The organism is Luteimonas sp. A611 (assembly GCF_054072715.1).
The window spans coordinates 508,827-564,673 of sequence record NZ_JBSVRP010000001.1; the positions used below are offsets into that span (position 1 = coordinate 508,827).

At 70.4% G+C, this 55,847-nt stretch carries 51 protein-coding genes and 1 pseudogene (1 of these 52 only partly in view); 31 read left to right on the forward strand and 21 right to left on the reverse strand.

Features of this window, described 5'->3' with window-relative positions; genetic code table 11:
• The 16 genes from ACW5EG_RS02210 to ACW5EG_RS02285 form a co-directional block, all read left to right on the forward strand.
• A protein-coding gene (locus ACW5EG_RS02210) for an FHIPEP family type III secretion protein (protein ID WP_457020742.1) crosses the window boundary here: on the forward strand, positions 1–1,218 show its 3' portion. It extends 828 nt beyond the left edge of the window; only the last 1,218 of its 2,046 coding nucleotides appear in the window; its start codon lies off the left edge, out of view; it ends in the stop codon at positions 1,216–1,218.
• A 68-nt stretch (positions 1,219–1,286) separates the two neighbouring features.
• Positions 1,287–2,543 (forward strand): FHA domain-containing protein, encoded by a 1,257-nt coding sequence (locus ACW5EG_RS02215; protein ID WP_457020743.1) that lies wholly within the window; start codon positions 1,287–1,289, stop codon positions 2,541–2,543.
• A 144-nt stretch (positions 2,544–2,687) separates the two neighbouring features.
• Positions 2,688–3,026 carry a hypothetical protein gene (locus tag ACW5EG_RS02220; protein ID WP_457017082.1) on the forward strand — a complete coding sequence of 113 codons (339 nt, stop codon included), beginning with the start codon at positions 2,688–2,690 and terminating at the stop codon, positions 3,024–3,026.
• 106 nt (positions 3,027–3,132) lie between these two features.
• A complete protein-coding gene (locus ACW5EG_RS02225; RefSeq protein ID WP_457017084.1) occupies positions 3,133–3,549 on the forward strand; it encodes a hypothetical protein in 417 nt (138 codons plus the stop codon).
• A gap of 19 nt (positions 3,550–3,568) precedes the next feature.
• Positions 3,569–4,363 carry a type III secretion system inner membrane ring lipoprotein SctJ gene (gene sctJ / locus ACW5EG_RS02230; RefSeq protein WP_457017085.1) on the forward strand — a complete coding sequence of 265 codons (795 nt, stop codon included), beginning with the start codon at positions 3,569–3,571 and terminating at the stop codon, positions 4,361–4,363.
• Positions 4,364–4,371: 8 nt separating this feature from the next.
• Positions 4,372–5,007: a hypothetical protein gene (locus ACW5EG_RS02235; RefSeq protein ID WP_457020744.1), complete on the forward strand. Its 636-nt coding sequence runs from the start codon at positions 4,372–4,374 to the stop codon at positions 5,005–5,007.
• Position 5,008: 1 nt separating this feature from the next.
• Positions 5,009–5,710 carry a FliH/SctL family protein gene (locus ACW5EG_RS02240; RefSeq protein WP_457020745.1) on the forward strand — a complete coding sequence of 234 codons (702 nt, stop codon included), beginning with the start codon at positions 5,009–5,011 and terminating at the stop codon, positions 5,708–5,710.
• A 2-nt stretch (positions 5,711–5,712) separates the two neighbouring features.
• Complete coding sequence (locus ACW5EG_RS02245; protein ID WP_457021389.1) at positions 5,713–7,059, forward strand: FliI/YscN family ATPase; 1,347 nt, start codon at positions 5,713–5,715, stop codon at positions 7,057–7,059.
• Positions 7,056–7,559: a hypothetical protein gene (locus tag ACW5EG_RS02250; protein ID WP_457020746.1), complete on the forward strand. Its 504-nt coding sequence runs from the start codon at positions 7,056–7,058 to the stop codon at positions 7,557–7,559. Before ACW5EG_RS02245 ends, ACW5EG_RS02250 begins: the two co-directional genes overlap by 4 nt.
• A 10-nt stretch (positions 7,560–7,569) precedes the next feature.
• Positions 7,570–8,295 carry a type III secretion HpaP family protein gene (locus tag ACW5EG_RS02255; protein ID WP_457017093.1) on the forward strand — a complete coding sequence of 242 codons (726 nt, stop codon included), beginning with the start codon at positions 7,570–7,572 and terminating at the stop codon, positions 8,293–8,295.
• Positions 8,296–8,428: 133 nt separating this feature from the next.
• Positions 8,429–8,638: a hypothetical protein gene (locus tag ACW5EG_RS02260; protein ID WP_457020747.1), complete on the forward strand. Its 210-nt coding sequence runs from the start codon at positions 8,429–8,431 to the stop codon at positions 8,636–8,638.
• A gap of 131 nt (positions 8,639–8,769) precedes the next feature.
• The gene (locus ACW5EG_RS02265) at positions 8,770–9,153 is read left to right on the forward strand and encodes a hypothetical protein (RefSeq protein WP_457020748.1); all 384 of its coding nucleotides are present in this window, start codon (positions 8,770–8,772) and stop codon (positions 9,151–9,153) included.
• A 149-nt stretch (positions 9,154–9,302) separates the two neighbouring features.
• Positions 9,303–9,860, forward strand: coding sequence for a hypothetical protein (locus ACW5EG_RS02270; protein ID WP_457020749.1), 558 nt, complete (start codon positions 9,303–9,305; stop codon positions 9,858–9,860).
• A gap of 68 nt (positions 9,861–9,928) precedes the next feature.
• Positions 9,929–10,276 carry a hypothetical protein gene (locus tag ACW5EG_RS02275; protein WP_457020750.1) on the forward strand — a complete coding sequence of 116 codons (348 nt, stop codon included), beginning with the start codon at positions 9,929–9,931 and terminating at the stop codon, positions 10,274–10,276.
• A 177-nt stretch (positions 10,277–10,453) separates the two neighbouring features.
• The gene (locus ACW5EG_RS02280) at positions 10,454–10,897 is read left to right on the forward strand and encodes a hypothetical protein (protein WP_457020751.1); all 444 of its coding nucleotides are present in this window, start codon (positions 10,454–10,456) and stop codon (positions 10,895–10,897) included.
• A 34-nt stretch (positions 10,898–10,931) separates the two neighbouring features.
• A complete protein-coding gene (locus ACW5EG_RS02285; protein ID WP_457020752.1) occupies positions 10,932–11,756 on the forward strand; it encodes a hypothetical protein in 825 nt (274 codons plus the stop codon).
• A gap of 18 nt (positions 11,757–11,774) precedes the next feature.
• Here the strand turns inward: ACW5EG_RS02285 and ACW5EG_RS02290 are convergent, their stop codons facing one another.
• The 3 genes from ACW5EG_RS02290 to ACW5EG_RS02300 all read right to left on the reverse strand — a co-directional run bounded on the left by ACW5EG_RS02290 (position 11,775) and on the right by ACW5EG_RS02300 (position 16,727).
• Complete coding sequence (locus ACW5EG_RS02290; RefSeq protein ID WP_457020753.1) at positions 11,775–13,373, reverse strand: hypothetical protein; 1,599 nt, start codon at positions 13,371–13,373, stop codon at positions 11,775–11,777.
• Positions 13,374–13,752: 379 nt separating this feature from the next.
• Entirely contained in the window at positions 13,753–14,658 is a 906-nt protein-coding gene (locus ACW5EG_RS02295; protein ID WP_457020754.1) for a 5'-nucleotidase, lipoprotein e(P4) family, read from the reverse strand.
• Positions 14,659–14,750: 92 nt separating this feature from the next.
• A complete protein-coding gene (locus tag ACW5EG_RS02300) occupies positions 14,751–16,727 on the reverse strand; it encodes a UvrD-helicase domain-containing protein (RefSeq protein WP_457017107.1) in 1,977 nt (658 codons plus the stop codon).
• A gap of 225 nt (positions 16,728–16,952) precedes the next feature.
• Between ACW5EG_RS02300 and ACW5EG_RS02305 the strand changes: the two genes are divergently transcribed.
• Complete coding sequence (locus tag ACW5EG_RS02305; RefSeq protein ID WP_457020755.1) at positions 16,953–17,576, forward strand: thymidine kinase; 624 nt, start codon at positions 16,953–16,955, stop codon at positions 17,574–17,576.
• Here the strand turns inward: ACW5EG_RS02305 and ACW5EG_RS02310 are convergent, their stop codons facing one another.
• From ACW5EG_RS02310 to ACW5EG_RS02325, 4 genes are all read right to left on the reverse strand, one after another.
• Positions 17,577–20,396 carry a protein kinase domain-containing protein gene (locus tag ACW5EG_RS02310; RefSeq protein ID WP_457017110.1) on the reverse strand — a complete coding sequence of 940 codons (2,820 nt, stop codon included), beginning with the start codon at positions 20,394–20,396 and terminating at the stop codon, positions 17,577–17,579.
• 159 nt (positions 20,397–20,555) lie between these two features.
• On the reverse strand, positions 20,556–21,116 hold the full coding sequence (locus tag ACW5EG_RS02315; RefSeq protein ID WP_457017111.1) for an ECF-type sigma factor: 561 nt from the start codon (positions 21,114–21,116) through the stop codon (positions 20,556–20,558).
• 70 nt (positions 21,117–21,186) lie between these two features.
• Entirely contained in the window at positions 21,187–22,014 is an 828-nt protein-coding gene (gene mutM, locus ACW5EG_RS02320) for a bifunctional DNA-formamidopyrimidine glycosylase/DNA-(apurinic or apyrimidinic site) lyase (RefSeq protein ID WP_457020756.1), read from the reverse strand.
• Positions 22,007–22,834, reverse strand: coding sequence for an ABC transporter ATP-binding protein (locus tag ACW5EG_RS02325; protein ID WP_457020757.1), 828 nt, complete (start codon positions 22,832–22,834; stop codon positions 22,007–22,009). The genes mutM and ACW5EG_RS02325 overlap by 8 nt, the downstream gene beginning before the upstream one ends.
• Before the next feature lie 105 nt (positions 22,835–22,939).
• Between ACW5EG_RS02325 and ACW5EG_RS02330 the strand changes: the two genes are divergently transcribed.
• Positions 22,940–24,148 carry a DesA family fatty acid desaturase gene (locus ACW5EG_RS02330; protein WP_457017117.1) on the forward strand — a complete coding sequence of 403 codons (1,209 nt, stop codon included), beginning with the start codon at positions 22,940–22,942 and terminating at the stop codon, positions 24,146–24,148.
• Positions 24,148–24,540, forward strand: a complete 393-nt coding sequence (locus ACW5EG_RS02335; RefSeq protein ID WP_457020758.1) for a hypothetical protein — start codon at positions 24,148–24,150, stop codon at positions 24,538–24,540. Before ACW5EG_RS02330 ends, ACW5EG_RS02335 begins: the two co-directional genes overlap by 1 nt.
• Before the next feature lie 87 nt (positions 24,541–24,627).
• Here ACW5EG_RS02335 and ACW5EG_RS02340 read toward each other — a convergent pair whose 3' ends face one another.
• Entirely contained in the window at positions 24,628–25,617 is a 990-nt protein-coding gene (locus tag ACW5EG_RS02340; protein WP_457017119.1) for a mitochondrial fission ELM1 family protein, read from the reverse strand.
• A gap of 75 nt (positions 25,618–25,692) precedes the next feature.
• Between ACW5EG_RS02340 and ACW5EG_RS02345 the strand changes: the two genes are divergently transcribed.
• From ACW5EG_RS02345 to ACW5EG_RS02370, 6 genes are all read left to right on the forward strand, one after another.
• Positions 25,693–26,280, forward strand: a complete 588-nt coding sequence (locus ACW5EG_RS02345) for a malonic semialdehyde reductase (RefSeq protein ID WP_457020759.1) — start codon at positions 25,693–25,695, stop codon at positions 26,278–26,280.
• 117 nt (positions 26,281–26,397) lie between these two features.
• Entirely contained in the window at positions 26,398–27,093 is a 696-nt protein-coding gene (locus ACW5EG_RS02350) for a YceI family protein (RefSeq protein WP_457020760.1), read from the forward strand.
• 10 nt (positions 27,094–27,103) lie between these two features.
• Positions 27,104–27,814, forward strand: coding sequence for a pirin family protein (locus ACW5EG_RS02355; protein WP_457020761.1), 711 nt, complete (start codon positions 27,104–27,106; stop codon positions 27,812–27,814).
• 109 nt (positions 27,815–27,923) lie between these two features.
• The gene (locus tag ACW5EG_RS02360) at positions 27,924–28,124 is read left to right on the forward strand and encodes a zinc-finger domain-containing protein (protein ID WP_457017125.1); all 201 of its coding nucleotides are present in this window, start codon (positions 27,924–27,926) and stop codon (positions 28,122–28,124) included.
• Between the two features lie 19 nt (positions 28,125–28,143).
• A complete protein-coding gene (locus tag ACW5EG_RS02365; RefSeq protein ID WP_457020762.1) occupies positions 28,144–29,283 on the forward strand; it encodes a glycosyltransferase in 1,140 nt (379 codons plus the stop codon).
• Positions 29,240–30,595, forward strand: a complete 1,356-nt coding sequence (locus ACW5EG_RS02370) for an O-antigen ligase family protein (protein ID WP_457020763.1) — start codon at positions 29,240–29,242, stop codon at positions 30,593–30,595. The genes ACW5EG_RS02365 and ACW5EG_RS02370 overlap by 44 nt, the downstream gene beginning before the upstream one ends.
• A 65-nt stretch (positions 30,596–30,660) precedes the next feature.
• Here ACW5EG_RS02370 and lpxL read toward each other — a convergent pair whose 3' ends face one another.
• Entirely contained in the window at positions 30,661–31,590 is a 930-nt protein-coding gene (lpxL, locus tag ACW5EG_RS02375) for an LpxL/LpxP family Kdo(2)-lipid IV(A) lauroyl/palmitoleoyl acyltransferase (RefSeq protein WP_457020764.1), read from the reverse strand.
• A gap of 276 nt (positions 31,591–31,866) precedes the next feature.
• Between lpxL and waaA the strand changes: the two genes are divergently transcribed.
• Positions 31,867–33,171, forward strand: a complete 1,305-nt coding sequence (gene waaA, locus ACW5EG_RS02380) for a lipid IV(A) 3-deoxy-D-manno-octulosonic acid transferase (protein WP_457017133.1) — start codon at positions 31,867–31,869, stop codon at positions 33,169–33,171.
• Between the two features lie 295 nt (positions 33,172–33,466).
• Here the strand turns inward: waaA and ACW5EG_RS02385 are convergent, their stop codons facing one another.
• From ACW5EG_RS02385 to ACW5EG_RS02395, 3 genes are all read right to left on the reverse strand, one after another.
• Entirely contained in the window at positions 33,467–34,798 is a 1,332-nt protein-coding gene (locus tag ACW5EG_RS02385) for a TolC family outer membrane protein (RefSeq protein WP_457020765.1), read from the reverse strand.
• Between the two features lie 30 nt (positions 34,799–34,828).
• Entirely contained in the window at positions 34,829–35,482 is a 654-nt protein-coding gene (locus ACW5EG_RS02390; protein WP_457017135.1) for a protein-L-isoaspartate O-methyltransferase family protein, read from the reverse strand.
• Between the two features lie 133 nt (positions 35,483–35,615).
• The gene (locus tag ACW5EG_RS02395; RefSeq protein ID WP_457017137.1) at positions 35,616–36,281 is read right to left on the reverse strand and encodes a TetR/AcrR family transcriptional regulator C-terminal domain-containing protein; all 666 of its coding nucleotides are present in this window, start codon (positions 36,279–36,281) and stop codon (positions 35,616–35,618) included.
• A 76-nt stretch (positions 36,282–36,357) separates the two neighbouring features.
• Between ACW5EG_RS02395 and ACW5EG_RS02400 the strand changes: the two genes are divergently transcribed.
• Complete coding sequence (locus ACW5EG_RS02400; RefSeq protein ID WP_457017139.1) at positions 36,358–37,497, forward strand: efflux RND transporter periplasmic adaptor subunit; 1,140 nt, start codon at positions 36,358–36,360, stop codon at positions 37,495–37,497.
• Positions 37,498–37,607: 110 nt separating this feature from the next.
• Positions 37,608–40,892 (forward strand): efflux RND transporter permease subunit, encoded by a 3,285-nt coding sequence (locus ACW5EG_RS02405; protein ID WP_457020766.1) that lies wholly within the window; start codon positions 37,608–37,610, stop codon positions 40,890–40,892.
• A gap of 27 nt (positions 40,893–40,919) precedes the next feature.
• Here the strand turns inward: ACW5EG_RS02405 and ACW5EG_RS02410 are convergent, their stop codons facing one another.
• A complete protein-coding gene (locus ACW5EG_RS02410) occupies positions 40,920–41,798 on the reverse strand; it encodes a LysR family transcriptional regulator (RefSeq protein ID WP_457017143.1) in 879 nt (292 codons plus the stop codon).
• A 209-nt stretch (positions 41,799–42,007) separates the two neighbouring features.
• Between ACW5EG_RS02410 and leuC the strand changes: the two genes are divergently transcribed.
• Together leuC and leuD are read left to right on the forward strand one after the other, a co-directional pair.
• The gene (gene leuC / locus ACW5EG_RS02415; RefSeq protein ID WP_457020767.1) at positions 42,008–43,435 is read left to right on the forward strand and encodes a 3-isopropylmalate dehydratase large subunit; all 1,428 of its coding nucleotides are present in this window, start codon (positions 42,008–42,010) and stop codon (positions 43,433–43,435) included.
• A gap of 12 nt (positions 43,436–43,447) precedes the next feature.
• Complete coding sequence (leuD, locus tag ACW5EG_RS02420) at positions 43,448–44,095, forward strand: 3-isopropylmalate dehydratase small subunit (RefSeq protein ID WP_457020768.1); 648 nt, start codon at positions 43,448–43,450, stop codon at positions 44,093–44,095.
• A 294-nt stretch (positions 44,096–44,389) separates the two neighbouring features.
• Here the strand turns inward: leuD and gdhA are convergent, their stop codons facing one another.
• From gdhA to ilvC, 8 genes and pseudogenes are all read right to left on the reverse strand, one after another.
• A complete protein-coding gene (gene gdhA / locus ACW5EG_RS02425) occupies positions 44,390–45,730 on the reverse strand; it encodes an NADP-specific glutamate dehydrogenase (protein ID WP_457020769.1) in 1,341 nt (446 codons plus the stop codon).
• A gap of 65 nt (positions 45,731–45,795) precedes the next feature.
• The gene (leuB, locus tag ACW5EG_RS02430) at positions 45,796–46,854 is read right to left on the reverse strand and encodes a 3-isopropylmalate dehydrogenase (RefSeq protein WP_457020770.1); all 1,059 of its coding nucleotides are present in this window, start codon (positions 46,852–46,854) and stop codon (positions 45,796–45,798) included.
• Between the two features lie 106 nt (positions 46,855–46,960).
• Positions 46,961–48,511, reverse strand: coding sequence for a 2-isopropylmalate synthase (locus ACW5EG_RS02435; protein ID WP_457017152.1), 1,551 nt, complete (start codon positions 48,509–48,511; stop codon positions 46,961–46,963).
• A gap of 125 nt (positions 48,512–48,636) precedes the next feature.
• Positions 48,637–49,599, reverse strand: a pseudogene (locus ACW5EG_RS02440) (threonine dehydratase); the annotation flags it as partial.
• Between the two features lie 23 nt (positions 49,600–49,622).
• Positions 49,623–50,558 carry an aminotransferase class IV gene (locus ACW5EG_RS02445; protein WP_457017153.1) on the reverse strand — a complete coding sequence of 312 codons (936 nt, stop codon included), beginning with the start codon at positions 50,556–50,558 and terminating at the stop codon, positions 49,623–49,625.
• A 55-nt stretch (positions 50,559–50,613) separates the two neighbouring features.
• Entirely contained in the window at positions 50,614–50,850 is a 237-nt protein-coding gene (locus ACW5EG_RS02450; RefSeq protein WP_457017155.1) for an ACT domain-containing protein, read from the reverse strand.
• Positions 50,834–52,600 (reverse strand): acetolactate synthase 2 catalytic subunit, encoded by a 1,767-nt coding sequence (ilvG, locus tag ACW5EG_RS02455; protein WP_457017156.1) that lies wholly within the window; start codon positions 52,598–52,600, stop codon positions 50,834–50,836. The genes ACW5EG_RS02450 and ilvG overlap by 17 nt, the downstream gene beginning before the upstream one ends.
• The gene (gene ilvC, locus ACW5EG_RS02460; RefSeq protein WP_457017157.1) at positions 52,600–53,592 is read right to left on the reverse strand and encodes a ketol-acid reductoisomerase; all 993 of its coding nucleotides are present in this window, start codon (positions 53,590–53,592) and stop codon (positions 52,600–52,602) included. The genes ilvG and ilvC overlap by 1 nt, the downstream gene beginning before the upstream one ends.
• A gap of 367 nt (positions 53,593–53,959) precedes the next feature.
• On the opposite strand from ilvC, the gene ilvD reads away from it, so the two are divergent.
• Positions 53,960–55,798 (forward strand): dihydroxy-acid dehydratase, encoded by a 1,839-nt coding sequence (ilvD, locus tag ACW5EG_RS02465; RefSeq protein ID WP_457017159.1) that lies wholly within the window; start codon positions 53,960–53,962, stop codon positions 55,796–55,798.
• Positions 55,799–55,847: the final 49 nt, after the last annotated feature.

Consider the following 55,847-nt stretch of genomic DNA (forward strand, 5'->3'; position numbering starts at 1 on the left):
CGCCACCTTGGCGACGCGATCAGCCGCCAGGTCGCCGCGCAGCCGCGGGTGGCGCTGATCACCGGCCTGCTGGCGATGCTGATGACCCTGGTGCCCGGCTTCCCGTGGCCGGTGTTCCTGCTGCTCGGGCTGGCGCTGCTGGGCTACAGCGCCTGGCGCTATCGCTACGAATTCGAAAGCCTGCGGCGCATGTTCAGGATCAGCGACGAGGAGATCACCGCCGCGCTCAAGCCGATCGAGACCGACGAGTTCGCGCCGCCGCCGCCGCTGCTGCTGGAGCTCTCGCCGGGGCTGGCCGCGATGATCGGACAGGAGCCGCCGCGCGCACGCGCCGCCGAGGCTGCGCGCCGGGTGCGCGACGAGTTCGGCGTGCCGGTGCCGGTGCCGGTGGTGCGCGTGTCGGCCGCGCTCGCCGAGGCCGAGTACCGGCTCAGCGCGCATGGTGCACGCGTCGCCACCGGCCGCCTGCCGCGCGGCGTCGGCTACGTCGCGCAGGTACCGGGCGGCGAGCCGCTGTCGGGCTTCTTTCCCGCCATGCCCGGGCGCTGGGACGAGTGCGTCGCCGCTGAAGGCACGCTGGCGCCGCTCGACGTGCTGACCCTGCACCTGGACGTCGCGTTGCGCCGCCGCCTGGGCAGTTTCCTGGGCATCCAGGAAACGTCCAACCTGTTCGGCAAGATGCAGCGCGACTATCCCGACCTGGTCAAGGAGATGCTGCGCGTGGTCGCGCCGCAGCGCGTGGCCGACGTGCTGCGCCGGCTTGCCGAGGAAGGCGTGCCGATCCGCAACCTGCGCGATGCGTTCGAGGCGATCACCGACGTGGGCAGCCGCGAGAAGGACGTGGTGCTGCTGACCGAATACGTGCGCGTGGCGCTCAAGCGCGAGATCGCCGAGCGCTGGTCCGACGCCGACCGCAACCTGCACGTGCTGTTGATCCATCCCGAGCTCGAGGACAAGCTGCGCCAATCGGTACGCGTGGCCGGCGGCGCCAGCCAGCTGGCGATCTCGCCGGAGCTGGCCGCGCGTCTGGGCAACGAGGTGCGCGCGCACCTGGCGCGGCAGGCACCGGGCGTGCACCCGGTGCTGCTGTGCTCGCTGGATGTACGTCGCCACCTGCGCAAGCTGCTGGAGGTGGACTTCTTCGACCTGCCGGTGCTCTCCTACCAGGAACTCGCGCCGGAGCTGCGCATCGTGCAGGCGGGCCAGGTCAATGCCTGAGCCGCTGTCGCCGATCTCCCGACCCATGACCATCCCGCGGGATCCCCCGCCCGCAGGAGCCAGACCCGATGTCTTCCCCCACAACAGACAGACCTGAAGCCACCGACGACGATGCCGCGGTGCTGCGGATCGTCTCCGGCCTGCACACCGGCGCGACCCGGCCGCTTTCGCGACGCGAGATGGTGCTGATCGGCAGCGGCGACGACTGCGACGTGGTTCTCGCCGACCTCGGCGTGGCGCCGCATCACGCGCTGCTCAACGCCGTCGATGGACGCTTCCACCTGCGTGCGCTCGATGCGCCGGTCGAACTGCCCGGCGGCACCCTGCATCCGGGCGATCCGGTCGAGGTCGGCCAGGTGCAGCGCATCGCGCTGGGCCAGGCGGCGATCGCCTTCGGTCGCGCCGATGCGGTCGAGTGGCTGACCCTCGCGCCTGAACCGGGCGCCGACGCGCCGCTGGCCAGGCCGCGCCCCGCATTCGCCAACCGCATGCCGCTGATCGCGGGAATCGCGGTGCTCGCGCTGTCGGCGTTGGCGATCGTCGCCGCGCTGATGCCTGCGCCGGCGCCGGAAGTCGACGTGGAGCACCGACTGCGCGCACTGGCGCAGGAATTCGACGTCGGAGACGTCGTGATCAGCCGCGACGTCGAAGGTCGCATCGTACTGTCGGGCACCGTTGACGACAGCGACGCGCGCACGCGTTTCCAGTCACGCATCGCCAGCGAAGAAATGGACGCCAGCGTCGCGCTGCGCAGCGGACAGGACCTGGCGGTCGACGTGGCCGAGGTGATGCGCACCGGTGGCTACGCAGTGCGGGCGGAATACCTGGGCAACAACAACGTGCGCGTCAGCGGGCGCTTCGGCGAGGACGACAAGGTGGTGCGCGAATTCATCACCTCGCGCGCCATGATCGAGACCGGGGTCAACATGGTCGAGCCGGTCAACCTCGACCAGCCGGCACCCGACGCGGTCGCCGATGCGGATGCGGGCGCAGTGATGGACGGCGACAAGGCGCACATCGTTTCGATTGTCCGCGGCGAGACGCCGCACATCATCGATGCCGAGGGCAACGTCTACCACGATGGCGCGGCGATACCGGGCTGGGGCGAGCTGGTGTCGATCGGCCAGTTCGCGCACGTCATCCAGGCCGACGGCACGCTGGTCAAGCTGACGCCTTCGCCTGCGCCCAGGGCGCCCGTGGAAGAAGAAGCGCCGCCAGCGCAGGCGCCTGAGGCCGAACCCACCACCGGCATGGGCGCGACGGCGGCGGCACCGCTGGCGGGCACTGGCCGCAAGCGCGCGGCGGGCGCCGAAGACACGATGTGAACACCCCCTGCGGTAAACCCTAGGTCACGATTCGACGCAACATTTTTCCGCTACAGTCCAGCGCGTGACCGTCCCGGAAGTGCACGCGGTCCGCTCCCCCGAATCCGCGAGGTCCCTGCCTCGCATGCACAAGGAGTCATCACGATGACCATCCCGACCAACGCCAACCTCATCAACCAGTACGTCGGCGCGGCGACCTTTGCCAACGGCCCCGGCGGCCCGACCGGCACGCGCAGCAGCAGCGGTGGCAGCAGCGGCACCAGCTGGTACGAAGCGATGTCGCGCGCATGGGGGCAGACCCTCGACGCGCAGGCGAGCGAGATCACCTCGCTGTCCGACGCCATCGGCGCGGGCTCCGACGAGCCCTCGCAGATGGTCGCGCTGACCGCGGCCAGCCTGAAGATGCAGTTCATGTCCAACAATGCGGCCACCTCGCAGAACAGCGTGGCCGAATCGTTGAACGCGGTCGCCCGCAAGCAGTAACCGCGACGCGACCCGGCCGATGCGGGCGAGGCCCGCGGTGGTCGTTCGCAATGGCGATACATGCACGAAAGTGCGCCCACGGGCGCACGCCTCGGGAGCAATCCAGATGATCGATGCAATCCAGGTCGCGGCGATGGACGCGACAGCCAACCCCGCGGCATCGCCCGCGCTGCAGCCGCAGGCCGCGGCGGTGGACGTGCGCGAGTTCGCGCAGGCACTCGACCGCGCCGGCGGTGCCGCGCCTGCGCCCAGCGACGCCAACGCCATCACCAGCACGGCGCCGCCCGGCGAGTCGGCCACGGCCAAGATGATGGTCAACGCCTTCGACAGCCTCAACGGCACGGCCACCAAGATCGAGAACCTGTCGCGCGCGATGTCGGCCAGCGCGACCGAGATGACGCCGGGGCAGATGCTCGAGATGACCATGCAGTGCCACCAGTTCCTGTTCCAGTCGCAGCTCACGTCCAACGTGGCCAACCGCACCTCCGATGGTGTGCAGCAGCTGTTCCGGCAGCAGTCCTGACTTTTCCGGAGCACCGTCGATGGACCTCTCCCGATTCCGCGCCCGCACAGGCGTGACGCTGCGCCCGGCGATCGCGCTGCTCGCCTGCCTGCTGCTTGCGGCGTGCACGCAGGTCACGATGTACGGCGATCTCGAGGAGCGGCAGGCCAACGAAGTGTTCGCCGCGCTGCTGGCGGCCAACGTCGATGCCAACAAGCGCACGTCGCTGAGCAAGACCGGCTGGGAGATCCGGGTCGACCGTTCGGACTTCGCCCACGCCATGCAGGTGCTGCAGGCACGCGGGCTACCGAGCCAGCAGTACCTGTCGATGTGCGACGTGTTCAAGAAGGAGGGCATCGCCTCGTCATCCGTCGAGGAGAACGCGCGCTACCTGTGCAGCCGCCAGCAGGAGCTGGCGCGCACGCTGTCCGGTTATCCGGGCGTGGTCGATGCGCGCGTGCATATCGCCCTGGCCCGGCGCGATCCGCTGGGTGGCGCGGACGGTGATTCCTCGGCTTCCGTGGTGATCTTCCAGCAGCCCGGCGCCAACCTCGAAAATCTGCAGACCCGCATCAAGACCGTGGTCAAGGACGGCATCGAGGGCCTGGACGACATCAACAAGGTGTCCGTCGAGTTCGTGCTGATGCCCGGCGCCCCGGCCGTCCCGCAGCGCCAGGCGGCTCCCGCGGCGATGTCGGCCGCCAACGCCACCTCGATCGGCATCGGCCTGGGCGTGGCGGCACTGCTGGGCCTGGTCTGGGCCGGCTGGGGCAAGCTGCGGCAGCGGCGCATGCGGCAGTCCGCGGGCGACGGCGGCAGGCTCTGGAACGGCTGAGACGCGACATGGCGCTGCAGGCACTGCTCGGCGAACTGCATCCGGACTGGCACGCAGGCAGCGTGCAGCCCGCGCTTGACCCGCAGCTGGCCGCGCGCGCGCGCGCCAGCGCGCTGGGCCGGCGCCTGCTGCTGCGTGCACTGCCGCCGGCTTTCATGGACGGCCTGTTCGCGCCCGCGCCGGGTGGCGGCGATCATTCCGGCATCCTGCAGCGCTGGCCGCGCACGCGCATGCAGGCGCTGGTGCGCGACCTGGGCGTGCTGGCGCATGCGCCGATGATCCGCGCCGAGGTCCGCCGCGAGCCCGTGCGCTGGCTGCGGCGGACCCTGGGCAACAGCTACCTGCTGGCCCTGGATCCCGCGGTCTGGGACGGGCGCGTGGATCGCGAGGTCCACGCGCGCCTGTCCTCGCGCTGGGAGGCGCTGCTGGCCGACCCCGGGTTCCTGGTCGATGCCGCGTTGCTCGGCGACGTGCTCGATCGCCAGGGCCGCGGCGAGCTCCTGGCCTGGGCGCTGCGCCGCAACCGTCCGCTGGCGGACTGGACGCGCCTGCTGCACGCGGATGAACCTCCCGCGCCGGCGCATCTGCCCGAGAAGGCGCTGTTGCTGGTGGTCTCGCACCACGAGGGCCGGGATGGAGACTAGCGTGCGCACGCCGGACACCGCCGACCCGGTCGTGCCTGCGGTGCAGTCCGGGCCGGCGCAGGCGCAGGCGCAGGCGACAGGCACCGTCGCGGTGTTCGAACGCCGTGCGTTCGAGCGTTCGCTGTCGGTGCGCGTGCTCAAGCCCCAGCACCTGGCCAAGCTCGACGAGCTCGACGTGCTGCTCGAACGCGTCAATGCGCTGCATGGCGAGGTCGAAGCCGGTATTGCGCAGGCGCGCGAGGCCGGGCAGGCCGAAGGATTCGCCGAGGGACTGCGGCGCGCGCAGCAACAGATGACCGAACAGCTGACCGCGCTGAACGAGCGGCGCGCGCGCGCGCTTGCCGAGGCGACCGGTCGTATTTCCGAACTGGCCTGTGCGATCGTGGCCAGGATCGCGCCCGGCTTCGACGCCGCCAGCGTAGTGCCGCCGCTGGTGATGCAGGCGGTGGAGGCCGCGCAGGCCGAGCAGTTCCTGCTGATCCGGGTGCACCCGGACGTGCGCACGTCGGTGCAGGCAGGCCTCGGCGCAGTGCGCCAGGCGCACCCTGCGGTGGGCATGATCGAACTGGTCGACGACGAAAGCCTGGACCCGCTCAGCTGCGTGGTGGTGTCCGAAGCGGGCGAGGTGCGTGCCGGCGTGGCCCAGCAGATCGAGGCGATCCGCGTCGCACTGGCCGGCGTCGGCGGAGCGGGCGAGCGGTGAACCTGCCCGGGCCACTCGCGCAGGCGCCGGATGACACGCTCGATCCGCTGCTGAGCGCGCTGGCCGGGGTCAAGTCGATCCAGCGCGTCGGGCGCGTGGTCGAGGCCTACGGCACGTTGATCCGTGCCACTGGATTGAAGGCCTCGATTGGCGAGCTGTGCCATCTGCGCAATGCGCCTGGCGACGGCGACCCTTCGTTCAACCTGGCCGCCGAAGTGGTCGGCGTCTCCAAGCAGCACACCCTGCTCACGCCGCTGGGCGCGCTGGAAGGGATTTCCGCGACCACCCAGATCGTCGCCAGCGGCCGCCAGGCATCGATACGCGCGGGACCCGGACTGCTCGGCAGGATCCTCGATGCGCACGGCGAGCCGATCGACGAACGTGGGCCGGTCGGCCCCGCCGTCGACATGCCGATCTATGCCGCCTCGCCCAACCCGCTCACGCGCAAACTGATCGAGCGGCCGTTCTCCACCGGCGTGCGCGCCATCGACAGCGTGATGACCGCGGGTGAAGGCCAGCGCGTCGGCATCTTCGCGGTCGCCGGCGGCGGCAAGAGCACCCTGCTGGGCATGCTCGCGCGCGGTGGCGACGCCGAGATCAACGTGATCGTGCTGGTCGGCGAACGCGGCCGCGAGGTCAACGAGTTCATCCACGACAACCTGGGCGAGGCCGGCTTGGCGAAGTCGGTGATCGTGGTCGCCACCTCCGACCGGCCCGCGCTGGAACGCAGTCGTGCGGCCTGGGTCGGCACCGCCATCGCCGAATACTTCCGCGACCAGGGCAAGCGCGTGCTGCTGCTGCTCGATTCGGTGACGCGCTTCGCGCGCGCGCTGCGCGACGTGGGCCTGGCGATCGGCGAGCCGCCGGCGCGACGCGGCTTCCCGCCCTCGGTGTTCAGCGCGCTGCCGCGGCTGTTCGAGCGCGCGGGCAACAACGAGATCGGCAGCATCACCGCCTTCTACACCGTGCTGGCCGAGGACGAGGACGGCGGCGATCCGATCGTCGAGGAAGTGCGCTCGATCCTCGACGGCCACATCGTGCTCTCGCGCAAGCTCGCGGCCGCCTACCACTACCCGGCGATCGACGTGCTCACCAGCCTCAGTCGCACCATGCCGCGGGTGGTGGACCAGGCACACCTGCGCGCCGCCGGGCAGCTGCGCAAGGCGCTGGCCAAGCATCAGGACATCGAGCTGCTGCTGCAGCTGGGCGAGTACAAGCGCGGCAGCGATCCCGACGCCGATTTCGCGATCGAGCGCATCGGCCCGATCCGCAAGCTGCTGCAGCAGTCCTCGGCCGAGCTGGTGCCGTTTGCGGAATCGTCGGACACGCTGAAGAAGCTGTTCGCATGAGCACCGCCTCGCGCACGCGCTACCCGCTGCAGCAGTTGCTGCAGCTGCGCGCCCATCGCACCGGGAAAGCGCGCCTTGTGGTCGTCGAGAGGCAGCGCGCGGTGCGCGAATGCCGCCAGGCCTGCGAGCGCATCGAGCAGGAGATCGTCGAGTTGCGCCGCGAGCGCGCCGGCCAGCGCCTGCGGATGATGGAAGCGCCGCCGCCGGGCATTCCCTTCCCGCTCGCGCTCGAGCAGCGCGAGGCACACATCGACTGGCTCGGCGAGCAGGAGCAGGCCGCGCAGCTGCGGCTGCAGCAGGCGCAGCAGAAGCTGCAGCAGGCCGAACAGGCCCTGGCCGCGGCCATGCAGGAATTCTTTCGCGCCAAGGCGCGCGAGGACGCGCTGGAAAAGCGCAAGGGCGTCTGGCGCGGCGAGATGCTGGCGCTCGAGGCCCGCCGCGAAGAGGACGCCGCAGCCGACCTGGTGCAGGCCGCCCACATCAGCCGCAGCCGCCATTGAGGAGCGCAGCATGAGCATCGACCGACCGGATACCTCGTCGCTGTCCAACCGTCCCGCCGAGTCCACGCGTCCGGGCGAGCCGGATCGTCCCGCCGAACGCCCGCGCGAGGCGCCGCCGAAGGAGCAGGTCGACCGCTTTCGCCAGCTGATGCAGCACGGCCGCCAGGAAGGACGCGCCGGCCTGCCCGAACGCCTGCCGCAGGAGCAGCGGCCCGGCGCATCCGGGGCAGGGCAGCACGCCGCAGCCGCAGCCGCGCTGCGGGCCGACGAACAGGCGGCACTACGCGCGCTGGAAGGCCGCGGTCAGCACGATGGCGGGACCGACCACCACGGCATGAGTGCGAACGCCATCGACGGCGCCGACCTGCTGGCGATGATGCAGGCCCAGTCCGCCCTGCGCGAAGGCGCCGGCGCCACCCTGCCGGCCGCGGCTGCACCGCCGATGGCCAGCGGCAAGGCGCTCGCCGAGATGCTGGAGCGCCACGTGCGCCAGCTCGCGGTCGATGCGGCCCATGCCGGCGACGGCGACGGCCAGGTGCTGCTGCGCATGTCCGACGCGACCCTGCCGGGCACCGACCTGCTGCTCAGCCGCACCGCCGACGGCTGGCGCCTGCGCGCCGACGTGCGTTCGCGCGACAGCTATGACGCGATCCGCGAGGCGGCGCCCGCGCTGGCCAGGCGGTTCGCCGAGCAGAACCTCGGCACGCTCGAGGTCGACCCGCACTTCGACGCCTGAGCGACGCTCGGGTTTGCCCGAGGTGGGGCACGCCCCAGCTTGGAGGCACCGACACGATCGCCGCAGACTTCCTCCTGCGCACATCGCGCCTGATGTTCCGACCCCCGGCATCGACACAGACAGGAGTCCCCCCATGAGCTTCCTCAGCGGCCTCAGCGACGTTCTCTCCTCCGTGGTCAGTGCGGTCGTTACCGCATACACGGGCAACCCGATGCTTGGCCAGCTGGCCGGCGGCATCGCCAGCTCGATGCTCAGCGACTCGGGCGGTTCGGGCAACTCCGCTTTCGACAGCTTGTTCAATTCCGCGTTCACCAACGGCTTCCTTGACGCCGTCGGTGCCTGACTCGATCCGTCGGATCGCTGCAGCGGTCGCGCCGCGGCCGGCCGCTGCATCCGCCTCCTGAACTCCGGTGCAAGCACATGGCCCGACGCCCACCCCAGCGCGTACAGCCCAGGCACGACGACACCGACGCTGTGCTCGACGCTGCCGCGTTTCCGCGCGAGGCCGGACCGTCGGCTCCGCATGGTGAGCAGGACGCAGGGGCAGTCCCGGCACCAAGGCTGCCCGCCAGCCGCCGGGAACTGGTCGATTCACTGGAAGAGCTTCGCACGCAGGGAAGTCTGGACGTGGCCGACGAGGCGGCAATCCTGCGCGAGTACGACGCGTTGCTTGAAGAGCTGAAAGTGGAGAAGGCCCGGCTGGAAGCCGAGTTCCGCGAGCGGACAGGGCGCGGGCAGGACGCAAGCTGCGAATGGCTGGCCGAAGCCGCAGCAACCCTTGGCCGCCGGCAGGGCGAACGCATGCGCCGGCTTTTCCAGACCATCCCGGCGCTCACGCAGTCGGCTGCACCGGCCTGAGCGCCTAGGGTCGCCCCCAGTTGTCGCCCGCCAGGGCAGGGCGGAGACTCGAATCACGTCTTGCCGGTATCACTCACCAGAGGATTGTTCGGTCCATGGCCATCCGCCCGCCACGCAGAGTCAGCAACCGTCCCGCCAGCGGCGGAACGTTGGCGCTGGCGGCGACGTCAGGCACGCCAGCGTCTGCCGGGCACGAAGCCTCGGAGCGGACCGACGACGCTGCGGCCGCACACGGCGACCGGCACCAGATCATCGCGCAACTCGAGCAGGCGCTTCGGGCAACCGCCCCCGCAGGCGATGATCAGGACCTCGATTTCGTCATCGAGCAAATGCGCAAGGCTGTCGCTGCGGCCGATCTCCGGCCCGAGCCCAGCGCGATGGAACGCGCGCCATGGGTCGATACGCTCGAGGCGCTTGCGAGCGAAGGCCTGCTGGCCGTGGAAGAGCGCGAGAGCCTGATCCGGCAGTTCGGAGAGGCTTCGGACGTGCTGCAGACGCGCGAAGCGCAGGTGGCGCTGGAGCTGGCCGAGCGCATCGAGCGCGATGGCGAGCACGCGGCCATGGCATGGCTGGCCTCGTTGCGCCCGGGCAACCTGCAGGCCCCCAGGGTGGGCGGTACGGTCGACACGAATGCCGTCCTGCCCGGCAAGCAGTCCATCACCAGATCAAGGTCACGTCGCCTGCGGGGTCCGCCCGGATCGGTCTGAAGCGCGAGGTCCACCGCACTTGAGACAGCCGTTTCGAATCCATCGAACACGATCCAGACCCCAGAGAGATGACTACCATGACCGAGAACTACGTCCTGCAGATGTTCACGTCCCGCGTCGAGAGCGGCGAGGTCAATTCGGCCGACATGAAGCCCGGCAAGGGCGGCTCCTGGTTCGAAGCCCTCGCCGCGGCGATGGGCAAGATGCTCGCGTCGCGCGTCGGCAAGATGATCGATGCGCAGCAGACCATGGAGCGCACCTATGACAGCGACGCCAAGCAGCAGTCGGAGGAGTACATGGCGGCGATGACCGAGTTCCAGGTGCAGTCGCAGATCTTCTCGCAGACCGCGCAGGCGGTTTCGACCGCGATCAAGTCCGTGGGCGAGGGCTTGGCGCAGGTTGCGCGCAAGCAGTAGGCAGCCCGAAGCCGGTTGCGGACGCGTGGTCCGCAACCTTTCACGACGGCGGGCGCTTGCCCGCCGTCGTCGTATGCGGCCGACGGGTGCGCCATACGCGCCAGCCAGCGGTTTTTTGCGGGGTGTTAATGCCCGGGTTGCTAGGGTCGGCAGGGAGCCCGGGCAAGGAGCGAAGTCATGCGAGCACACACGAACACGGCAGGCATGCGTCGGACGGCATGGTCACTGGGGCTTCTGGCCCTCGCCTGCCTGGTCCCGCCGGCGAACGCCCAGCTGATCGACGCGGGCGGCCAGTCCAACCTGATGCAGCAGCACACGCTGATGCGCAACCAGAGCACGGGCGACGGCCCGGACTGGGTCGACCGCGAGGCGCTCCGGAAGAAGAATGGCGGCACCGTCATGCCGCGGTCGTCGCGACAGGCAGGGGCGGCGGTCGACGAGGCAGCCCTGGAAAGCGACATGCGTCGGATGATCGATCAACGACGCGCCCAGCTGTTGCCCGAGTACGAACGTCGCGTGCGCAGTGATGGCCAACCGAGCGCAGACCGTTGGTTGCGCGAGGTGGCCACCGAGATGGGGCGCCGCGACGGTGCGCAGGTCCGGGCGCGCTACGGCCAGTAGGCCGTCGCAGGCCTTGCGGATCAGGCGCGCGGCATTGGCCCTGTTGCCCATCACGTTGGTGCAGTGGCACAGGATCCTTCCTGGATTACCGTCGGCTGGCATGACGTCGCGATCGACAGCGCGGCCGTGGCTGGTGATGGCGATGGCGGTTGCCGTGGCGGGATGCGTTGACGGACCGTCCGGAGAACGCGATGCCGCACGCGATCCGGTTGCGTCGAGTGCACGTGCAAGCCCTCCGGTCGGGCCCGCGGCTTCGGCGCGCGTGGCGTTCGATGAGCGTTTCGAACGTCTCTATCGGGACGGCTGGGTGGACGCATCCGCCGGCACGCCAGACGCGCGGCTGCGTCGCTCACCGAAAATCCGGAACCAGCACGTGCAGGAGTTCCTGCGCGATTACCAGCCGCTGGAACACGCGACGCGCGACGAACTGCGCGGCATGCTCGAAAGTGGAGACGCTTTCCGGAACGTCGCCGAGGCGATGTCATCGCTGGGGCTGGATGCGGACGATCTGGCCGACATCATCACCCTGCATCACGCCGTGCATTGGGCCGTGGTCAATCGCGACCGTGTCCGGCGCGAACAACTGCCCGCGATCCGCGGGGTCGTTGCGTCCTCCGTGCTGATGGACGGATTGGACGCGTCCGACCACGCCGCGAGGCAGGACATCGCCGACCGGGCCATCATGCTGACCGCGATCCGCAGCCGGGAGTACGCGGCACTGCAGGGCGGCGGCGAGACGGAGGCGCTGCGGAAGTACGGCGACCAGATCGCAGCGGAGTTCCTCTCCCGCCACGGGATCGACCTGCGCGAGGGCGACGTGGACCGGTTGCCCCCGCTGCGCGCGCTGCCCGGCCGGTAACCCGGCCGCCCATGGGCGTCACCGCATGCGTCGTGCCAGCAGCCACGCCCAGAGGCCGGTGAGCAGGCCGGTGCCTGTCAGCGCATTGCGCCAGGTTCCCGATGCTTCCGCTGCAATCGGCAGGCTGAACAGGCCGGGTGCCACCGTGGCGAGCGCCAGGCCGAGGCAACCGTAGGTGAGCGCGATCAGCGACCAGTAGAGCCACTGTTGACGGCGTGATTGCTGCGCGTCCTGGTTGCTGGAGGGATGTTCGTCTGCCGCGGCGAAGAGGCTGTCCGCTTGCCGTAGAGCGCCACCGCGCTGCGCGGTGTGGCCTGCGATGCTGGTTTCTCCTTGCGCCCGCGTTGCCGCTGGACGCTCTGCCGCGTTGCCGGCTTCCATTGCGCCGGCCCCGGCCTGGCTGGTCGGCGTGCCGGTGCGCTGTCCCTTCTTCTGGCCGTCCGCCTGCTCGTCAGCGGAGCCGTGATCCGGTGTCTCGCTCCGGCCTTGCTGCAGTTGGTCGCGATTTTTCCGCACCCTGCTCGCCCGTACCGCGCTGTCCGGTGCGTAGGCATGCGTCGTGCCGGCAGGATTGGCAACCGCCGCCAGCGTGATTCCTGCCGCCACGCCGCCGAGGCCGCCGAGGCCGGGGCCTTGTGCGCCACGGTCGGCGGTGGTGCCCGCCACGTCCGCCCGTCCGCCCGGCCACGGCATCCCGTCCTGGGCGGACGCCGTCGCACCTGTCGCAACGTGCGTCGTTCCCGGTGCGGCCGTCGTATGTGCGTGGGTACCAGGCGCAGGCGTCGGCAGCGATGTATCCGCCCGCTGCGGTCCGGCCGGCATCGTCTGCACGTCGGCGCCCGGACCCTGCGCCCTGGAAGGGACAGCCGCGGCGAGCGCTGGGTCCATGCCCGCGGCCGCGCCGGCCGGCCGCGTATCCGTGGCCTGGCCCTGTCGCGTCGCGTCCGCCAGTGCCATGCCGGCGCGTGCATCCACGCCCCTGGCATCCGCGACCGTCCCGGCCGAGGCTGGCTGCCGGGACTCACGCATCGCATCGGCGTCATGGCCGCGCGCGACCGGGTTCTCCCTCTCGGCGGCGTGGGCAAGGCCACGCGTTGCAGCGGTCGCAGGATGAGCCACCGACCCGGGTTCGGGTGACGTCCTTGCCAGTACGGTTGCGAGCGCTTCGGGACGCGCCGGCAGATCCCGCAGCGCACCCGGATTGCCGGATAGCGCATCGCTCAGCTGCCGGATCACGCTCGGCGGCAACTGCTGCAGCTCTCGGGCCAGCGCCTGCAACGAGGGTTCGAGCTGCCCGTGGACGGGTGGGGACAACGGCTGCGTCGGCGGCCCGCGCATGCCGTCGGCTACCGCCCAGGCCACCTGCGGCGCAACGTCCGAGTCCGCGTAGCCCTGGCGCATCTGTCCGTGGCCATCGTGGGACAGGTGATGTGGACGGGGCACGGCGTCGGCGTCGATATCGGAAGCGAGAGGTCCGCGCGCCGGGTCGCCGGGTCGGTCGTCACTGTCGATGCCGTCGCCGAATCCCGGCATGCCCGGGCGCAGCATCCAGTCGTGGCCACCACGGCCGGGCAGCAGGGACGACAGCGCATCGTGCAGTGACGGGAAGGACGGCATGGCGACACCCCGCATCTGGGTCCGGTCGCCCGGGCCGGCGTTTTCCACGCTACGCCGCGCGCTTGCGGGCGGAAACCTGGGGGCAACCCTAGGCCATCGCGTGCGAGGCGAACGCCTCTGCAGGCACCGGGGCGAGCGTCGGCTGCGCTGGCGCAAACGGCCTCGTGCGAAGTGCCCAGTGGCCCGCACCGGCGCGATGCCGAGGGCCGAGTCGGCGGTGTCGGGCGTGCGCGGATCGCGAAGTCAAAAAAAACGGGAAACCGGCTGGTTTCCCGTTCAACCGGCATCACCGGAAAGGACTCGTGTTGTGGCGCGCACAGCCTAGCGCGCGCGACAAGTTGATGCAATACCTTAATTTAGCATGGGTAAGTGGTTGTTTCTACAGCTGTGTATCCAGCGCCTCGCGCTTGATGGCGCGCCGGGCTGGGCGCGGTTCGCTCCAGGCGTTGTTGAACAGCGCCGGCTCCCAGGAGCCATACGTGGGGTTGGCCAGCATCCACCAGCGCTCGCCGAACCAGTTCCGGTGCGCGTCCAGCAGCGCGGCGCGGGCCTGGGCCGTGTTGGCGATGACCTCGACGAAATCGCCAAGCTGGTCGCCGAACTGCATCAGCACGCGATACTCGCGCCCGGCAAGGCGGCGCCGGCACAGCTTCTCGGAGCCGTTCTGCTCGCAGCCTTCGACATGGGTGCCCAGGCCGAGGAAGACGCTCTCGTCCTTCACCGGCATGCCGACCGCGCGCAGGTTGGCCAGGGTCGCCGCCTGCAGGTGCTGGGCGCGGTTGGACAGGTAGAGGATGGTCACGCCCCTGGCCTGCGCGTCGCGGGCGAACTCCAGCACGCCGGGCACGGGCCGGGCCTTGCGTTCCTCCACCCAAGCGGCCCAGGTGACCTCGTCATATTCCTCGCCGTTGGCGACCAGGCGCGCCTGGTAGGGCGAGTTGTCGAGCACGGTCTCGTCGATGTCCATGATCACCGCAGGTGCCAGGCCGGCCAGCGGCGCGGTCTGCACGCGCTCGTCCGGCACCAGCGCATCCCAGCCCGGCGTCTTCAACGCGACATCGAGGTGATCGGCGGCGGCGCGGAACAGCGAGATCGAGTTGGCCTGGTATTCGGCTGAACGCTGCACCCAGAGCACGGCGTTGAGGTTGTCATCGGCGGGGACTATCGCGGTCGCAGGCGCCGATGCCGTGTCGCCCACTGTGCCGCCGGACTGCGGCGATGGGACGGTTGCGCAGCCGGAGGCGAGCAGTGCGGCGAACAGGATGGCGGAAGCGTGCACGCGCATTCTTGGAAACCTACGAATCTGGAGCGGGACGCCGAGTGTAGCGAAGCGGTGTTGCAGATCGGGCGCGTTTGCGTGGCGTGGACGCAGACCGGTCACTCGCCGAGCATGGCGCGGATCGAGGCGAAACCGACGTCGGCCCGTTCGGCCTTGCGCGCGGCATCGGCGACGGGGTCGGCGCCGTCGCGCTGGAGTTCGGCCGCGGGCAGCTCATCGAAGAAGCGGCTCGGCGCCAGCTTGAGTTTGGCGCCCCAGCGCTGCGCCTCGCGGCTGTAGGACAGCCACAGCTGCTCCTTGGCGCGGGTGATGCCGACGTAGAGCAGGCGCCGCTCCTCGTCGAGCCGGCCTTCGTCGATGCTGGCCTCGTGCGGCAGGGTGTTGTCGTCCATGCCGATGATGAACACGTAGCGGAACTCCAGGCCCTTGGCCGCGTGCAGGCTCATCAGCCGCACCTGGTTGCCCGGGTCGCCCTTGTCGGCGTGCGAGAGCAGGGCCAGCTGCGCGGCCAGTTCACCCGGGCCGGCGCCGCGCGCGCCCTCGAACCAGTCGGCCAGTTCGTCGAGGTTGCCGCGGCGGATGCGGAACAGTTCGTCGCTCTTGCACTGCTCGCGCAGCGAGGCGATCAGGCCGGATTGTTCGTTGAGCGCGCGCACCAGTTCGGCCGGCGGCAGCTGCGCGGCATCGCGGCGCAGGCCGCGCACGATGTCGGTGAACGCGCCCAGCGCATTGGCGATGCGTGGCTGCAGCTGTTTGAGCATGCCCATCGATTCGGCCGCGCGCGACAGCGGCAGCTGCGCGTGCTGCGCCATCTGGGCAAGCTTGGCCAGCGAAGTCGCGCCGATGCCGCGGCCGGGCGACTGCACCGCACGCAGGAAGGCCGAATCGTCTTCGGGATTGGCCAGCAGCCGCAGCCACGACAGCGCGTCCTTCACTTCGCCGCGGTCAAGGAAGGCGGTGCCGCCGGACAGGTGGTAGGGCACGCGCAGCAGCTGCAGCGCCTTCTCCAGCGCGCGCGACTGGTGGTTGCCGCGGAACAGGACGCAGAACTCGCCCCATTCGACCTTGCGCGCGGTGGCGATGAAGTGGATCTCGCCGGCTACGCGCTCGGCCTCGTGCGCGGCGTCGCGGCATTCCCAGACGCGGATGCGCTCGCCGTCGGCCTGCGCGCTCCACAGCGTCTTGGGATGCTCGTGCGGGTTGTTGGCGATCAACGCGTTGGCCGAGCGCAGCACGCGGTTGGAGCAGCGGTAGTTCTGCTCGAGCTTGACCACCACCAGGTTCGGATAGTCCTTGCCCAGCTGGGTGAGGTTTTCCGGATTGGCGCCGCGCCAGGCGTAGATGCTCTGGTCGTCGTCGCCCACGCAGGTGAAGTTGGCCTTTGGCCCGGCGATCGCCTTGAGCAGGCGGTACTGCGCGTCGTTGGTGTCCTGGCACTCGTCGACCAGCAGGTAGCCGATGCGTTCGCGCCAGCCCGCCACCGCGTCCTCGTCGCTTTCCAGCAGCTGCACCGGCAGCCGGATCAGGTCGTCGAAGTCGACCGCGTTGAACGCGGCCAGGCGCTGCTGGTAGCGCGCGTACAGCGATGCGGCCTCGTGCTCGCGCGCGCTGCGCGCGACTTCCGCCGCCTGTTCCGGCGACAGGCCGGTGTTCTTGATGTTGGATACCAGCGACTGCATCGCCTGCACCGCATCGGACTTGGCCCCGGGCATCAGGTCCTTGATCTGCGCCAGCGTGTCGTCGCTGTCGAAGATCGAGAAGCCGCGACGCAGGCCGAGCTTGGCGTGGTCGATCTGCAGGATCTTCAGCCCCAGCGCATGGAAGGTGCAGACCGTCAGGCCCTCGGCCGCATCGCCCCGGATGCGCCGGGCCACGCGCTCGCGCATTTCCTTCGCCGACTTGTTGGTGAAGGTGATGGCGGCGATGCGCTTGGCCGGGTAGCGGCTGGACGCGATCAGGTGCGCGATCTTCTCGACGATCACCCGGGTCTTGCCGCTGCCGGCGCCGGCCAGCACGAGCATGGGGCCCTCGCAGTGGGCGACGGCCGCGGATTGCTGGGGATTGAGGCCGTGCATCGTGCAACTGCTGGAGACGGCCGCGCATTCTACCCGGCCCCACCTGCGGGGAGCGTACGTCGCGACCGTACCCACCGATGCCTCGTTACGTTGGTCCTGCGCCGCTGTTCCCGCCGCGCACTGCAATCCATCGAATCTGATCCGCGTCCATCCGCGCGATCCGTGGCTGCTGCCTCACGCGCCCGGCACCGGCGGGCACACGAAACCTGGCGCTAGAATCTGCGCATGGCCAAGCTCTACTTCTACTACTCGGCAATGAACGCCGGAAAGACCACCACCCTGCTGCAGTCCGCGCACAACTACCGCGAGCGCGGGATGCGCACGCTGATCCTGACCCCGCGGCTGGACCACCGCTCAGGCAGCGGCACCGTGGCCTCGCGGATCGGGCTGACGGCCGAAGGCGTGGCTTTCGAGCGCGATGACGACCTGCAGGCGCGGGTCGAACGCGACATCGCGGCCAACGGCCGGCTGCACTGCGTGCTGGTCGACGAGGCCCAGTTCCTGACCCGCGCACAGGTCTGGCAGCTGGGCGAAGTGGTCGATGCGCTGCGGGTGCCGGTGCTGTGCTACGGGCTGCGTACGGATTTTCGCGGCGAGCTGTTCGAAGGCAGCCAATACCTGCTGGCCTGGGCCGACGAGATCAGCGAGATCAAGACGATCTGCCACAGCGGCAGCAAGGCGACGATGACCGTGCGCGTGGACGAACAGGGCTTTGCGGTGAGCGAAGGGCCGCAGGTGGAAATCGGCGGCAACGAGCGCTATGTCTCGGTCAGCCGCGCCGAGTTCAAGAGGATTTCCCGCGGCGAAGGACGGATCGACCCGCTGCAGCAGCCGCTGCCACTGGGCTGATCAGCGCGTGGCCGCGATGGCCAGGCAGGCCGCGTGCAGGCGCTCGATTTCCCGCGGCAGCGCGCCGCCCTCGGGCTGCGCCTGCACGACCTGGGCCTGCAGCGCCTGCAGGCTGGCCAGCGCCAGCGGCCGCTGCGACGGCGTGCCGCAGCGCACGTCGGCTGCGTAGGCACGCGCCAGCCAGCCCGCCTTGCGCAGCTCGGCTTCCTGCTGCGGCAGTTCGGCCAGCGCGTCGAGCCGGGTCAGTGCGGCCGCGTCGCCCAGCCGGGCTTCGTGGCGCGCCAGTGAAATCTCCGCCCGCCGCGTGTGCGAGTGCTGCGCGCCATAGCCGTCGCGCGTCAGCGCCTGCGCCTGGCGCAGGCTGGCCAGCGCTTCGTCCCGCCCGTGCGCGGCCTGCACTTCGCCCAGCAGGCGCAGGGTGTCGCCGACCAGGCCGTGGCGCTCGCCGTAGGCCTCGCGCCGCAGTGCCAGTGATTCAAGCAGCAGCGGCAGCGCCTGCTCGTCGCGCCCGGCGCTGTGCAGCACCATCGCCTGGTTGAACAGCCCGCCGGCCAGCTGCAGCTGGCTGCGATGCCGGCGCCAGGTATCCACCGAGCGCGCCAGGCCTCGCAGCGCGGCGTCGATGTCGCCGCGCTCCCAGGCGACGATGGCCAGGCTGCTGCGGCCGCGCGCGACGTCGACGTGGTCCTCGCCCAGGCGTGCGACCAGCCAAGCCAGGGTGTCGCGGAACTCGTTTTCGGCTTCGGCCAAGCGGCCCTGGTCCACGTGCACCGCGGCCAGCTGCCGCCGCGCATCGATGGTGGCGTGGTGCTGCGGGCCGCGCAGTTCCATGGCCAGCGCCAGCGCCTGGCGGCAGTGGCCTTCGGCGACCACGGTATTGCTGGCGTCGCGCTCGAGCGAGCACAGCGAACGCAGCAGGTCGATCGCCAGCGGATGGCGTTCACCGGCGGTGTCGTGGAGCAGCGCCAGCGCGGCGCGCGAAGCGGTCAGGGCGCGCGCAGTGTTGCCCGTCGCGGCGTGCAGGTTGGCCAGGTCGGCCAGGTTCTCGACCACGCCGGCATCATCGTGCAGCGGGTCGCGGCGCAGCGCCAGCGCGCGCATGTACAGGGCGCGTGCGTCCTCGATGTCGCGCCCGGCGGCGTGGCAGCGCCCGAGCTGCGTGTAGAAGGCCGAGACCGGCACGGGCAGACGGTGCTCGCTGCGCCGCGCCAGCGCCAGCAGGGGCTGCATCCCGGCCAGGCAGCCGTCGGTGTCGCCGGTCAGGCGCAGCACGCGGCCGAGGTCGGTCGCTGACTGCAGGCGCAGGCTCGGCGGCGCCTCGGGCAGGGTGTCGACCAGCTTGGCCTGGCGGCGGAGCAGCTCGTGCGCCGCGACGTAGTCGCCCAGGCCCGACCGCAGCCGGGCCACCACGCCGAGCAGTTCGGCGCGCGCCACCGGCTGGTTGCCCAGCTCGCGTTCGATGCGGCGCTCACCGTCGTCGAGCAGGCGATGGATGTCGACCGGTGCGCCGGCGGGCACGCCGCCGGCGGTTTCGAACAGGCCGACCACGAAGTTCTGCATGGCCTGGGCGCGTGCGGATTCGCGCACCGCCTGGCGCGCCTGCCAGGCGACGATGCCGAGCGCGGCGACCAGCACCAGCGACACCACCGCCGCAGTGGACAGCGCCCAGCGATGCCGGCTGACGTACTTGCCGATGCGGTAGGACACGCTCTGCGGGCGCGCGTGCACCGGCTTGCCGTCAAGCCAGCGCTGCAGGTCCAGCCCCAGTGCCTCGACCGAAGGGTAGCGTTGCTCGGGCTTCTTGCTCAGCGCCTTGAGCACGATGTTGTCGAGGTCGCCGCTGATCTCCTTCGCGCGCCGGCGCAGCGCCGGCCCTGCGGTATTGCCTTCGGCATCGCGCTGCAGCGCCTGCGATGGCCGCTGCGGGTCGACGGTGAGGATCGCGTCCTCCCACTGCGCGTCGCTCGGGCGCTTGAGCTGGTAGGGCTTGCGCCCGGCCAGGAGCTCGTACAGCACCACGCCCAGCGAATACACGTCGGTCATGGTGGTGACCGGCTCGCCGCGGATCTGCTCGGGCGCGGCGTAGTGCAGGGTGAAGGCGCGTAGTCCGGTGCGGGTCTGCTCCGGCGCGTGGTCGGGCGTGTCGAGCAGCTTGGCGATGCCGAAGTCGAGCAGGCGCACGTCGTCCAGCGGCGTGACCATGATGTTGGACGGCTTGAGGTCGCGGTGCACGATCAGGTTGGTGTGCGCGTGGCTGACCGCCTCGCACACCTGCAGGAACAGCTGCACGCGCGTGACCACGCCCGGGTCGCGCGCCCGGCACCAGTCGGTGATCGGCTCGCCTTCCACGTACTCCAGCGCCAAGTAGGGCTGGTTGTCGCTGCTGATGCCGGCATCGAGCAGGCGCGCGATGTGCGGGTGCTCAAGCCGCGCCAGGATCTGGCGCTCGCGGGTGAAGCGCAGGCGCAGTCCGGGATCGGCCAGGCCGGGCCGCAGCAGCTTCAGCGCGACGCGGCGCTCGTACAGGCCGTCGGCGCGGCGCGCCAGCCAGACCTGGCCCATGCCGCCTTCGCCGAGCATGCGCTCGAGCTCGTAGGGGCCCACGTTGGCGCCGGCGTGCACGCCCGGGTGCGGCGCGATCAGGGGTTCGGACAGGAAGTCCTCGCTGCCGGCCTCCAGCGCCAGCAGTTCCTCCAGGTCGTCGGCGAGTTGCGCATCGTCCTCGCGCAGCGAGGCCAGGCTGCTGGCGCGCGCGTCGTCGTCGAGCTCGAGCAGCGCGTCGAGCAGGGGCGAAAGGCGCTGCCAGCGTTCGGCGTCCATCACTCAGCCTGGCGCGCGCGGTGGCGGCGACGCAGCTGCGTGCGCGCCGGGAACGTGGCGTGTTTGGGGCATGTGGCGCGCCGCCGTCCGCCGCGGGCGCCCACGGCCTCGCGGGGAAGGTCGATCAAGGCTCCGGTCCACGTCTTTCGGAAGGCAGCGTCAGCCCTGCAGCGAAGCCAGCAGGTACATCCGCGCCTTCTGCCAGTCGCGGCGGATGCTGCGGTCGGAGCGGCCGAGCAGGGTGGCGATCTCGGCCTCCGACAGGCCGCCGAAGTAGCGCAGTTCCACCACGCGCGCGAGCCTGGCGTCGACGTCCGCCAGCCGGTTCAGGGCGACGTCCAGCGCCAGCATGTCCTCGTCCAGGCGCAGGCCGCCTTCGAGGTCGTGCGGCAGGTCGGTGACGCGGTGCAGGTCGCCGCCGCGCTTCTGCGCCAGGCGCTGGCGCGCGTAGTCGACCACCACGCTGCGCATCGCAGACGCGGCATACGCGAAGAAGTGCCCGCGATCGTCGAACTGGATTTCGCGCCGGCCGATCAGCTTGAGATAGGCCTCGTGCACCAGCGCGGTGGCATCGAGCGTTTGCCCCTGCTGCCCGGACAGCTGGCGCCGGGCCATGGTGTGCAGCTCCTGGTAGAGCGTGGCCAGCACCCGGTCGAGCGCGCCCCGGTCGCCGCTGCGGGCGGCGTCGAGCCAGAGGGTGATATCTGCGGTATCCGACATGCGCGCCGTGCTCCATTCAGCGGCCCGGACTATACCGCGAAGCCGCCCGGCACGCGGGCGGCAGGCCCGGTCAGCGCTGGCAGTGCCCGCACCAGACCGTCGCGCGCTGGCCGATGCTGGCCTGGCGCAGCGCTCGCCCGCAGCGCGGGCAAGGCATGCCGCCGCGACCGTAGGCGGACAGCTCCTGCACGAAGTAACCCGGCGCCCCGTCGGGGGACAGGAAGTCGCGCAAGGTGGTGCCGCCGCGCCCGATCGCATGGACAAGGATGCGGCGCACCGCGTCGGCCAGCAGCCGGTAGCGCTCGCGGGAAACGCGCCCCGCCGCACGCAGCGGCGCAATGCCGGCCGCGTGCAGCGCCTCGGCCGCGTAGATGTTGCCCACGCCCACCACGATGCGCTGGTCCATCAGGAAGGTCTTGACCGGCGCGCTGCGTCCGCGGCTGCGCGCGAACAGGTAGTCGCCGTCGAAATCGTCCGACAGCGGCTCCGGGCCGAGCCCGCGCAGCAGCGGGTGGATCTCGCCGGCGGGCTGCCAGAGCAGGCAGCCGAAGCGGCGCGGATCGTTGAAGCGCAGCACGCGACCCGGATCGGGCCCGCTGTCATCCAGCACCACGTCGACGTGGTCGTGCGCGCGTAGCGGCGTGTCGGCCGGCAGCACCCGCAGGCTGCCGGACATGCCCAGGTGCAGCAGCGCGCTGCCGGCGGCGGTGTCGAGCAGCAGGTACTTGGCGCGGCGGCGCACCGTGTCGATCCGCTGGCCGGGCAGTTGCCCGGCGACTTCAGGCGGGATCGGCCAGCGCAGGTCGGGGCGACGCAGGATGACCGTGCGCACGCGCCGGCCCTCGACGTGGGGCGCCAGCCCGGCGCGGGTGGTTTCGACCTCGGGCAGCTCAGGCACCGACAGGCTCCGCTTCGAGCACGAACGCCGGGACCTCGCCGTCGACGAATCGCAGCGGTGCGCCGAAGGCCAGCGACAGCAGCGGCCCGGTGAGCACCTTGGCGCGCGGGCCGTCGGCAACAACGCGGCCATTGCGCAGCAGCACCACGTGGCCGATTTCGGGCAGCAGCTCCTCGGCGTGGTGGGTGACCAGCAGCAGGGTCACGCCTTCGGTCGTGAGCCGGCGCAGGATCTGCAGCAGGCGCGCGCGCGCCACCACGTCCAGGCCGGCGGCCGGTTCGTCGAGCAGCAGCGCCATCGGCGCATGCACCAGCGCCCGCGCCAGCAGCACCCGCCGCGCCTCGCCGGTGGACAGGGTGACGTAGTCGCGCCCGCCAAGGTGGGCCGCATCGACCCGCGCCAGCGCGGCGTCGGCTGCGGCCAGCCGTGCCGGGTCGACCTCCTCATCCGGCGGCGCCAGGCGCGCTTCGAAGGCGCCCAGCACCACGTCGCGCGCGCCCAGGCCGGGCAGGGACAGCAGGTCGTCGTGCATGGCCCCGGTCACGATTCCCAGCCGCGAGCGGATCGTGCGCACGTCCCACAGGTGTTCGCCCAGGATCCGCACCGGCGGGCGGCCATCGGCGTGGGCGGCGGCGTAGAGCTGGCGGGTCAGCAGCTGGATGAAGCTGGACTTGCCGCAGCCGTTGGGTCCGAGGATGGCGGTGTGCCGGCCCAGCGGCAGGCGCAGGCTGACCCCGTCCAGCGCGGCGTGGCCGTCGCGCCAGACACGGGCATCGTCGAGTTCGATCAGGGCAGGGCTGGCGGGCGGGGCGTGGGTCATGGGCAGGATTGGGGATGAACCGGGGGAGCCATACGGTTGCGTAGGGCTGGCCTTGCGGCGACCCGGGCGCCATCATGCCGGGGATCCCCCAGCTTCGACACAGCCATGCCCGCGTCCTTCATCGACTTCCTTGCCGGCGGCCTGCTTCAGTTCGGTTTCTGGCAGCTCGCGCTCTACCTCCTGATCGCCACCCAGCTGACCATTTTCGCGGTCACCCTGTACCTGCATCGCAGCCAGGCCCATCGCGGCGTGGATTTCCATCCGGTGATCGCGCACTTCTTCCGCTTCTGGACGTGGCTGACCACGTCGATGATCACCCGCGAATGGGTGGCCATCCATCGCAAGCACCACGCCAAGTGCGAGACCGAGGAAGACCCGCACAGCCCGCAGTTCAAGGGCATCAAGACCGTGTTCTGGCGCGGCGTCGAGCTGTATCGCGAGGCGCGCACCATGCGCGCGGACATCGAGCAGTACGGCAAGGGTGCGCCCAGCGACTGGATCGAGCGCAGGCTCTACACGCCGTACGCGACCTTCGGGCCGACCCTGCTGCTGTTCATCAGCTTTGGCCTGTTCGGATTTGCCGGTGTGGCGGTCTGGGCGATCCAGATGGCCTGGATCCCGTTCTGGGCGGCCGGCGTGGTCAACGGCCTTGGACACTGGTGGGGTTACCGCAACTTCGCCACGAGCGACACCGCCACCAACCTCACTCCGTGGGCGTTCTGGATCGGTGGCGAAGAACTGCACAACAACCACCACGCCTTCCCCAGCTCGGCCAAGTTCGCGCTGCGCCGCTGGGAGTTCGACATCGGCTGGGCCGTGATCAAGGGCCTGGAGACGGTGAAGCTGGCCAAGGTGCTGCGCGTTGCGCCATCGCTCGACGTGCGCCCGAACATCCAGGCGCCCGACATGGACACCATGAAGGCGCTGCTCGCGCACCGCTTCCAGGCCATGACCGACTACCAGCGCAACGTGCTGATGCCGGCGCTGCGCGAAGAGGCGCAGGCGGCTGGTGCCAGGCTGCGCAAGCTGCTGCCGCGCAAGATGCGCAAGGCCCTGGTCGACGATGGGCGCTGGCTCGACCCGGAGTCGCGCGAGCAGATGCAGCAATGGGTCGCGCAGCGTCCGCGCATCCACACCCTGGTCGAATACCGGCGCAGGCTTGCAGCCGTGCTCGAGGCGCGCACCACCAACGCCAACGAGGCGCTGCACAACCTGCAGGCCTGGTGCCGCGAGGCCGAGGCCACCGGTATCCGCGCGCTGCAGGATTACGCGGCGCGTCTGAAAGGCTACTCGCTGCAGTCGGCGCGCGCCTGATGCAGGGCCGCGCCGCTCTCCCGCGCGTGCGGGAAGGCGGCGTTGGCGGCGCGGCATGGCACGTGGCCAGGCGCGGCTGGATCTGCCTGGTTCTGCTGCCTGTGGCGGCCTTCGCCCAGGTCAGGCAGACCGGCGAATACCTGGCGAAGATGGATGCCGATGGCGACGGCCGCGTGTCGCTCTCCGAATACCAGGCCTGGATGAGCTATGCCTTCGACGGCATGGACCGCAATGGAGACGGTGTGCTGGACGCGGGCGAACAGCCCGGCGGCAAGGGCGCGCCGCTGTCGCGCGGGCAGCATCTTGCGCGCCTCGCCGAGCGGTTCGGCAAGCAGGATGTCGATCGCGACGGCTTCCTCGACGCACGCGAACTCGCCGCGCCGCCGCGCTGAAGCCGATTGCGCGCTACGCGCCGCGGTCGCGGCGCAGCACGACCAGGGCGAAGCTCAGGCCCGCGCCCAGCGGTCGCTGCCAAGGGGTCAGCGCGCGTCCAAGCCAAGGCGCGTGCGGACCTCCGCCGCGACGCGCGGCGTCTCCCGGAGCGGTTCGACGTCTTGGGCAGGCGCCAGCTCGATCCCGCCGAGGCGTCCGCGTGCGGCGAGGGCTTCGAGGAAGCGACGTGGGCGGCTGCGCGCGAGCGCGGCATCGAACACATGCACGGGCACGCGGGTGGCGCAGGCTTCGGAGACCATGTTGACCGAGTCGGGCGAGCAGACGATGCGGTCGGCCCAGGCCAGCAGGCCGGGGTAGGGGTTGGCGCCGTCTGCCGGGCCGGTCCACAGCAGGCCGGGCACACCATCGAGGCGGCTGCGCAGCAGGTCGACGATACCGCCCGGGGTGCGCCGCGAGACGGTGGCAAGCAGGCTGCCTGCCTCCTGCGCCCGGATGGCCAGAAGCTGGCCAAGCAGGCGGTCGATGTGCGCGGCGTCCCAGCGGGCATTGGCGGTCGGTCCGCCCAGCAGCAGCGCGGTACGCGGCGCCGGCAGCTCGCCCACGGCAGGGAAGCGCGCGCGCGCGCGCTGCAGCCAAGCATCGTCGACCGGATGCAGGCTGCCCAGCAGCGTAATGACGTTGGCGCCGCACAGGCCATCGTGTGCCGGCGCAATGACGGCGTCCCAGTGGCGTGGGTCGATCCGCGGATCGAGGATCTGGACCGCCTTGGCGCCTTGTCCGCGCAGCAGCCGCGTGGCCAGGGCCGCCTGCCGCCCGCAGCCGACGGCGACGGCCGGTGGCGCGACCAGCGCGCGATCGAAGTCGGGGCCGAACGCGCCTGCGGCACCAGGCAGACCCCGCGGCGCGAACCAGCGCCAGGGCGCGCGCGGCTCCAGCGTCAGGCTCCGCGCTGCGCCGCCCAGCGCCGCGGCCAGCGCGTCGGCCTGGCGTGCATTGCCGGCCCGGCCGTCGCTGAGCGACCAGATTTGGGGTGAATCCCCGGGTTGGGCTGCCGATTGTTCTATTTTTGTGATCATCAGTTACAGAGGTCGATGCAAAGTGCCGTGCATGGAACACTACACTGTAGCCATTCCGCCACGCCCAGGATGCACATGACCCCGTTGCCCGACCCAGCGCTCGACCAGCTGTTCCGTACCGCCCGCACCCACAACGCGTTTTCGGGCGCGATCGACGAGGCCACGCTGCGCCGGCTCTACGACCTGCTCAAGCTGGGGCCGACCGAGGCCAATACCTGCCCGGCGCGGTTCGTGTTCGTGCGCTCGCCCGAGGCAAAGGAGAAACTCGGGCCGGCGCTCAGCGAGGGCAACCACGCCAAGACGATGTCGGCGCCGGTGACGGTGATCGTGGGCCACGACCTGCGCTTCTACGACAAGCTGCCCGCGCTGTTCCCGCACGTGGATGCGAAGTCCTGGTTCGAGGGTTCGCCCGAAGAGCGCCTGCAGCGCGTCGCCCTGCGGGGGTCGAGCATGCAGACGGCCTACCTGATCATGGCCGCGCGCTCGCTCGGGCTCGACACCGGGCCGATGAGCGGCTTCGACAACGCGCAGGTCGACGAGGCCTTCTTCAAGGGCACCTCGATCCGCTCCAACGTGCTGGTCAACCTCGGCCAGGGCGATCCGGCGGCGATATATCCGCGCTCGCCGCGGCTGTCCTTCGACGAGGCCGCCAGGATCGAATGAGCGCATGATTTCCCCGCGGGTGGCGACCTGCCGCCGCCCGCGGGTGCCGTACCCATGCCGCAGCGCCCGGGGACGGCTCGCCATCCCCTTCCACCCATCGCTTCCAGAGGCACACCCATGCACATCTCTTCCAGGCTCCTGCTTCCCCTCGCCCTGACCGTGGCCCTCGCCGCCTGCCAGCAGTCCGAACCGCCGGCGCCGGTCGATGCCGCGGGCCCTGCGGCCGAGATCGCCGCCGCCACCCCGGATGCCGCTGCCGAAACCGTCGAAGGCGTGTCGGGCACCTACGTGATCGACCCCGGCCACACCACCGTGATCGCGCAGTGGAACCACCTGGGCTTCTCCAACCCGGTCGCCAACTTCGGCGGGGCCGAGGGGCAGATCGTGTACGACGCCGACAACGTATCCGCGTCCTCGGTCGAGGTCACGCTGCCGCTGAGCGGGCTGAACTCGTTCGTGGCCGACTTCGACACGCACCTGCGCAGCGCCGACTTCTTCGAAGCCGACAAGTACCAGGCCGCGACCTTCCGCAGCACAGCGGTCGAATCGGCCGGCCCGAACAAGCTCAAGGTCACCGGTGACCTGACCATCAAGGACAACACCCATCCGGTGGTGCTGGACGTGACCATGAACCGCTTCGGCGAGCACCCGATGGCCAAGCGTGCCGCCGCCGGTTTCGACGCGACCACCACCCTCAAGCGCAGCGATTTCGGGCTGGGCATGGCGGCGCCGCACGTGAGCGACGAGGTGCACATCCGCATCACCACCGAAGCGCTCGTCGCTGCGCCCGAGGGCGAAGCGGTCGCGGGCTGAGGTCGCGATCATGCGCATCGCCAGGCCCGCCGCCGATCGCGGCCACGTCAACGCCGGCTGGCTCGACAGCCGGCACACGTTCTCGTTCGGGCATTACCACGATCCCCGGTGGATGGGTTTCGGGCCGCTGCGCGTGATCAACGAGGACCGTGTTGCGCCGGGCGGCGGATTCCCGCCGCACCGGCACGCGGACATGGAGATCCTGAGCTACGTGGTCAGTGGTGCGCTCGCGCATCGCGACAGCAGCGGCGGCACGGGCGTGCTGCGGCCGGGCGAACTGCAGTGGATGAGCGCCGGCAGCGGGATCGAACACAGCGAGTACAACGGCTCGGACAGCGAGTCGGTGCATTTCCTGCAGATCTGGATCATGCCCGACGTTGCCGGACCCGCGCCGGACTATGCGCAGCGCACGTTCGACCCGGCGCTGCGCGAGGGCCGCTGGGCGACGCTGGCCTCGCCGGACGGCATCGACGGCAGCCTCGCCATCCGCCAGCAGGCCAGCCTGCGCGGCACGCGGCTGGCGCGGGGGATCGCAGTGGAGCAGGCGCTGGATCCGGCCCGGCGCTACTGGCTGCACGTGGTGGACGGCGCGGTCGATGCGGACGGACAGCCGCTGTCGGCGGGCGATGCGATCGGCATTTCAGGCGAAGCGGGCCTGCTGCGTCTGTCCGGTGCAGGCGATGGCATCGCCGACCTGCTGCTGTTCGACCTGCCGCAATAGCGGGGCATCTCCACGACGCTACCCTGTCGCGGTCGCGGGCTTCCACGCTCACAGGCTGCCGCCGCTCCGGGCTAGAATGCGCGGGTTCCATCCGGATGCCGCACACGCCATGACCGCCACGCAGTCCCAGCCCACGCAGGCCAATGCGCAGACCCGCTACGAAGTCCGTCGCGGCGACCTGCCGCTGAGCTGCCCGCTGCCGTCGATGGCGCTGTGGAATTCGCATCCGCGCGTGTACATGCCGATCGAGGCCGACGGCGGCGAAGCCGACTGCCCGTACTGCGGCGCGCACTTCGTCCTGGTCGACTGACGCCGCGGGCGGCACGCGCATGCCGCGCCCGCTGACCGTGGTGCAGCTGTTGCCGGGGCTGGAGTCCGGCGGCGTCGAACGTTCCACCCTCGAGATCGCGGACGCGCTGGTGCGCGCGGGTCACCGCGCCATCGTGGTGTCCGCCGGTGGCCGGCTGGTGCGCGAGCTGCGGGCGCGCGGCGCGCAGCACGTCGAACTCGACATCGGCCGCAAGTCGCCGCTGGTGCTGCGCCACGTGCCGGCGTTGCGGCGGCTGTTCGCGCGCGAGGGGGTCGACATCGTGCACGCACGTTCGCGGCTGCCGGCCTGGCTGGGCTGGTGGGTACTTGCGGGCATGCCTGCCGCGGCGCGTCCGCGCTTCGTCACCACCGTGCACGGGCTCAACTCGCCCTCGCGCTACAGCGCGATCATGGCGCGCGGCGAGCGCGTGATCTGCGTGTCGCGCACGGTGCGCGACTACGTGCTGCAGCACTATCCGGCAACCGACCCGCTGCGCCTGCGCCTGGTGCCGCGCGGCATCGATCCTGCCGACTTCCCGCGCGCGCCGCGGCCCGATCGCGACGCGCGCGCTCGCGTGGCCGCGCAGCATCCGGCGCTGGGCGGCGATGGCCCGCTGCTGCTGCTGCCCGGGCGCGGCACCCGGCTCAAGGGCCATTCCGACGCGCTGGCGCTGCTTGCGACGCTGCGCGCTGGCGGCGTGGATGCGCGGCTGTGGATGCCGGGGGCGCGCGAACGCGGCCGCGAGCGCTACGTCGCCGAACTCGAACAGCAGGCCGCGCGCGAGAGCGTGTCCGCCGCGCTTGCGATCACCGCGCCCACCGCCGCCATCGCCGAGGCCTATGCCGCCTGCGACCTGGTGCTGCAGCTCTCGCGCAAGCCCGAGGCCTTTGGCCGCACCGTGATCGAGGCGCTGGCCTGCGGGCGCCCCGTGGCGGGATGGGAGCACGGCGGCAGCGGCGAACTGCTGCGCGAACTGCAGCCGGGCGGCGCGGTGCCGCCGTTCGACGCCGCTGCGCTGGCGTTGGCGGCACGCACGCTGCTGCAACGTCCGCCACCGCTTCCCGATACCATTCCGTACACCCTGCAGTCGATGCAGGAAGCCACGCTCTCGGTCTATGACGAACTCCGCGACGATCCCGCCGTCCTCCTCGCCCGCTGAGGCGCAATCCGCCGGCTGGCGCTGGGCCCCGCACTGGGTGCTGGCCTTCGTGGCGCTGTGGCCCGCCCCCGGCTACGCGGAAGCGGTGATGGTGCTGGGCGCGCTGGCCGCGATCGTGCACCTGCTGATCGGCCGCTTCCGCGGCGGCATGCGCCTGCTCAGCCACCAGGCCTGGGCGCTGACCAGCGTGCTGTTCTGCGCGTACTGGCTGCCGCAGCTGGTGTCCTCGTTCGATGCGGTCGACCAGGGCCGCGCGTTGCGCGAATCGCTGGTCGACCTGCGCTACCTGCCGTTCCTGTGGCTGGCGGCCTCGGCCGTCGCCTCGCCGCGCGGACGCCGCACGACCTTCGGCGGCCTGGCGGTGATCGTGCTGGTCTGGACGCTGGATGCGCTGGCCCAGGTCGTCACCGGTACGAGTCCCCTGTTCTGGGGCATCGACATGCTCAAGCAGGCGATCAGCGGCCGGCCCATGTGCAGCGTGGACCAGCTCGCCACCGTCGACCGTCTGGGCGGCGTGCTGGGACCGTGCAACCTCAAGCTGGGCGTGGTGCTGGCCAGCCTGTCGCCGTTCGCACTTTATGTCGCCGGACGCCGCTTCGGCAGCGGTGGCTGGATCGTGGCCGCGCTGCTGGTGGGGACGGTGGTGCTGTTCGCCGGCTCGCGCGCGTCGTGGATCACCTTCGCGCTGGTGCTGGCCTTCAGCGGCTGGGGCCTGCTGGGCTGGAAGAAGCTGCTGGGCGTGTTCGCGGCCGGCGCGATCGCCCTGGTTGCGCTGAGCTATGTGTCGCCGCAGGTGCAGCAGCGCGTGGAGCGCACCGCGCAGGCCTGGACCGCGGACGGCGACGAAGGTGTCGATACCGCCCTGTCCGGACGCACGCGGATCTGGAGCGCGGCGCTGTGCATGGCGCGCGAGCATCCGGTCAACGGCGTGGGCGCGCGCGGCTTCCGTCGTGCGTTCCCGGCCTGCGATCCCGAGCCGGGCGAACCCGCGGCGTGGGGCGAGGGACCGGCCTTCCATGCGCACCAGATCGTGCTCGAGGTCCTGAGTGAAACCGGCTTCTTCGGCCTGCTGCTGTGGCTGGCCGGCGCGGCCATGGCTTGGCGCGCCTGGCGCTTCGCCGACGCCGAGGCACGCAATCGCGCGCGCCCGGCCATGCTGGCGCTGGCGGTGACGGTGTTCCCGTTCAACACCCACCTGGCCTTCTATTCCACGTTCTGGGGTGGCCTCACCCTGCTGCTGGCGGCCCTGTACGCCGGCAGCCTGCTGGCCGGTCGCGCCCCACCGCTGCCCGATAGCCACGCGCCCCTGTAGGAGCGGCTTCAGCCGCGATCGAACATGCGGATGCCGCACCACCCATATCGTGGCTGAAGCCGCTCCTACACCGGGCCTGCCTCGTAGGGCGACGTGCCATCGGGCTGCCGCTTGAAGCGGCGGTGGATCCACAGGTACTGCTCCGGCGCCGCGCGCACCATCGTCTCGATGCCGGCGATCACGCGCGCGGTATCGGCAATCGCGTCCTTCGACGGGAACGCCTCCAGCGCCGGCCGCAGGCACAGCGTGTAGCCGCCGTCGGCGCGGCGGCGGTGCTCGAACAGCACCACCGCCGCGCCGGACAGCCGCGCCAGCGAGTGGGTCGAGGTGAGGCTGTGCGCCGGCTGGCCGAAGAAGGGCACGTACACCGCATCGCCGCGGCTCGGGTCCTGGTCGGGGGCGTACCACAGCAGGCCGCCCTTCTTCAGGTGGCGGACCGCGCCGCGCACGTCCTGCTTGGGGAACATCGCCGCCGCGTAGCGCGCGCGGCCGCGCCGCACTGCCCATTCCATCGCCGGCGACGCGTGCGGGCGGTACATGCCGGCCAGCGGCACGTGGTCGCACATCAGCCGGCCGCAGATTTCCAGCGTGCTGAAGTGGCCGGACACCACGATCACGCCGCGGCCGCTGGCGCGCGCGGCCTGCATGTGCTCCAGCCCTTCGACCACCAGCCCGCGGCGCATCGGATCGACCGAACCCCACCAGGCGCGTGCGAACTCGAACAGGCCGGTGCCGAGCGCGGTGAAGTGCGCGCGCAGCAGCGCGTCGCGCGCCGCGGCGTCGAGTTCCGGGAAACACAGCCCCAGGTTGCGTGCGGCCACTTCGCGGCGGTCGCGCAGCAGTGTGCGCAGCAGCGTGCCCAGCCCACGCCCGATCGCGCGCTGCCACAGCCACGGTAGGCGCGCGGCCAGCGCCATCAGGCCGATGCCCAGCCAGCTCGGCCAGTGGCGTGGCGACAGCGGCGGTGGTGGCGGCGTGGCGGTCTCGGAAGCCATGCGCGGATTGTAGTCGCAGGGGTGTGGCCGGCCGGGTGTGGCGGCGGTGCGACGGATCCGGGCATGCCATTCCGATGCTGATGGAAATGTCAGCCCGTCGGGGCATGCCATTTCGGTGCCGCGTGTCATCCCGAACGCAGTGAGGGATCTGGGCGGTGGCGAAAGCAGATCCCTCACTGCGTTCGGGATGACAGTGAAGATGCTGTTCGACTCCCGACGCCCTGCTCCCGATCTGTCGTGGACCGGCCTCCGCCCCATTCCCGCTATCCTGTCCGCATGTCCGCCGCCGATACGACCGAACGCCTGCTGCGCGGCCTGTATTCGGCCGTGCTGTACCTGCTGGTGCCGGTGACGGTCTATCACCTGATCTGGCGCGGGTTCCGCCAGGAGGCGTACTTCGAGCGCTGGAGCGAGCGCTACGCCCACTACGCCGCGCCCGCGGCGCAGACGCCGGTGTGGGTGCATGCGGTGTCGGTCGGCGAAGTGAACGCGGTTGCGCCGCTGGTCAACGCCCTGCTCGAGGCGGCGCCGGAGCGGCGCCTGCTGATCACGACGATCACGCCCACCGGCTCGGCGCGGGTGCGCGCGATCTGGGGCGAGCGCGTGGACCACGCCTACCTGCCCTATGACCTCGGCGGCGCGGTGCGCCGCTTCCTCGGACACTTCCGCCCGAAGATCGCGCTGGTGGTGGAAACCGAGCTGTGGCCGAACCTGCTGTTCTGCTGCCGTGACGCCGGCATCCCGGCTTACCTGGTCAATGCGCGCCTGTCCGAGCGCTCGTTGCGTGGATATCGCGCGCTGCGGCCGCTGCTGTCGCGGGCACTGGCCACGATGCGCCGCGTCGCCGCGCAGTCGCACGACGATGCGCGCCGCTTCGGCGCACTGGGCGCGCCACCCGCCGCGCTCGTGGTCACCGGCAACCTCAAGTACGACATCACGATCGACGCCGAGGCGCTGGCGCGCGAGGCGGCCGGGTTCCGCGAGCGCATCGGCGGCCGGCCGGTCTGGATCGCGGCGAGTACCCATCCCGAGGAAGAGACGCCGGTGCTTGAAATGCACCGGCGCCTGCGCGAGCGCTGGCCGGATCTGCTGATGCTGTGGGCGCCGCGCCATCCCGAGCGTTTCCGCGGCGCCGCGCAGCAGGCGGTGGACGCCGGCTGGCGCGTGGCCACGCGCAGGCTGACCCGGTGGCCGGATGCCGAGGATGCGGTGTTCGTGCTCGACACGCTCGGTGAGCTGCAGCAGTTCTATGCCTGCGCCGATGTGGCCTTCGTCGGCGGCAGCCTGCAGGACATCGGCGGTCACAACCTGCTTGAACCGGCGGCGGTGGGCACGCCGGTGGTCAGCGGCCCGCACCTGCACAACTTCGCCGACATCGCGCGCCAGATGCAGGCTGCCGGCGCGCTGCGCGTGGGCGAGGACGCGGACGCGGTGGGCGCGGCGCTGATCGGGCTGATGGACGACGCCGACGCGCGGGCGGCCATGCGCGATGCGGGCCTGGCCCTGGTGCGCGACGGCCGCGGCGCCCTGCAGCGCACGCTCGACGTCATCGCCCCCGATCTGCCGCCCGGGCTGGCGTGACGGGGAGCCTCGTTGCGCGCTGCGCTGTCGGGGTCGGGATGACACCAGCTGGTCGCCGAGGTGCAAGGCGGTCAGCCACGGATTTCGCGGATTCCGCGGATCAAGACAGGACAGGACAAGACGGCGAGGACACCGCCACTCGTCCTCATCTGCGTTATCCGCGTCTATCCGCGTCATCCGCGAAATCCGTGGCAGAAAGCTCTTCCGCTGAAACCAGTGAAACCAGTAGGCCCCAGAAACGACGAAGCCGGCGCAATGCGCCGGCTCCGGGTGCCGCAGCGGCGAGGACCGCGGCCTACTGCAGCGGCGCGGGCGCCGTGGTGTCGTTGGTCAGCAGGCGGTTCACGTCCTGCACCGTGGTCGCGTCGAGCGTGCCGGCCGCCTGCTCGAGCAGCAGCCGGTTGCGCAGGTAGTTGTAGCGCGCAGTGGCGTAGTTCTGCCGCGCCTGGAACAGGTTCTGCTGGTTGATCAGCACGTCGATGACGGTACGCGTACCGACCTCGAGGCCGACCTGCGAGGCGTCGTACGCGCTCTGCGCCGAGACCAGCGCCAGGCGCCGCGCCTCGACCTCACTGATGCCCGCGACCAGTGCCTGGTAGGCGTAGCGGGTGTTGCGCTCGATCGCGCGACGGCCCTGCTCGAGCTGGTCCCGGGCGATGTCGCGGCTGGCGATCGACTGGCGCACGCGCGATTGGGTCGCGCCGCCGGAGAAGATCGGCACGGTCAGCGTCAGGCCCAGTGTGTGGCCTTCGTCGGTCAGGCTGACGGTGCCGGGCGAGGGCGAGTACCAGCTGGTGTTGTTGCTGTAGGTCACGCCCACATCGAGCGTGGGCAGGTGGCCGGCGCGCGCGGTCTGCACGCCGTGCTCGGCGCCCTGCACCGAGTACTGCGCGGCCTGCAGGCTCGGGTTGGTCTCGAGCGCGCGCTGCACCCAGGCTTCGGCATCGCCGCCGACCGGCAGCTCGGGGCGGAAGTCATCCGGCAGCGCACGCAGCGCGTTGATCGGCGTGCCGGTGATCTCGGCCAGCGCCTGGTAGGCGTCCTGCAGCGCATTGCGCACCAGGATCGTGTTGGCGCGCGCGCCGTCGTACTGGGCGCGGGCCTCGTGGACGTCGGTGATCGGCGCCAGGCCGACTTCCAGCCGCCGGTCGGCGTAGTCGAACTGCTTCTGGAACGCCGCCTCGGCCGCCTCGGCAGCGCTCAGCGTCTCCAGCGCGACCAGCACGTCGAAGTAGGCGTTGGCGGTGCGCGTGATCAGCTCGTCGCCGGCGGCCGCCAGGTCGTAATCGGCGGCGACGCTGTAGTCGCGCTGCGCGCGCAGGTTGGAGATCGCGCCAAGGTCGACCAGCGGCTGGGTCAGGCGGGCGCCGTAGCTCCGGCCGCGGCCCGATCCGGTCTCACCGGCGTCGTGCGCGCGCGTCAGGCCGGCCGAGCCGCTGACCTGCGGCAGCAGCGCCGCACGCGCCTGCACGGCATTCTCGCGGGTGGACAGGCGGCTGGATTCGGCGATCGAAAGCTGCGGGTCGTTGACCCGCGCCAGCTCGTAGGTCTGCATCAGGTCTTCGGCGAAGACCGGCGCGGACGAAAGGGCCAGGGCGAGGGAGAGAACGAGGGGGCGGCGAAGCATCGGAGATCCTTGGCGAAAATGCGGGGCGTGTCAGAACTTGAATTCGGGCGTCGGTTCGGCGCCGGCGAGGTAGGGCAGGTCGGTCTCGAACAACGATTCGTAGCGGCGGCCGTTGACATCGTTGTGCAGCAGCGCCGCTTCCATCACCGGCGCGCGGCCGCGCACCACGAACATCCGTCCACCGGGACGCAGCCACTCGAGGAAACGTGACGGCACGGTGTCGACCGCGCCCGACACGCAGATCGCGTCGAACTGGCGGCCGGGCTCCCACGCGAACGCATCGGCGGCGACCACCGAGACGTTGCCCAGGCCCTGCGCGTGCAGTCGGTCGCCGGCGGCTTCGGCCAGGTCGGCGTGGCGCTCGATGCTGGTCACCTCGCGCGCAAGCGCGCCCAGGCAGGCGGCGAGGAAGCCGCTGCCGGCGCCGATTTCCAGCACCGCCTCACCGCCCTGCAGCTCCAGCGCCTGCAGCGCACGGCCTTCGAGCACGGGCTTGAGCATGGTTTCGCCGTGGCCGATCGGCAGCTCCAGGTCGGCATAGGCCAGGGCGCGGTGGCGATCGGCCACGAAGGCCTCGCGCGGCATTCGCACCAGCACGTCCAGCACGCGGCCGTCGAGCACGTCCCAGGGACGGATCTGCTGCTCGACCATGGTCTCGCGGGCCTTGGTGTAATCGAACGTCATCTTGCGGTCCGGAATGTGGAAGGAGGGAACGCGATTCTACCGGCCGGATCACCTGAATTCCCCGGGGCCATCATCGCCAGCGGCCCGGGGACGGCTGAGTGCCGGAAGTCACCGCGACCGATGGCCCGAATCGTCAGGGCGCGGTCAGCGGCCGGCGGCCATAGGCACGCAGGAACATCGCGACGGTGGCAGCGATATGTTCGTCCACATCGGCCGTGCTGGGGCGCCCGCACAGCCCGCAGGCCATGCGCGTGTGCAGGTCGCCCTTGAGCAGCGCGAAGAACTGGCGGGCGGCGCGGGCGAGATCGGGGATTTCCAGCTCGGCCGCGCGCGCCTCCAGGAAGGTGGCGAAGGCACGCTGCACGCGTTCAGGCCCGGCCTGCCAGAACAGGTGGCGCAGGCGTTCGTCGCCGCCGGGGCTCATCATCATCCGGTGCGTGGCCAGCGCTTCTTCGCTGGTGATCATCGCGAAGAAGGCGCGGGCGATGCCGTCCAGCTGCGAGCGCAGCGGCGCCGACGGGTCGGCCACGAACAGGTCGTCGGGCATCAGCGAATCGCAGACCACCCGCACGGCCTCGCCGAACAGGGCTTCCTTGTCGCCGAAGTGGCTGTAGACGGTGAGCTTGGACACGCCGGCCTCGGCCGCGATCTGGTCCATGCTCGCGCCTTCGAAGCCTAAGCGCGTGAACATGCGCGCCGCGGCGTCGAGGATCGCGGCGCGCTTGGCCAGGTCCTTGGGGCGGCCGGGTCCGGGGGTCGGCTTGGGCTTGGCGACGACGGGCGGGAGCTGCGGGGCCATCCATGGAATACTAGACTAATCGGTTTGCTATTTATACTCTGCCCGCCCTGGCATTCACCCCGCGCTCCGGATGCACATGACCGATCGCTCCTCCCTGTGGGCCCTTGGTGCGGCGATGGCCGCACTGCTGTCCGCCTGCGGCGGGAACGGCGAGGCCGTCGAAACGCGGCGCCCGGTGCTGGTGGAACAGCCACGCAGCGGCGCCGACGCTGCGGTCGTCACCTACGCCGGCGAGATCCGCGCCCGTGAGGAAAGCCCGCTCGCATTCCGCATCGGCGGCAACCTCGTCCGCCGCCACGTCGATGCCGGAGAACGCGTGCGCAAGGGCCAGGTGTTGGCCGAACTGGACCCGGGCGACCAGCGCCTGCAGGCCGAAGCTGCGCGTGCGCAGCTGGCGGCTGCCGAAGCAGAGCTGGGTCGGATCAGCGCCGACCGCACCCGCTTCCAGGCGCTGCTGCGCGAGCGGCTGGTCAGCCAGTCGGCCATGGACGCGCAGGACGCGGCCTGGCGGGCGGCCGGGGAACAAGCCAGCGCCGCCCGGGCGCAGCTCGATGTCGCCCGCAACCAGGCCGGCTACGCGCAACTGCGTGCGCCGTTTGATGGCGTGGTGGCCAGCCGCCTGGCCGAGGCCGGGCAGGTGGTCGCCGCTGGACAGGCGGTCTATACCCTGGCCGGTGACGGCGGCCGCGAAGTCGCGATCGCGCTGCCGGAATCGCGCGTTGGCGAAGCCAGCCTCGGGCAGGTGGTCGAGGTCGAACTGTGGGTTGGTCCGGAGCGGCGCCTGCGCGGGAGCATCCGCGAGATCGCCGCTGCCGCCGATCCGCAGGCGCGTACCTTCGCCGCGCGCGTGGCACTGGATGCCGACGTCGCCGACGAGGTCGCGCTGGGCCAGAGCGCGCGCGTCCACGTGCGGGAGGAGGGGGAGGGCGCGGCGCTGAGCGTGCCCCTGACCGCGCTGCAGCCGGGTCCGTCGGGCGGGCATGCGGTGTGGGTGTTCGAGCCGGCCAGCGGCACGCTGCGGCTGGCGCCGGTGGAGCCGGGGCGGCTGGGCCAGGAGCGGGTCCGGGTGCTGTCGGGGCTGGAGCCCGACGACTGGGTGGTGACGGCGGGTGGTCACCTGCTGCGCGAGGGCCAGGCGGTGACGCCGGTGGACCGCGACAATCGGCCGGTGGGGCTCGCCACGCCGGCGCCGGCTTCCGCGGAACAGCCGCGGTGACTGCCGCGAAGCCGCAGTGCTTGGCGCCGGGTGTCGCCCGGGCGAGACCTGGTCAGAGCACGCCGGCGCGGCATTGCGACGCCCACCGCGGCCGGGTGGAGCGCTGAGCCATGCGCTTCAACCTCTCCGAGTGGGCGCTGCGCAACCGCAGCCTGGTGCTGTACGCGATGATCGTGGTCGCCATCGGCGGGGCGCTGTCCTACCTGCAGCTGGGGCGCTCGGAAGACCCGCCGTTCACCTTCAAGGCGATGGTGGTGCGCACCCTGTGGCCGGGCGCCACCGCCGAGGAGGTCGCGCGCCAGGTCACCGAGCGCATCGAGAAGAAGCTGATGGAAACCGGCGAGTACGAGTACATCCGCTCGTACTCGCGGCCGGGCGAATCGCAGGTGATCTTCATGGCGCGCGACTCGATGCGCTCGCGCGACGTGCCAAAGCTCTGGTACGAGGTGCGCAAGAAGATCGGCGACATCCGCGCGACCCTGCCCGAGGGCGTAGTCGGCCCGTTCTTCAACGACGAGTTCGGCGACACCTTCGGCAACATCTACGCGCTCACCGGCGAGGGCTTCGACTACGCCGTGCTCAAGGATTACGCCGACCGGGTCCAGCTTGAGCTGCAGCGCATCGACAACGTCGGCAAGGTCGAGCTGATCGGCCTGCAGGACGAGCGGATCTGGATCGAGGTCAGCAATACGCGGCTGGCCACCTTCGGCATCCCGATGGCGACGATCCAGCAGGCGCTGGCGCAGCAGAACGCCGTCTCGCCGACCGGCTTCTTCGAAACCCCGGGCGAGCGCGTGCAGCTGCGCGTGGACGGCGCCTTCGCTTCCGTCGACGACATCCGCGACTTCCCCATCCGCGCCGGCGACCGCACCGTCCGCCTGGGTGACGTCGCCACCGTCACCCGCGGCTTTTCCGACCCGGCCGCGCCGCGCATGCGCTTCATGGGCCAGGACGCGATCGGCCTGGGCGTGTCGATGCGCGAGGGCGGTGACATCCTGCGCCTGGGCAGCACCCTGGACGCGGCGTTCGAGCGCCTGCAGCGCACGCTGCCGGCCGGCATGGAACTGCGCAAGGTCACCGACCAGCCGGCCGCGGTGCGCGACTCGGTCGGCGAGTTCGTCAAGGTGCTGGCCGAGGCGGTGGCGATCGTGCTGCTGGTGAGCTTTTTCGCGCTGGGCTTCCGCACCGGGCTGGTGGTGGGGGTGGCGATCCCGCTGGTGCTGGCAATGACGTTCGTGGTGATGAAGTGGTTCGGCGTCGGCCTGCACAAGATCTCGTTGGGCGCGCTGGTGCTGGCGCTGGGCCTGCTGGTGGACGACGCGATCATTGCTGTGGAGATGATGGCGATCAAGATGGAGCAGGGCTTCGACCGCTTCCGCGCGGCCGGCTTCGCCTGGACCAATACCGCCTTCCCGATGCTCACCGGCACCCTGGTGACCGCGGCCGGCTTCCTGCCGATCGCGACTGCGGCCTCGGGCGTGGGCGAGTACACGCGCTCGCTGTTCGAGGTGGTGGCGATCGCGCTGGTGGTGTCGTGGATCGCGGCGGTGCTGTTCATCCCGTGGCTGGGCGAGAAGATGCTGCCGGACATGCAGGCGCATGCGGGGAAGCCGCCGCTGCTGCAGAGACTGTCCAACTTCGTTCGCCGCGTCGTCTCCCTCCCCCGCCTGCGGGGGAGGGCCGGGGTGGGGGAGCGCCGCGAAGCAGCGCTTGATGGCGCGACGACCGGCTTGCCCCCACCCCAACCCTCCCCCGCAAGCGGGGGAGGGAGCGCAAGTGGGGCAGGAGGCGCAAGCGGGGGAGGGAGCTCAAGCGGGGCGATACCTGGGCACGATCCCTACCAGACCCGGTTCTACCTGCGCTTCCGCCACCTGCTGGACTGGTCGCTGCGCCACCGCTGGCTGGTGATCATCGCCACCATTGCCGCATTCGCGCTGTCGCTGGCGCTGTTCCGCTTTGTGCCGCAGCAGTTCTTCCCCGATTCCACGCGGCTCGAGCTGATGGTCGACATGGAGCTGGCCGAAGGCAGCTCGCTGCGCGCGACCGAGGCCCAGGTGCGTCGATTGGAGGCCATGCTGGCCGGCCGCGAAGGCATCGACAACTACGTCGCCTACGTCGGCACCGGTTCACCGCGCTTCTATTTGCCGCTGGACCAGCAGCTGCCGCAAACCAACTTCGGCCAGTTCGTGGTGCGCGCGGATGACCTCGATTCGCGCGAGGCGGTGCGCGCCTGGCTGCTGGACGAGGTGGTGCCGCGCTTCCCGGAACTGCAGCTGCGCGTGACGCGGCTGGAGAACGGTCCTCCGGTCGGCTACCCGGTCCAGTTCCGCGTCTCCGGCGAACACGTCGAGCGGGTGCGCGAGCTTGCAGAGCAGGTCGCGACGCGCGTGCGCGCCAACCCGCACCTGGACAACGTGCACCTGGACTGGAGCGAGCCGAGCAAGGTGGTGCGCCTGCGCATCGACCAGGACCGCGCGCGCGCGCTGGGCATCAGCTCGCAGCGCGTGGCGCAGTTCCTGTCGGGCTCGCTCAGCGGGCTGCAGGTCAGCACCTTCCGCGAAGGCAACGAGCTGATCGGCGTGCTGCTGCGCGGCACCGGCGAGGAGCGCACGCACCTGGAGCTGCTCGGCAGCCTGGCGATTCCCGGCGGCGAAGGCGGGCCGGTGCCGCTGTCGCAGGTGGCCACGCTCGAGTACGGCTACGAGGACGGCATCATCTGGCATCGCGACCGCCTGCCCACCATCACCGTGCGCGCCGACATCCGCGACGGCGTCACGCCGCCGACGGTGGTGGCGCAGATCCTGCCGACGCTGGAGGACATCCGCCAGGCGCTGCCGCCGGGCTACCTGCTGGAAACCGGCGGCGCGGTGGAGGATTCGGCGCGCGGCCAGGATTCGATCAAGGCCGGCCTGCCGCTGTTCCTGCTGGTGGTGGTGACCCTGCTGATGCTGCAGCTGCGCAGCCTGTCGCGTTCGCTGCTGGTGCTGCTGACCGCGCCGCTGGGGCTGATCGGCGTGACCCTGTTCCTGCTCGCATTCCGCGTGCCGTTCGGCTTCGTGGCGATGCTGGGCACGATCGCGCTGGCCGGCATGATCATGCGCAACGCGGTCATCCTGGTCGACCAGATCGAACAGGACATCGCCGCCGGCCACCCGCGCTGGGAGGCGATCATCGACGCCACGGTGCGCCGCTTCCGGCCGATCGTGCTGACCGCGCTGGCCGCGATCCTGGCGATGGTCCCGCTGTCGCGCAGCGCCTTCTTCGGGCCGATGGCGGTGGCGATCATGGGCGGGCTCACCATCGCCACCGTGCTGACCCTGCTGTTCCTGCCGGCGCTCTATGCCGCGTGGTTCCGGGTGCGGCGTGACGAGCCCGGGCCCGATATCGCGCGCTGAACACGCGAAGTGTCGCGTTGCGCATGATCAGCGTTGCCGCACCGACGCATCGTCCAGCAGCGCCATGAATGCGCGCGCCGCATTCGACAGCGTGCGCCCGCTGTGGGTGACGTAGCCCAGCTGGCGCTGCAGCCGCCCTCCGGCTACGCGCAGCACCACCGTCGACGCATCGAGCATCGTATGCGGCAGCACGCTCCAGGCCAGGCCGACGCCTGCCAGCATCTTCAGCGTCTCCATCGCGTTGGTGGTCATGTGCAGGCGCGGCGCCAGGCCTTCGGCGGCAAAGCGCTCGGCCACGATGCGGTGGGTGAAGGTGTTCGCATCGGGCAGCACCGCCGGATGCGCAGCCAGCTCGCGCAGCGTGGCGCGGCCGCGCGCGGCGAGGGGATGGTCCGGTGCAACCACGAATTCCAGCGGATCGTCCCACACGGGTACGGCGCGCAGCGGCGCCGCGGCCGGGCCGAGCGTGGTGATCGCAAGCTCCAGCCGGCCGTGCAGCACCTCCGACCAGGCGTGTTCGGAATCGAGGAAGCGGATGTCGACCGGCGCCTGCGGATGCTTGCCGATGAACGCGCGCAGCAGCGGTGGCAGCCGGTGCAGGCCGATGTGGTGGCTGGTCGCCAGGGTGAGGTGGCCGGCGACGGACGCGTCCAGATTGCCCAGGGCGCGGCGCGTGTCCTCCATCTCGCCGAGGATGCTCCGTGCGCGCGGCAGCAGGGCGCGGCCGGCTTCGGTAAGCGCGATCTCGCGGCCGATGCGGTCGAACAGCCGCCGCCCCAGGTGCTGTTCCAGCGCGGCGATGCGCTTGCTCACCGCAGGCTGGGTGAGATGCAGCCGCTCGCCGGCCGCCGAGAAGCCGCCGCTCTCGGCGACGGCCAGGAATGCCGCCAGGCTGGCCAGTTGCATCCAGTCGCTCCAGTTATGCGTTGGATGAAAAATATGAATTGGAGTTATCGAATGCAAGTGCCTAGGATGGATCAGCAGGTTGCCCGGCAGCCGCAGACACCGTCATCCCGGCGAAGTGCCTTTCAACAGCCGAAGGCTGGTCAAGCCGGGCTCCATGGCCTGCCTGCCGCTCCGTCACCCACCCCAAGCATCAATCGGAACCATTCGCCATGTCCGGCAAGACTCTCTATGACAAGCTGTGGGAGATGCACGAGGTCAAGCGTCGCGACGACGGCTCCTCGCTGATCTACATCGACCGCCACATCCTGCACGAGGTGACTTCGCCGCAGGCCTTTGAAGGATTGCGCCTGGCCGGCCGCAGGCCGTGGCGCGTGGACGCCAACATCGCGACCCCGGACCACAACGTGCCGACCACCAAAGCCGAGCGCCAGGGCGGGCTGGAAGCGATCGTCGACGAGGTCTCGCGCCTGCAGGTGCAGACGCTTGACGACAACTGCGACGAGTTCGGCATCCTCGAGTTCCGGATGAACGACGCGCGCCAGGGCATCGTCCACGTCGTCGGTCCGGAGCAGGGCGCGACCCTGCCGGGCATGACCGTGGTCTGCGGCGATTCACACACCTCCACGCACGGCGCGTTCGGCGCGCTGGCGCACGGCATCGGCACCTCCGAGGTCGAACACGTGCTGGCCACCCAATGCCTGGTGGCCAAGAAGATGAAGAACATGCAGGTGCGCGTCGAAGGCCGGCCTGGCCCCGGCGTGACCGCCAAGGACATCGTGCTGGCCATCATCGGCAGGATCGGGACCGCAGGCGGCAACGGCCACGCGCTCGAGTTCGCCGGCAGCGCGATCCGCGACCTGTCCATCGAAGGGCGCATGACCATCTGCAACATGTCCATCGAAGCCGGTGCGCGCGTGGGCATGGTGGCGGTGGACCAGAAGACCATCGACTACGTGCACGGCCGCCCCTTCGCGCCCAAGGACGGCGACTGGGATGCCGCGGTCGCGCTGTGGAAGACGCTGGTGTCGGACGACGACGCGCGCTTCGATACCGTGGTCGAACTGCGGGCGGAGGACATCCGGCCGCAGGTCAGCTGGGGCACGTCGCCGGAGATGGTGCTGGCGGTGGACCAGAACGTGCCGGACCCGGCGCGCGAGGCCGATCCGGTGAAAAAGGATTCGATCGAGCGCGCATTGAAGTACATGGGACTGCAGGCCAACCAGCCGATCACCAGCATCAGGCTCGATCGGGTGTTCATCGGCTCGTGCACCAACTCGCGCATCGAGGACCTGCGCGCCGCGGCCGACGTCGCCCGCGGCCGCAGGGTCGCTGCCAGCGTGAAGCAGGCGCTGGTGGTGCCCGGCTCCGGCCTGGTCAAGGCGCAGGCCGAGGCCGAGGGGCTGGACAAGGTCTTCCTGGACGCGGGCTTCGAGTGGCGCGAGCCGGGCTGTTCGATGTGCCTGGCGATGAACCCCGACAAGCTCGGCAGCGGCGAGCACTGCGCGTCGACCTCCAACCGCAACTTCGAAGGACGGCAGGGCACGGGCGGACGCACCCACCTGGTCAGTCCGGCGATGGCCGCTGCCGCCGCCGTGGCCGGCCACTTCGTCGATGTGCGCGAACTGATGCAAGCCTGAGGACACGCAGCCATGAAAGCCTTCACCACACATGCCGGCCTGGTCGCGCCGCTCGACCGCGCCAACGTCGATACCGACCAGATCATCCCCAAGCAGTTCCTGAAGTCGATCAGGCGCAGCGGCTTCGGGCCGAACCTGTTCGACGAGTGGCGCTATCTGGACGTCGGCCAGCCAGGCGAGGACAGCAGCACGCGGCCACTCAATCCCGGCTTCGTGCTCAATCTTCCGCGCTATGCCGGTGCCAGCGTGCTGCTGGCGCGCGAGAACTTCGGCTGCGGCTCCTCGCGCGAGCATGCGCCGTGGGCGCTGGAGGAATACGGCTTCCGGGCCATCATCGCGCCCAGCTTCGCCGACATCTTCTACAACAACAGCTTCAAGAACGGACTGCTGCCGATCGTGCTGGCCGACGACGAGGTCGATGCGCTGTTCGCACAGTGCGCGGCCAACGAGGGCTATACGCTGACGGTGGACCTCGCCGCGCAGACGGTGACCCGGCCCGACGGCGCGCGGTATTCCTTCGAGATCGACGCGTTCCGCAAGCACTGCCTGTTCAACGGCCTGGACGACATCGGCCTGACCCTGCAGGAGCGCGACGCGATCGCCACGTTCGAGACCCGGCACCGCGCGGCGCAGCCCTGGCTGTTCGACGCCATGGGGTGAGCCGGCGCGCCTGGCGTTCGCGAGGTCGGATCGCATCCGTAGCCATTCACCGTCGGCTTGAAGCAGCTGTCATCTCGAGCCCAGCTGTCATCTCGAACGCAGCTGTCATCTCGAACCCAGCTGTCATCTCGAACCCAGCTGTCATCTCGAACGCAGTGAGAGATCTGCCCAACCGAATCACGCCGCCGGAAGAAGATCTCTCACTGCGTTCGAGATGACAGGACGGGCGCGGGCGAGCGACCGAGCGCCCGGTCGCCGCGCTCCGCCTCCACGAGAACGCCGCGCGCCAGCGCCTCAGTAAACGCCTTGCGCCAGCATCGCGTCGGCGACCTTCACGAAGCCGGCGATGTTGGCGCCGTCGACGTAGTTGATGCTGCCGTCCTGGCGCTTGCCGTGGCGCACGCAGTGGCCGTGGATATCCTTCATGATCGCGTGCAGGCGCTCGTCGACCTCCGCGTGGTGCCACGACAGGCGCAGCGCGTTCTGGCTCATCTCCAGCCCGGACGTGGCCACGCCGCCGGCATTGCTCGCCTTGCCCGGCGCGTACAGCGTGCCCGCCTCGAGAAACACGTCCACCGCCTCCAGCGTGCTCGGCATGTTCGCGCCTTCGGCCACGCAGACCACGCCGTTGTGCACCAGCGTGCGCGCATCGTCGGCGTCGAGCTCGTTCTGGGTGGCGCAGGGCAGGGCGATCTCGGCCGGGATGTGCCAGGGTCGCTTGCCGGGCAGGTACTCGAAGCGCGCGTCCTCGCCCAGTTCGGACAGGCGTCCGCGGCGCAGGTTCTTCAGTTCGGCGACCTCGCGGATCGCTTCGGGGTCGAAGCCGTCGCGCGCGTACAGCGTGCCGTCCGAATCGCTGAAGGTCAGCACCTTGCCACCCAGTTCCTCGGCCTTGACTGCGGCGAATTGCGCCACGTTGCCCGACCCGGAGACCAGCACCCGCGCGCCCTGCGTCTCGCGCCGCGCGTGGTGCAGCATCTGCTCGACGAAGTAGACCGTGCCGAAGCCGGTCGCTTCCGGCCGCATCAGGCTGCCGCCGTAGGACAGCCCCTTGCCGGTGAACACGCTGGCGGCCTGGTTGGAGAGCTTCTTCATCATGCCGGCCATGAAACCGACCTCGCGCGCCCCCACGCCGATGTCGCCCGCGGGCACGTCGGTATCGGGCCCCAGGTGGCGGTGCAGCTCGAACATCAGCGCCTGGCAGAAGCGCATCACCTCGCCGTCGCTCCTGCCCTTGGGATCGAAGTCCGCGCCGCCCTTGCCGCCACCCATCGGCAGCGTAGTGAGCGCGTTCTTGAAGGTCTGCTCGAAACCCAGGAACTTGAGGATCGACAGGTTCACCGACGGATGGAAGCGCATGCCGCCCTTGAACGGGCCGATCGCCGAACTGTGCTGCACGCGCCAGGCGCGGTTGACCTGCACGTTGCCGCGGTCGTCGACCCAGCTCACTCGGAACTGGATCACGCGCTCCGGCTCGACCAGGCGCTCCATCAGGCCGTGCTGGCCGTACTCGGGGAAACGCTCCAGGAACGGCCACAGGCTGGCCGTGACCTCCTTTACCGCCTGCAGGAACTCAGGCTGGCCTGGATCGCGGCGTTCGACCCGCGCCAGAAATTCGTCCCTCGAAAGCCGCATTTGCATCCCCTGTCTGTTTCGATGTCGTCGACCCTCGCCGTGCCCCGCGGGCCGGCCGTGCAGCTTCAGGCCATGTGTTCGAGTACCGCCTGCGCGGCGCGGGCGGTATCGACCGCCTGGCCCGGCGCGGCGAGATCGGCGGTGAATACCCTCGCGTCCAGCGCAGCGGAGACCGCCGCCTCCACCGCCGCGGCCTCGGCCTCGAGGCCCAGCGAATGCCGCAGCAGCAGGGCCGCGCTCAGGATCGTGGCGTAGGGGTTGGCGATGCCCTTGCCGGCGATGTCGGGCGCCGAACCGTGGATCGGCTCATAGATTCCGACCTTGCCGGCGCCCAGCGATGCCGAGGCCAGCAGCCCCAGCGAGCCGGCCAGCATCGAGGCCTCGTCGGTGAGGATGTCGCCGAACATGTTCTCGGTCACGATCACGTCGTAGGCGCGCGGCCTGGACAGCAGGTGCATCGCCATCGAATCGACCAGCTGGTGCTCGACGGTCACGTCCGCGAACTCATCGCGCATCACCCGCGTGGTCACGTCGCGCCACAGGCGCGAGGTCTCCAGCACGTTGGCCTTGTCGACCGAGGTCAGGTGTCCGCGGCGCTGGCGGGCAAGCGCCGCGGCGCTGCGCACCACGCGCTCGATCTCGGCCACGCTGTAGCGGCACAGGTCGGTGGCCTCGGTGTCGCTGCGGGTCTTGTCGCCAAAGTAGATGCCACCGGTGAGCTCGCGCACCACCACGATGTCCACGCCTTGTAGCAGCTCGGGCTTGATCGGGGACGCGTCGAGCGCGGCCGCATGCGGCTTGACCGGACGCAGGTTGGCGAACAGGCCCAGGGCCTTGCGGATCGCCAGCAGGCCCTGCTCGGGGCGGACCTTCGCGTTCGGATCCGACCACTTGGGGCCGCCGACCGCGCCCAGCAGGATCGCATCGGCCTTGCGCGCGGCTTCGAGCGTCGCCGCCGGCAACGGCTCACCGTGGCGGTCGATGGCGATGCCGCCGATATCGTGCTCGGCAAATGAGAACGAATGGCCGAAGCGCGTGGCGACGGCTTCCAGGACGGGCAGGGTGGCGGAGATGATCTCGGGACCGATACCGTCCCCGGGCAGTACGACAATGTCAGCGTGCATGGATTTCGAAGGCGAGCGTGGAAGAGGGGCGGACGGCGAAGGCGCTGTCCGCCTGTGCGTGCCGGCCCGACGCGCGAGGCGGCGGACGGCGGCGGTGTGGGTTGGATCAGGCGGTCGCGCGGGCTTCGATGCCCGGCGTGGCGGCGGGCGCGCGGCGCAGGATGCGGTTGGCCACGTCCAGCCAGGCCAGTGCGCTGGCCTCGATGATGTCGCGGCTGGTGCCGCTGCCCTGGTACTCGACGCCCTCGTGGTGGACGCTCAGCGAAGCCTCGCCCTGCGCATCCGCGCCGAGGCCGACGCTGTGCACGCTGTAGCTTTCCAGCGACAGCTTCACCCCGGTCGCATTGCACAGGGCCGCGAACAGCGCATCCACCGGGCCGTCGCCCAGCGCGCTCTCGCTGATCTTCCTGCCGTCCGGATCCGACAGCTCCACCTGCGCGCTGGCGCGCTGGCCGCGATCGCTGATGGTCATCGACGCCAGCCGATAGCCCTGTCCATCGAGGCCACCGTTGATCAGCCGCTCCAGGTCATCGTCCTCCACCACGCGCTGCTGCTCGCACAGGTCCTTGAAGCGGATGAATACCTGGTCGAGCTGCTCGTCCTCCATCGTGTAGCCGAGCGCGCGCAGGCGGTGCTCCAGCGCAGCCCGGCCGCTGTGGCGTCCCAGCACCATCTTGGTGTCGGGCCAGCCGACGTCGGACGGACTCATGATCTCGTAGGTGCTGCGGTTGCGCAGCATGCCGTGCTGGTGGATGCCCGACTCGTGCGCGAACGCGTTCTGGCCAACGATCGCCTTGTTGCGCTGCACCGGCATGCCGATGAGGCGCTGCAGCAGCTGCGAGGTCGACACCAGGCGGCGCGTGTCGATGCGCGTGTCGATGCCGTAGAAGGCGCTGCGCACCTTCAGCGCCATCACCAGCTCTTCCAGCGCCGCGTTGCCGGCGCGCTCGCCGATGCCGTTGATGGTGCACTCGATCTGGCGCGCGCCGCCCTCCATCGCCGCCAGCGAGTTGGCCACGGCCAGGCCGAGGTCGTTGTGGCAATGGGCGCTGAAGATCACGTCGCGCGCGCCCGGGATGTTCGCGATCATGCGCTCGAACAGGCCGCGGATCTCTTCCGGCGTGGTGTAGCCGAGGGTGTCGGGCACGTTGATGGTGGTCGCACCGGCGGCGATCGCCACGCCGACCGCCTCGTGCAGGAAGTCTTCCTCCGTGCGGGTACCGTCCTCGGGCGAGAACTCGATGTCGTCGACGTAGCTGCGCGCCATCGCGACGTGCGTGCCGATCGAGTCGAGCACCTGCTCGCGGCTCATCCGCAGCTTGTGCTCGCGGTGCAGCGGACTGGTCGACAGGAACACGTGGATGCGCGGCTTCGCGGCGCCTTCGAGCGCGCGCGCGGAGGCCTCGATGTCGCCGGGCAGGCAGCGCGAGAGCACGGCCAGGGTGGTGTCGCGCAGCTCGCGCACGATCTGCGCGGTGGCGTCGCGGTCGGACTGCGAGCTGGCCGGGAAGCCGGTTTCGATGATGTCCACGCCCAGTTCGGCGAGCGCGCGCGCCATCACCACCTTCTGCTGCGGAGTCATGCTGCAGCCGGGGGACTGCTCGCCGTCGCGCAGGGTGGTGTCAAAGATGCGTACGAATTGGGGGGTGCTGCTCATGCGAGGAGTTCCTCGGGAAGATCCTTGCGGATGTTACTCGGTGCGGGTTTCTGCCGCGGCGACGATGTATCGGATACAGGGAGAAGGCCGGCGGGAAGCAGGGTCTGCTTCGCCGCCGGCAGCGGAAGTCGCTCGCGCACGCGCCTGCGCGGCTTGCGCGGCGGACGCGGGCGGACCTCCGAAAGCAGGGTGGCCAGCACGCCGGCATCGACGTTGCCGCCGGACACCACCGCGCACTTGCGCTTGCCGGCCACGCGCTTGCCGGCGGCCAGCGCCAGCGCGCCGGCGCCCTCGGCGATCACGTGTTCCTCCAGCGCCAGGCGCACCAGGGTCTCGCGCAGCTCGGCCTCGCGCACGATGATGACGTCGTCCAGCAGCTCGCGCAGGATGCGTTCGGTGAGGTAGCCCGGCTCCTTCACCCGCACGCCGTCCGCCAGCGTGGCGCGCGGATCGACCAGGCTGCGGTCGCCCTTGAGCGCGCGCGCCATGGCGTCGCAGCCCTCCACCTGCGCGCCGATGATGCGCACGCCCTGCGACTTCAGCGCCAGCGCGACGCCCGCGGCCAGGCCGCCGCCGCCGATCGGCACCAGCACCACGTCCGGGTTCATCGCCGCGGCGATCTCCAGGCCGACCGTGCCCTGGCCGGCGATCACGTCGGGATCGTCGAAGGCCGACAGCAGCCGGAAGCCGTTCTGTTCGGCCAGCTCCTTGGCGAATGCCTTGGCCTCGTCGTAGGTTTCGCCGTGCAGGCGCACCGTGGCGCCCCAATGGGCGACGCCGGCGACCTTGGTCTCCGGCGCGGTCTTCGGCATCACCGTGATCGCGGGGATGCCAAGCCGGTACGCCGCCCAGGCCATGCCCTGCGCGTGGTTGCCGGCGGAGGCGGTGATCACGTAGCGGTCGTCGCCGCGCTCGCGCGCGGCCAGCAGCGCGTTCAATGCGCCGCGCACCTTGTACGAACCGGTGCGCTGCAGGTTCTCGAGCTTGAGCCAGGTGCCGAAGCGCTCGGCGTAGTGGGTCGGGGTGACGTCCAGGTACCTGCGCAGCCGCGCCTGCGCCGCCAGCACGTCGCTGGCGGACACCTCGATGGTGCTGGCTACGGCAGGGTCCATCAGACCGTCGTCAGCCAGTGGCGGTATGCGGCTTCTTGGCCGCGCACGACGCGGCCATACAGTGCCTGCAGCCCACGCGTCACCGGGTTGTCGCCGTAGTGGCGGTCTTCGATCTGCGCCACCGGCGCCACCTCGGCGGCAGTACCGCAGGCGAACACTTCGTCGGCATCCAGCAGTTCGGACAGCGTCGCCATGCGCGACTCCGCGCCGCTGAGCTGCAGCAGCGTGTCGCGGGTGATGCCGGGCAGGGCGTCGCGGTGCTCGACCGCGGTGATGCGCCCGTCCTTGACCATGAACACGTTGGCGCCGGTGCACTCGACCACGTTGTTCTCGCGATCGGTGAACAGGGCCTCATCGAAGCCGCGTGCCTTGGCCTCGCGTTTGGCCAGGATCGAGTTCACGTAGCCGCCGCAGAGCTTGAGCGGCGGCAGCGAATCGGCCGGGTTGCGGCGCCAGCGGCTCACGCCCAGGCGCGCGCGGCTGCCGTTGAGGTGCACCTGGGTGGCGGTGGTGGCGACCATCAGGTGCGGCACGTGGCCTTCGACGTCGAGGCCGAAGCTGCCCTCGCCGAACCAGGCCAGCGGGCGGATGTAGGCGTCGCTGTGGCCGTTGGCGCGCAGCGTCGCCAGGGTGGCCTGCGCGCACTGCGCGGGGTCGAAGGGCAGGCCGAACATCTCCGCGCCCTGGCGCATGCGCTCGAGGTGTTCGGGCAGGCGGAACACGGCCGTGCCCTCGTCCGTGGCGTAGGCGCGGATGCCTTCGAACACGCCGCTGCCGTAGTGCATGGCGTGCGTGGTCAGGCCGGCCTGCATGGTGTCAGAGGCAACCAGGGCGCCGTCGAACCAGGCCAGGGTCTGCGCGGGCGTGGCAACCGGCTGCGCGGCTGCCGCGTGGCGGGCATGGGCTTCGGCGATGGGGGTGACGGTGGCGCTCATGGGAGGTCCGTTGGACAGGTCGCGATGGGGTGGTGGAACGACGGGTGGTGCGCGATCAGGGGCAGGGCTGTACCTGGACCGACAGGCAGTCGTAGAGCTTGGCGAGCTGCGCCTGCAGGGTCGCGTCGGGGCGCTCGCCCTCGACGGTCACCCGCAGCCGCCATTGTTCGCCGTCGGCGCCGGCCTCGCCTTCGACCGCCAGCGGGCGGAAGCCGCGCCGTTCGGTCGCGCCCAGCACGCGCGGCAGCACGCCTTCGGCGCGGCGCAGGATGAAATCAAGCTGGTAGCGCATTGTTGGGCTCCCCGGAGGCGGGCGACGTGGTGGACGGTGCGGCCGGTTCGCCGGTATCCAGCGAGCCGGCATCATCCGGATCCATCATCTGTGCGTTGTTGTGGTTCGGCGGCACCAGCGGCCAGACGTTGGCGGCCGTGTCGATCGCCACGTGCAGGAGGGTCGGGCCCTCCGCCGCGAGCAGCGCCTTGAGCGCGTCGTCCACGCCGGCGGCCTTGTCCACGTGCAGTGCCTGGATGCCGAACGCACGCGCCACTTCGGCGAAGTCCGGATTGTCGGACAGGTCGATCTCCGAATAGCGCTTCTCGAAGAACAGTTCCTGCCACTGGCGGACCATGCCCAGCGCCGAGTTGTCGAGCAACACGATCTTCACCGGCAGCCGGTAGCGGCGGATCGTCGCCAGCTCCTGGATGTTCATCATGAACGAGCCGTCGCCGCTGACGCAGATCACCTGCGCGGCCGGGCTTTCCATCTGCGCGCCCATCGCGGCCGGCAGGCCAAAGCCCATCGCGCCCAGCGCGCCGCTGGTCAGGTGCTGGCGCGGGTGCTGGAAGCGCCAGTGCTGCGCGACCCACATCTGGTGCTGGCCGACGTCGCAGGCGACCACGGCGTGCGGCGCCAGGTCGCTCAGGCGCCTGAGCAGGGCGGGTGCGTAGACCTTCTCGCCGGGCGCGTCGTAGCGCGGCGCGTGGCGGCTGCGGCGTTCGGCGCAGAGGTCGCGCCAGGCCTTGCGCGGGGCCGCGTGGCGGCCTTCCATCTGCGCGGCCAGCGGTGCGGCCAGGCGGCTGAGGCTGGCGCCGATGTCGCCGGGCACCGACACGTCGACGCTGCGCAGCTTGCCGATCTCGCAGCAGTCGCCGTCCAGGTGCACCACGCGTGCATGCGGCGCGAACTCGGCCAGCTTGCCGGTGGCGCGGTCGTCGAAGCGCGCACCGACGACGAACAGCAGGTCGCACTCCTGCACCGCCATGTTGGCGGCGCGGCTGCCGTGCATGCCCAGCATGCCCAGGTTGGAGGGATGCTGCGCCGGCAGCGCGCCCAGCGCCTTGAGCGTGAGCACGGTGGGCAGGCCGGTGAGGTCGACGAACTCGCGGAACGCATCGATCGCATCGCCCAGCACCAGGCCGCCGCCGGCATAGACCACCGGCTTGGTGCACTGGGAGATGAGCGCGGCGGCTTCGTGCAGCGCGGCATCGGGCGGGCCCGGCACCGGATCGACCGGCAGCGGCGAATGCACCGGCAGGTGCGAGGCGTCGCCCACCTGCACGTCCTTGGGCAGGTCGATCAGCACCGGCCCCGGACGCCCGCTGCGTGCGATACGGAAGGCTTCGGCGAACATGCGCGGCAAATCATCGACGCTGCGCGGCAGGAAGCTGTGCTTGACGATCGGCATGGTCATGGCGAACACGTCCAGTTCTTGGAACGCGTCGGTGCCCATCAGGAATGTGGGCACCTGGCCGGTGAGGATCACCATCGGCACCGAGTCGAACATGGCGTCGGCGATGCCGGTCACCAGGTTCGACGCGCCCGGCCCGGACGTCGCCACGCAGACGCCGACGCGGCCGCTGGCGCGTGCAAAGCCGTTGGCTGCGAACGCCGCGCCTTGCTCGTGTCGTACCAGCACGTGCTTGAGCGTCGACGCGCCGTGCAGCGCGTCGTAGAACGGCATGATCGTACCGCCGGGGTAGCCGAAGAGCGCATCAACGCCCTCGGCCTCGAGTGCCCGCACCAGCCACTGCGCACCGTTCATCACGCGGCCTCTTTCTCTTCCTTCGGGGAGTTGTCCAGCCACACCATCTTCGCGCGCAGCTTCTTGCCGACCACCTCGATCGGATGGTCGAGGTCGGCCTGCTTGAACTTGTTGTAGTTCGGCAGGCCCGCCGCGTGCTCGGCCACCCAGTTGCGGGTGAAGGTACCGTCCTGGATGTCCTTGAGCACTTCGCGCATGCGCTCCTTGGTGCCGGCGTCGATCACGCGCGGACCGCTGACGTAGTCGCCGTACTGCGCGGTCTCGGACACGAACTCGAGCATGCGGGTGATGCCGCCTTCATAGAACAGGTCGACGATCAGCTTCAGCTCGTGCAGCACTTCGTAGTAGGCGATCTCGGGCTGGTAGCCCGCTTCGACCAGCACTTCGAAGCCGGCCTGCACCAGCGACGAGGCGCCGCCGCACAGCACGGCCTGCTCGCCGAACAGGTCGGTCTCGGTCTCTTCCTTGAAGGTGGTCTCGATCAGGTTGGCGCGCGCGCCGCCCAGGCCGCCGGCATAGACCAGCGCCAGGTCCTTGGCCTTGCCGCTCTTGTCCTGATGGATGGCGTAGATGCAGGGCACGCCGCGGCCGATCTCGTATTCGCGGCGCACCAGCGCGCCCGGGCCCTTGGGCGCCACCAGCACCACGTCCAGGTCTTCGCGCGGCTTGATCATGTCGAAATGCACGTTCAGCCCGTGCGCGAACAGCAGGCAGGCCCCCGGCTTCATGTTCGGCGCGATCGCGTCCTCGTAGACCTGCCTCTGCACCATGTCCGGCGTGAGGACGGCGACCAGATCGGCTTCCTTCACTGCATCGGCCGGCGTCTTGACGTTGAAGCCGTCGGCCTTGGCCTTGGCCTCGGTCGGACCGCCGGGGCGCAGGCCGACGGTGACGTCGAAGCCCGAATCGCGCAGGTTCAGCGCATGGGCGCGGCCCTGGCTGCCATAACCGACGATGGCGATGCTGGGCTTGGGAAGGGAAGACTGGGTCATTTCAGGGCTCTCTGTGGAACGGTGTGTTGGAGGGGTGGGTGCAAGGCAACAAAAAACCCCGCCCTTGCGGTGCGGGGTTTTGCGATTTGGCGCTTACTGCTTACGCGCCCGATCGTCCCGCACCTGTTGGCGAGGTAATAAGTACGAGTACGAGAATGGACGGCGCGCTGGCGTCGTGGGCATTCTTCGCGGGTGTGTGGCGATGCAGCATTCCTGCAAACTAACCCCCGGTTTCAGGCCTTGTCAAGCGCGAGGGCTTGACAAGCGCATGCGGGCTTTGTTGCCGGTGAAATCATTGCAGCCGAAACGGCGCAAAACCAGCAGAATTCCCGCTTTGACGCGATGCGTCATTCCCGCTGCGAAGTCCATGCCCGAATACCGTTCAAAAACCTCCACCCACGGCCGCAACATGGCCGGCGCCCGCGCGCTGTGGCGCGCGACGGGCATGCGTGACGAGGATTTCCAGAAACCCATCATCGCCATCGCCAACTCCTTCACCCAGTTCGTGCCCGGGCACGTGCACCTGAAGGACCTGGGCCAGCTGGTCGCGCGCGAGATCGAGCGCGTCGGTGGCGTGGCCAAGGAGTTCCACACCATCGCGGTCGACGACGGCATCGCGATGGGCCATGACGGCATGCTGTATTCGCTGCCCAGCCGCGAGGTGATCGCCGACTCGGTCGAGTACATGGCCAACGCGCATTGTGCCGATGCGCTGGTGTGCATCTCCAACTGCGACAAGATCACGCCGGGGATGCTGATGGCCGCGCTGCGGCTCAACATTCCGACCGTGTTCGTGTCCGGTGGCCCGATGGAGGCCGGCAAGACCAAGCTGTCCGACCAGAAGCTGGACCTGGTGGATGCGATGGTGATGGCGGCCGATTCTGCGGCCTCGGACGAGGATGTCGCGGAAGTCGAGCGCAACGCGTGTCCGACCTGCGGCTCGTGTTCGGGCATGTTCACCGCCAATTCGATGAACTGCCTGACTGAAGCACTGGGCCTGTCGCTGCCGGGCAACGGCACCGTGCTGGCCACGCATGCAGACCGCGAGCAGCTGTTCCTGCGCGCGGGACGCACCGCGGTCGAGCTGGTGCACCGCTGGTACGGCGCCGGCGATGAACGCGCGCTGCCGCGCGGCATCGCCACGTTCGAGGCGTTCGAGAACGCGATGACGCTCGACATCGCCATGGGCGGATCGACCAACACCATCCTGCACCTGCTGGCCGCGGCGCAGGAAGGGGGGGTGCCATTCACCCTGGAGGACATCGATCGCCTGTCGCGGCGTGTACCGCAGCTGTGCAAGGTCGCGCCGAATATCCCCGACTATCACGTCGAGGACGTGCACCGCGCCGGCGGCATCATGTCGATTCTTGGCGAACTCGCACGTGGCGGCCTGCTGCATACCGGCACTGCGACCGTGCATGCGAACACGCTGGGCGAGGCCATCGCGAAGTGGGATGTCACGCAGAACGACGATGAAGCGCTGTCGACCTTCTTCCGCGCCGGTCCCGGCGGAATCCCGACCCAGACCGCCTTCAGCCAGTCCACGCGCTGGCCGACGCTCGACACCGACCGCGCGGCGGGCTGCATCCGCAGCGTCGAACATGCGTATTCCAGCGATGGCGGCCTGGCCGTGCTCCGCGGCAACGTCTCGCCCGACGGCTGCGTGGTCAAGACCGCAGGCGTGGACGAGTCGATCCACGTGTTCGAGGGCAGCGCCCGCGTGTACGAAAGCCAGGACGCGGCGGTGCAGGGCATCCTCGGCGACGAAGTGCAGGCCGGCGAGGTCGTGGTGATCCGCTACGAGGGACCCAAGGGCGGCCCGGGCATGCAGGAAATGCTGTATCCGACCAGCTACCTGAAGTCCCGGGGCCTGGGCGCGCACTGCGCCCTGCTCACCGACGGCCGCTTCTCCGGCGGCACCTCGGGCCTGTCGATCGGCCACGTCTCGCCCGAGGCCGCGGCCGGTGGTGTGATCGGCCTGGTGCGCGACGGCGACCGCATCCGCATCGACATTCCCGCCCGGTCGATCGACCTGCTGGTGCCGGAAGCCGAGCTCGCTGCCCGCCGCGCAGCGCAGGATGCGGCCGGCTGGAAGCCCGCGCTTCCGCGGCCGCGCAAGGTCACGGCTGCGCTGAAGGCCTACGCGCTGCTTGCCACCAGTGCGGACAAGGGCGCTGTGCGCAACCTGGCGATGCTGGACGCCTGAGGGACTTCCGCGCGCGACCGACGATGCCGCACGCTGCGACGTGCGGCAA

Bases quoted from the DNA above. Each gene is read 5' to 3' on its own strand.
- ACW5EG_RS02215 (WP_457020743.1), top strand. From the start codon at position 1,287: ATGTCTTCCCCCACAACAGACAGACCTGAAGCCACCGACGACGATGCC.
- ACW5EG_RS02220 (WP_457017082.1), top strand. From the start codon at position 2,688: ATGACCATCCCGACCAACGCCAACCTCATCAACCAGTACGTCGGCGCG.
- ACW5EG_RS02225 (WP_457017084.1), top strand. From the start codon at position 3,133: ATGATCGATGCAATCCAGGTCGCGGCGATGGACGCGACAGCCAACCCC.
- sctJ (WP_457017085.1), top strand. From the start codon at position 3,569: ATGGACCTCTCCCGATTCCGCGCCCGCACAGGCGTGACGCTGCGCCCG.
- ACW5EG_RS02235 (WP_457020744.1), top strand. From the start codon at position 4,372: ATGGCGCTGCAGGCACTGCTCGGCGAACTGCATCCGGACTGGCACGCA.
- ACW5EG_RS02250 (WP_457020746.1), top strand. From the start codon at position 7,056: ATGAGCACCGCCTCGCGCACGCGCTACCCGCTGCAGCAGTTGCTGCAG.
- ACW5EG_RS02255 (WP_457017093.1), top strand. From the start codon at position 7,570: ATGAGCATCGACCGACCGGATACCTCGTCGCTGTCCAACCGTCCCGCC.
- ACW5EG_RS02260 (WP_457020747.1), top strand. From the start codon at position 8,429: ATGAGCTTCCTCAGCGGCCTCAGCGACGTTCTCTCCTCCGTGGTCAGT.
- ACW5EG_RS02275 (WP_457020750.1), top strand. From the start codon at position 9,929: ATGACTACCATGACCGAGAACTACGTCCTGCAGATGTTCACGTCCCGC.
- ACW5EG_RS02280 (WP_457020751.1), top strand. From the start codon at position 10,454: ATGCGAGCACACACGAACACGGCAGGCATGCGTCGGACGGCATGGTCA.
- ACW5EG_RS02290 (WP_457020753.1), bottom strand. From the start codon at position 13,373: ATGCCGTCCTTCCCGTCACTGCACGATGCGCTGTCGTCCCTGCTGCCC.
- ACW5EG_RS02295 (WP_457020754.1), bottom strand. From the start codon at position 14,658: ATGCGCGTGCACGCTTCCGCCATCCTGTTCGCCGCACTGCTCGCCTCC.
- ACW5EG_RS02300 (WP_457017107.1), bottom strand. From the start codon at position 16,727: ATGCACGGCCTCAATCCCCAGCAATCCGCGGCCGTCGCCCACTGCGAG.
- ACW5EG_RS02305 (WP_457020755.1), top strand. From the start codon at position 16,953: ATGGCCAAGCTCTACTTCTACTACTCGGCAATGAACGCCGGAAAGACC.
- ACW5EG_RS02310 (WP_457017110.1), bottom strand. From the start codon at position 20,396: ATGGACGCCGAACGCTGGCAGCGCCTTTCGCCCCTGCTCGACGCGCTG.
- ACW5EG_RS02315 (WP_457017111.1), bottom strand. From the start codon at position 21,116: ATGTCGGATACCGCAGATATCACCCTCTGGCTCGACGCCGCCCGCAGC.
- ACW5EG_RS02325 (WP_457020757.1), bottom strand. From the start codon at position 22,834: ATGACCCACGCCCCGCCCGCCAGCCCTGCCCTGATCGAACTCGACGAT.
- ACW5EG_RS02330 (WP_457017117.1), top strand. From the start codon at position 22,940: ATGCCCGCGTCCTTCATCGACTTCCTTGCCGGCGGCCTGCTTCAGTTC.
- ACW5EG_RS02335 (WP_457020758.1), top strand. From the start codon at position 24,148: ATGCAGGGCCGCGCCGCTCTCCCGCGCGTGCGGGAAGGCGGCGTTGGC.
- ACW5EG_RS02340 (WP_457017119.1), bottom strand. From the start codon at position 25,617: ATGATCACAAAAATAGAACAATCGGCAGCCCAACCCGGGGATTCACCC.
- ACW5EG_RS02345 (WP_457020759.1), top strand. From the start codon at position 25,693: ATGACCCCGTTGCCCGACCCAGCGCTCGACCAGCTGTTCCGTACCGCC.
- ACW5EG_RS02350 (WP_457020760.1), top strand. From the start codon at position 26,398: ATGCACATCTCTTCCAGGCTCCTGCTTCCCCTCGCCCTGACCGTGGCC.
- ACW5EG_RS02355 (WP_457020761.1), top strand. From the start codon at position 27,104: ATGCGCATCGCCAGGCCCGCCGCCGATCGCGGCCACGTCAACGCCGGC.
- ACW5EG_RS02360 (WP_457017125.1), top strand. From the start codon at position 27,924: ATGACCGCCACGCAGTCCCAGCCCACGCAGGCCAATGCGCAGACCCGC.
- ACW5EG_RS02365 (WP_457020762.1), top strand. From the start codon at position 28,144: ATGCCGCGCCCGCTGACCGTGGTGCAGCTGTTGCCGGGGCTGGAGTCC.
- ACW5EG_RS02370 (WP_457020763.1), top strand. From the start codon at position 29,240: ATGACGAACTCCGCGACGATCCCGCCGTCCTCCTCGCCCGCTGAGGCG.
- lpxL (WP_457020764.1), bottom strand. From the start codon at position 31,590: ATGGCTTCCGAGACCGCCACGCCGCCACCACCGCCGCTGTCGCCACGC.
- waaA (WP_457017133.1), top strand. From the start codon at position 31,867: ATGTCCGCCGCCGATACGACCGAACGCCTGCTGCGCGGCCTGTATTCG.
- ACW5EG_RS02385 (WP_457020765.1), bottom strand. From the start codon at position 34,798: ATGCTTCGCCGCCCCCTCGTTCTCTCCCTCGCCCTGGCCCTTTCGTCC.
- ACW5EG_RS02390 (WP_457017135.1), bottom strand. From the start codon at position 35,482: ATGACGTTCGATTACACCAAGGCCCGCGAGACCATGGTCGAGCAGCAG.
- ACW5EG_RS02395 (WP_457017137.1), bottom strand. From the start codon at position 36,281: ATGGCCCCGCAGCTCCCGCCCGTCGTCGCCAAGCCCAAGCCGACCCCC.
- ACW5EG_RS02400 (WP_457017139.1), top strand. From the start codon at position 36,358: ATGACCGATCGCTCCTCCCTGTGGGCCCTTGGTGCGGCGATGGCCGCA.
- ACW5EG_RS02405 (WP_457020766.1), top strand. From the start codon at position 37,608: ATGCGCTTCAACCTCTCCGAGTGGGCGCTGCGCAACCGCAGCCTGGTG.
- ACW5EG_RS02410 (WP_457017143.1), bottom strand. From the start codon at position 41,798: ATGCAACTGGCCAGCCTGGCGGCATTCCTGGCCGTCGCCGAGAGCGGC.
- leuC (WP_457020767.1), top strand. From the start codon at position 42,008: ATGTCCGGCAAGACTCTCTATGACAAGCTGTGGGAGATGCACGAGGTC.
- leuD (WP_457020768.1), top strand. From the start codon at position 43,448: ATGAAAGCCTTCACCACACATGCCGGCCTGGTCGCGCCGCTCGACCGC.
- gdhA (WP_457020769.1), bottom strand. From the start codon at position 45,730: ATGCGGCTTTCGAGGGACGAATTTCTGGCGCGGGTCGAACGCCGCGAT.
- leuB (WP_457020770.1), bottom strand. From the start codon at position 46,854: ATGCACGCTGACATTGTCGTACTGCCCGGGGACGGTATCGGTCCCGAG.
- ACW5EG_RS02435 (WP_457017152.1), bottom strand. From the start codon at position 48,511: ATGAGCAGCACCCCCCAATTCGTACGCATCTTTGACACCACCCTGCGC.
- ACW5EG_RS02445 (WP_457017153.1), bottom strand. From the start codon at position 50,558: ATGAGCGCCACCGTCACCCCCATCGCCGAAGCCCATGCCCGCCACGCG.
- ACW5EG_RS02450 (WP_457017155.1), bottom strand. From the start codon at position 50,850: ATGCGCTACCAGCTTGATTTCATCCTGCGCCGCGCCGAAGGCGTGCTG.
- ilvG (WP_457017156.1), bottom strand. From the start codon at position 52,600: ATGAACGGTGCGCAGTGGCTGGTGCGGGCACTCGAGGCCGAGGGCGTT.
- ilvC (WP_457017157.1), bottom strand. From the start codon at position 53,592: ATGACCCAGTCTTCCCTTCCCAAGCCCAGCATCGCCATCGTCGGTTAT.
- ilvD (WP_457017159.1), top strand. From the start codon at position 53,960: ATGCCCGAATACCGTTCAAAAACCTCCACCCACGGCCGCAACATGGCC.